This window comes from Armatimonadota bacterium (assembly GCA_016223145.1).
Classification (GTDB): Bacteria; Armatimonadota; Fimbriimonadia; order Fimbriimonadales; family Fimbriimonadaceae; genus Nitrosymbiomonas.
On the sequence record JACRPN010000001.1, the window covers coordinates 57,672 to 115,342 of the forward strand.

45 protein-coding genes (2 of these 45 cut by a window edge) are annotated in these 57,671 nt (G+C 61.2%); 20 read left to right on the forward strand and 25 right to left on the reverse strand.

All coding sequences use genetic code 11. The features are described 5' to 3' along the window. The 3 genes in view from HZC36_00245 to HZC36_00255 are tightly spaced (at most 59 nt apart) and all read left to right on the forward strand, a layout consistent with a single transcriptional unit that may run on beyond the window. A protein-coding gene (locus tag HZC36_00245) for a glutamate--tRNA ligase (protein ID MBI5705401.1) crosses the window boundary here: on the forward strand, positions 1–711 show its 3' portion. It extends 885 nt beyond the left edge of the window; only the last 711 of its 1,596 coding nucleotides appear in the window; the start codon falls outside the window, past its left edge; its stop codon occupies positions 709–711. A gap of 59 nt (positions 712–770) precedes the next feature. Beyond that, the gene (gene hisD, locus HZC36_00250) at positions 771–2,117 is read left to right on the forward strand and encodes a histidinol dehydrogenase (GenBank protein MBI5705402.1); all 1,347 of its coding nucleotides are present in this window, start codon (positions 771–773) and stop codon (positions 2,115–2,117) included. 7 nt (positions 2,118–2,124) lie between these two features. Next, positions 2,125–2,889, forward strand: coding sequence for a hypothetical protein (locus HZC36_00255; protein ID MBI5705403.1), 765 nt, complete (start codon positions 2,125–2,127; stop codon positions 2,887–2,889). A 246-nt stretch (positions 2,890–3,135) separates the two neighbouring features. Here HZC36_00255 and HZC36_00260 read toward each other — a convergent pair whose 3' ends face one another. The 9 genes from HZC36_00260 to coaD all read right to left on the reverse strand — a co-directional run bounded on the left by HZC36_00260 (position 3,136) and on the right by coaD (position 14,112). After that, a complete protein-coding gene (locus tag HZC36_00260; GenBank protein MBI5705404.1) occupies positions 3,136–3,339 on the reverse strand; it encodes a hypothetical protein in 204 nt (67 codons plus the stop codon). Between the two features lie 244 nt (positions 3,340–3,583). Continuing rightward, positions 3,584–5,230: a ribonuclease J gene (locus tag HZC36_00265; GenBank protein MBI5705405.1), complete on the reverse strand. Its 1,647-nt coding sequence runs from the start codon at positions 5,228–5,230 to the stop codon at positions 3,584–3,586. Between the two features lie 53 nt (positions 5,231–5,283). Continuing rightward, the gene (locus tag HZC36_00270; protein MBI5705406.1) at positions 5,284–6,210 is read right to left on the reverse strand and encodes an NAD-dependent epimerase/dehydratase family protein; all 927 of its coding nucleotides are present in this window, start codon (positions 6,208–6,210) and stop codon (positions 5,284–5,286) included. A 277-nt stretch (positions 6,211–6,487) separates the two neighbouring features. Beyond that, on the reverse strand, positions 6,488–7,369 hold the full coding sequence (rfbA, locus tag HZC36_00275) for a glucose-1-phosphate thymidylyltransferase RfbA (protein MBI5705407.1): 882 nt from the start codon (positions 7,367–7,369) through the stop codon (positions 6,488–6,490). Further along, entirely contained in the window at positions 7,366–8,388 is a 1,023-nt protein-coding gene (rfbB, locus tag HZC36_00280; protein MBI5705408.1) for a dTDP-glucose 4,6-dehydratase, read from the reverse strand. Before rfbB ends, rfbA begins: the two co-directional genes overlap by 4 nt. Continuing rightward, positions 8,385–8,849 (reverse strand): dTDP-4-dehydrorhamnose 3,5-epimerase, encoded by a 465-nt coding sequence (locus HZC36_00285; GenBank protein ID MBI5705409.1) that lies wholly within the window; start codon positions 8,847–8,849, stop codon positions 8,385–8,387. Before HZC36_00285 ends, rfbB begins: the two co-directional genes overlap by 4 nt. A 19-nt stretch (positions 8,850–8,868) precedes the next feature. After that, on the reverse strand, positions 8,869–12,858 hold the full coding sequence (locus HZC36_00290; protein ID MBI5705410.1) for a discoidin domain-containing protein: 3,990 nt from the start codon (positions 12,856–12,858) through the stop codon (positions 8,869–8,871). Between the two features lie 102 nt (positions 12,859–12,960). After that, positions 12,961–13,542 carry a hypothetical protein gene (locus HZC36_00295; GenBank protein MBI5705411.1) on the reverse strand — a complete coding sequence of 194 codons (582 nt, stop codon included), beginning with the start codon at positions 13,540–13,542 and terminating at the stop codon, positions 12,961–12,963. An 81-nt stretch (positions 13,543–13,623) separates the two neighbouring features. After that, positions 13,624–14,112, reverse strand: a complete 489-nt coding sequence (coaD, locus tag HZC36_00300; protein ID MBI5705412.1) for a pantetheine-phosphate adenylyltransferase — start codon at positions 14,110–14,112, stop codon at positions 13,624–13,626. 239 nt (positions 14,113–14,351) lie between these two features. Between coaD and HZC36_00305 the strand changes: the two genes are divergently transcribed. Beyond that, positions 14,352–14,879 (forward strand): inorganic diphosphatase, encoded by a 528-nt coding sequence (locus HZC36_00305; protein MBI5705413.1) that lies wholly within the window; start codon positions 14,352–14,354, stop codon positions 14,877–14,879. 312 nt (positions 14,880–15,191) lie between these two features. Here HZC36_00305 and topA read toward each other — a convergent pair whose 3' ends face one another. Continuing rightward, the gene (gene topA / locus HZC36_00310) at positions 15,192–17,870 is read right to left on the reverse strand and encodes a type I DNA topoisomerase (GenBank protein MBI5705414.1); all 2,679 of its coding nucleotides are present in this window, start codon (positions 17,868–17,870) and stop codon (positions 15,192–15,194) included. 169 nt (positions 17,871–18,039) lie between these two features. Here topA and HZC36_00315 point away from each other — a divergent pair, with 169 nt between their 5' ends. Genes HZC36_00315 through HZC36_00325 form a run of 3 tightly spaced genes read left to right on the forward strand, consistent with a single transcriptional unit; the run spans position 18,040 to position 21,760 of the window. After that, positions 18,040–19,467 (forward strand): transglutaminase domain-containing protein, encoded by a 1,428-nt coding sequence (locus HZC36_00315; protein MBI5705415.1) that lies wholly within the window; start codon positions 18,040–18,042, stop codon positions 19,465–19,467. 14 nt (positions 19,468–19,481) lie between these two features. Continuing rightward, positions 19,482–20,612 (forward strand): hypothetical protein, encoded by a 1,131-nt coding sequence (locus HZC36_00320; GenBank protein MBI5705416.1) that lies wholly within the window; start codon positions 19,482–19,484, stop codon positions 20,610–20,612. Positions 20,613–20,635: 23 nt separating this feature from the next. After that, entirely contained in the window at positions 20,636–21,760 is a 1,125-nt protein-coding gene (locus HZC36_00325) for a 2-C-methyl-D-erythritol 2,4-cyclodiphosphate synthase (GenBank protein MBI5705417.1), read from the forward strand. Positions 21,761–21,942: 182 nt separating this feature from the next. Here the strand turns inward: HZC36_00325 and HZC36_00330 are convergent, their stop codons facing one another. After that, positions 21,943–22,512 (reverse strand): ComF family protein, encoded by a 570-nt coding sequence (locus HZC36_00330; protein MBI5705418.1) that lies wholly within the window; start codon positions 22,510–22,512, stop codon positions 21,943–21,945. 140 nt (positions 22,513–22,652) lie between these two features. Here HZC36_00330 and HZC36_00335 point away from each other — a divergent pair, with 140 nt between their 5' ends. Continuing rightward, complete coding sequence (locus HZC36_00335) at positions 22,653–23,417, forward strand: hypothetical protein (GenBank protein ID MBI5705419.1); 765 nt, start codon at positions 22,653–22,655, stop codon at positions 23,415–23,417. A 13-nt stretch (positions 23,418–23,430) separates the two neighbouring features. On the opposite strand, the gene nuoF is transcribed toward HZC36_00335, so the two are convergent. Beyond that, a complete protein-coding gene (gene nuoF / locus HZC36_00340) occupies positions 23,431–24,759 on the reverse strand; it encodes an NADH-quinone oxidoreductase subunit NuoF (protein ID MBI5705420.1) in 1,329 nt (442 codons plus the stop codon). Positions 24,760–24,945: 186 nt separating this feature from the next. On the opposite strand from nuoF, the gene HZC36_00345 reads away from it, so the two are divergent. Then, positions 24,946–25,557: an NAD(P)H-dependent oxidoreductase subunit E gene (locus HZC36_00345; protein MBI5705421.1), complete on the forward strand. Its 612-nt coding sequence runs from the start codon at positions 24,946–24,948 to the stop codon at positions 25,555–25,557. On the opposite strand, the gene HZC36_00350 is transcribed toward HZC36_00345, so the two are convergent. Beyond that, a complete protein-coding gene (locus tag HZC36_00350) occupies positions 25,554–26,684 on the reverse strand; it encodes a hypothetical protein (protein MBI5705422.1) in 1,131 nt (376 codons plus the stop codon). The genes HZC36_00345 and HZC36_00350 overlap by 4 nt on opposite strands. 133 nt (positions 26,685–26,817) lie before the next feature. Here HZC36_00350 and HZC36_00355 point away from each other — a divergent pair, with 133 nt between their 5' ends. Beyond that, complete coding sequence (locus tag HZC36_00355; protein MBI5705423.1) at positions 26,818–28,884, forward strand: right-handed parallel beta-helix repeat-containing protein; 2,067 nt, start codon at positions 26,818–26,820, stop codon at positions 28,882–28,884. A 7-nt stretch (positions 28,885–28,891) separates the two neighbouring features. Here HZC36_00355 and HZC36_00360 read toward each other — a convergent pair whose 3' ends face one another. The 7 genes from HZC36_00360 to nuoD all read right to left on the reverse strand — a co-directional run bounded on the left by HZC36_00360 (position 28,892) and on the right by nuoD (position 36,935). Then, positions 28,892–30,031 (reverse strand): hypothetical protein, encoded by a 1,140-nt coding sequence (locus tag HZC36_00360; GenBank protein ID MBI5705424.1) that lies wholly within the window; start codon positions 30,029–30,031, stop codon positions 28,892–28,894. Continuing rightward, positions 30,028–32,946, reverse strand: coding sequence for a hypothetical protein (locus HZC36_00365; protein ID MBI5705425.1), 2,919 nt, complete (start codon positions 32,944–32,946; stop codon positions 30,028–30,030). Before HZC36_00365 ends, HZC36_00360 begins: the two co-directional genes overlap by 4 nt. Before the next feature lie 64 nt (positions 32,947–33,010). Next, a complete protein-coding gene (locus HZC36_00370) occupies positions 33,011–33,751 on the reverse strand; it encodes a hypothetical protein (protein ID MBI5705426.1) in 741 nt (246 codons plus the stop codon). Between the two features lie 154 nt (positions 33,752–33,905). Then, the gene (locus tag HZC36_00375) at positions 33,906–35,060 is read right to left on the reverse strand and encodes a TlpA family protein disulfide reductase (GenBank protein ID MBI5705427.1); all 1,155 of its coding nucleotides are present in this window, start codon (positions 35,058–35,060) and stop codon (positions 33,906–33,908) included. Between the two features lie 39 nt (positions 35,061–35,099). Next, on the reverse strand, positions 35,100–35,498 hold the full coding sequence (locus HZC36_00380; protein MBI5705428.1) for a PIN domain-containing protein: 399 nt from the start codon (positions 35,496–35,498) through the stop codon (positions 35,100–35,102). After that, entirely contained in the window at positions 35,495–35,695 is a 201-nt protein-coding gene (locus HZC36_00385) for a type II toxin-antitoxin system VapB family antitoxin (protein ID MBI5705429.1), read from the reverse strand. The genes HZC36_00380 and HZC36_00385 overlap by 4 nt, the downstream gene beginning before the upstream one ends. 40 nt (positions 35,696–35,735) lie before the next feature. After that, positions 35,736–36,935 (reverse strand): NADH dehydrogenase (quinone) subunit D, encoded by a 1,200-nt coding sequence (gene nuoD, locus HZC36_00390; protein ID MBI5705430.1) that lies wholly within the window; start codon positions 36,933–36,935, stop codon positions 35,736–35,738. A gap of 326 nt (positions 36,936–37,261) precedes the next feature. On the opposite strand from nuoD, the gene HZC36_00395 reads away from it, so the two are divergent. Next, the gene (locus tag HZC36_00395) at positions 37,262–38,302 is read left to right on the forward strand and encodes a hypothetical protein (GenBank protein ID MBI5705431.1); all 1,041 of its coding nucleotides are present in this window, start codon (positions 37,262–37,264) and stop codon (positions 38,300–38,302) included. A 117-nt stretch (positions 38,303–38,419) separates the two neighbouring features. Here the strand turns inward: HZC36_00395 and HZC36_00400 are convergent, their stop codons facing one another. Further along, complete coding sequence (locus tag HZC36_00400; GenBank protein ID MBI5705432.1) at positions 38,420–39,046, reverse strand: hypothetical protein; 627 nt, start codon at positions 39,044–39,046, stop codon at positions 38,420–38,422. A gap of 377 nt (positions 39,047–39,423) precedes the next feature. Between HZC36_00400 and HZC36_00405 the strand changes: the two genes are divergently transcribed. From HZC36_00405 to HZC36_00420, 4 genes are all read left to right on the forward strand, one after another. After that, entirely contained in the window at positions 39,424–40,428 is a 1,005-nt protein-coding gene (locus HZC36_00405; GenBank protein ID MBI5705433.1) for an ABC transporter substrate-binding protein, read from the forward strand. 1,449 nt (positions 40,429–41,877) lie between these two features. Further along, positions 41,878–43,800 carry a 1-deoxy-D-xylulose-5-phosphate synthase gene (locus tag HZC36_00410; GenBank protein MBI5705434.1) on the forward strand — a complete coding sequence of 641 codons (1,923 nt, stop codon included), beginning with the start codon at positions 41,878–41,880 and terminating at the stop codon, positions 43,798–43,800. Positions 43,801–44,281: 481 nt separating this feature from the next. Then, positions 44,282–46,828, forward strand: coding sequence for a hypothetical protein (locus tag HZC36_00415; protein MBI5705435.1), 2,547 nt, complete (start codon positions 44,282–44,284; stop codon positions 46,826–46,828). A gap of 106 nt (positions 46,829–46,934) precedes the next feature. Next, entirely contained in the window at positions 46,935–47,411 is a 477-nt protein-coding gene (locus tag HZC36_00420) for a hypothetical protein (GenBank protein MBI5705436.1), read from the forward strand. Between the two features lie 23 nt (positions 47,412–47,434). Here the strand turns inward: HZC36_00420 and HZC36_00425 are convergent, their stop codons facing one another. Continuing rightward, positions 47,435–48,340, reverse strand: coding sequence for a cysteine synthase family protein (locus tag HZC36_00425; GenBank protein MBI5705437.1), 906 nt, complete (start codon positions 48,338–48,340; stop codon positions 47,435–47,437). A 293-nt stretch (positions 48,341–48,633) separates the two neighbouring features. Between HZC36_00425 and nadA the strand changes: the two genes are divergently transcribed. The 5 genes from nadA to HZC36_00450 all read left to right on the forward strand — a co-directional run bounded on the left by nadA (position 48,634) and on the right by HZC36_00450 (position 54,374). Beyond that, positions 48,634–49,773, forward strand: a complete 1,140-nt coding sequence (gene nadA, locus HZC36_00430; GenBank protein MBI5705438.1) for a quinolinate synthase NadA — start codon at positions 48,634–48,636, stop codon at positions 49,771–49,773. Between the two features lie 138 nt (positions 49,774–49,911). Then, a complete protein-coding gene (locus HZC36_00435; GenBank protein ID MBI5705439.1) occupies positions 49,912–50,517 on the forward strand; it encodes a PEP-CTERM sorting domain-containing protein in 606 nt (201 codons plus the stop codon). 105 nt (positions 50,518–50,622) lie between these two features. Next, positions 50,623–52,308 (forward strand): glutamate formimidoyltransferase, encoded by a 1,686-nt coding sequence (gene ftcD, locus HZC36_00440; protein ID MBI5705440.1) that lies wholly within the window; start codon positions 50,623–50,625, stop codon positions 52,306–52,308. A 45-nt stretch (positions 52,309–52,353) separates the two neighbouring features. Then, entirely contained in the window at positions 52,354–53,001 is a 648-nt protein-coding gene (locus tag HZC36_00445) for a peroxiredoxin (protein MBI5705441.1), read from the forward strand. Positions 53,002–53,123: 122 nt separating this feature from the next. Next, on the forward strand, positions 53,124–54,374 hold the full coding sequence (locus HZC36_00450) for a 1-acyl-sn-glycerol-3-phosphate acyltransferase (protein ID MBI5705442.1): 1,251 nt from the start codon (positions 53,124–53,126) through the stop codon (positions 54,372–54,374). A 13-nt stretch (positions 54,375–54,387) separates the two neighbouring features. On the opposite strand, the gene HZC36_00455 is transcribed toward HZC36_00450, so the two are convergent. The 3 genes from HZC36_00455 to hutU form a co-directional block, all read right to left on the reverse strand. Continuing rightward, positions 54,388–55,515: a hypothetical protein gene (locus tag HZC36_00455; protein MBI5705443.1), complete on the reverse strand. Its 1,128-nt coding sequence runs from the start codon at positions 55,513–55,515 to the stop codon at positions 54,388–54,390. A 276-nt stretch (positions 55,516–55,791) separates the two neighbouring features. Further along, positions 55,792–57,117 carry a hypothetical protein gene (locus HZC36_00460; protein MBI5705444.1) on the reverse strand — a complete coding sequence of 442 codons (1,326 nt, stop codon included), beginning with the start codon at positions 57,115–57,117 and terminating at the stop codon, positions 55,792–55,794. A gap of 297 nt (positions 57,118–57,414) precedes the next feature. Continuing rightward, positions 57,415–57,671, reverse strand: partial view of a urocanate hydratase gene (gene hutU, locus HZC36_00465; protein ID MBI5705445.1) — the final stretch only. The gene runs 1,465 nt beyond the window's last position; only the last 257 of its 1,722 coding nucleotides appear in the window; the start codon falls outside the window, past its right edge; the stop codon is at positions 57,415–57,417.

A 57,671-nucleotide genomic window follows, 5' to 3' on the forward strand; every position in this document is an offset into this window, starting at 1 on the left:
ATGCAGGAGATGGCAGAGGCGTTCGACCTCAGTGGCCTTCAGCCCTCGCCCGGCGTTTTCGACCTCGACAAGCTGGTCTGGATGAACGGCAACTACATCCGGTCCTTGGCGCCCGAGCAGTTAGCCGATCGGGTCAGAACCTATCTTCACCGTCCGGAAACGGCGGACTACTGGCTGCGCCCGGAGCATGAGGGCCACAAGGGGCAGTCGCTGCAGCTTCTCGAAAACAGCTTGGACAAGGACGCCGGCTATGTCACCCAGGCGATTGCTCTGGAGCGCGAGCGCGTGACGACGCTGGCAGACTTTGGCGAGGCCTGCGCGTTCTTCCTGCAGGACGAGCCCCCGATGGACGAGAAGGCAGTCGAAAAGTGGTTTGGTGAGTCTCACGTGCGGGGGCTTTGTGAGGACTTGGTGGGGTGGCTCTCTTCCCCCTCCTCGTCTTCGCGAAGCGAAAATGCCTCCGAGTCCCGACGTGTCGGGAAGGAGGGGGTCAGGGGGTGGAGATCCGGTCCGTCAGCCGCCGACTGCGAAGCCTTCCTCCGCGCCTGGGCTGAGACGCACGGTTTCGAGAAGCTCGGCCCGATTGTCCACCCGGTGCGTGTGGCGCTCACTGGCAAGACCACCGGCCCGGGGCTGTTCGAGCTGATGGAAGTGCTCGGCCCCGAGCGCATGGTCCGCCGCCTTCAACGCGCCAAGGAGATGCTCCGTTGAGCCTGTGCCGGGTGGTGGAACTCTCCAAGGAGACGATCCCACAATGGGTTGATCTGTGCATGGAAATTGCTGCGAGGCGGCCAAAGCCGAACCCTGAAACATCTAAGGCTGTATGGAAGATTCTTGCTGACATCGAGAAGAACGGCGTTCGGGCAGCGGTGAAATATGCCAAACGGTTCGACAGTCCCAAGATCAGTCTCAAGAACATCGCCGTCTCGTCAAAGGAAATCCGAACCGCCCGACTTGCAACGCGCGAGCACGATGCCATTGTCAAGAGCATCGAGCGTGTCACTCAATTCCACTATCAGCAGCTCACTGCCCTCACCAGGGGGTGGAAGAAAGCAAAGCTCTGGGGCGAGACGAGGATCTGGGAATGGCGCACGCCTGCTCGCAAGGATGCGGCTGCGGAGGCGACCGGCTTCGAAGGCCAGCGTCTGATTCCCGTCAATCGCGTCGGGCTCTATGTGCCAGGAGGCAAGGCGGCCTATCCAAGCTCGGTCATCATGAATGCCGTACCAGCGATTGTGGCCGGTGTGGGTGAGCTTTGTGTGTGCACGCCTGCCCTGCCGGATGGAAGCGTCCATCCGGCGATCTTGGTTGCGGCCCGAGAGCTTGGCATCGAGCAGATCGCTAAGGTTGGTGGCGCGGCCGCCATTGCATTCATGGCTCATGGCGATACAACGGAGGAGTTCTGGTCGGACAAGAATCCCTGGCTGAGGTGCGACCTGGTGTGCGGCCCTGGCAACGCCTGGGTCAATGAGGCGAAGAGACAGTTGTGGGGTTCTGTGGGTCTCGATAGCTACGCTGGGCCCAGCGAGGTCTGCGTTCTTGTCGATGAGACGGCGAACGCCCGATTCGCCGCAGCAGACCTGTTGACCCAAATCGAACACAGCGAAGATAACTTCGCCGTGCTGGTCAGCACGAACCGCGACAAAGCCGACGAGATTTTGGCCGAGGCAGAGAAGCAGCTTGCCGGCTCTCCACGAGAAGCCATCATGCGAAAGGCTCTGAAGGAAAAGGGAATCTGCTTTGTCGTCAAGAAGCTCTATGAGGCGAGCATGAAGGGTAGTTCGATCGCCTCAGAACACCTTTCGTGCATGGTTGGAGAGCTCGAGCAAGCAGCTTCTTATATTAAGAGCGCAGGCTGCATACTCCTCGGCGACTACACTCCCCAGTCGGCCGGCGACTTCGTCTCCGGACCCTCCCACACCCTCCCCACCAACCTCGGCGCGCGGTTCGCCAGTCCGGTCAACGTCATGACCTTCCTCAAGTTCCAGAGCATCAGCTGCCTGACCAAAGAGGACCTCGCCGAACTTCGCCCGACCATCGAGGCGTTCGCCGAGATGGAGGGCTTCCCCCAACACGGCCGCGGCGCAAGCATCCGATTCGAAGATGAGGCACGATAGAACCTAGATGGAGCCCAGCCAACCCTCGAAGAAGCGCTTTTCAGAGAAGCAGGTCGCCAAGATCCTTCGGCGGGCCTCAGAGATCCAGCAGACGGAGGGCTCAACGCCGGCGACCGAGGGCATTGGCGGGAGCGAGCTCGTCGAGATCGGATCGGAGCTTGGGTTGGATAAGTCCGCGATTCGGCAGGCGATCGAAGAGGTTCAAGCGGCGGAAGCCGGTGGTTCAGCGACGGTCGGCGGTCCGATCCGTGTCGAGGAGGCCATGACCCTCGACGGTCCGCTCAACAGCGAACGATGGGAAGCCCTGACCGCCGAGTTGCGCCATGCGTTTGGACGCGCCGGGAAAACGAACAAGGTGGGCGACGTCTACGAATGGAGTGGAGGTGAGAATGAGCTCGACACGATCCACGTGAGCGCCCTTTCCGTGGACGGCAAAACGAAGCTGCGAATCAATTCGAGCATGGACAGCCTGCTCTGGCTCAATTTGATCCTCAACGGACTCTTCAGCCTCATGATAACCGCAATCGTGCTCACCAAGTCGCCACTTCCGATTGCCGGGAAGCTCCTCACTTTGGTGGCGCTCCTTGCGTGCCTCTTCAGCATCGTGCGATGGCTGTTACTTGGCGCCTGCCGACGGCGAAAGGCCGCCATTCGTCGCGTTATTGCCAAGGCGCGGATGATCTTTGAATCCGATCACCTTCGCCAGGCTGCTGGATCAGATACGAGCCTGGAAGCTACTGCAGAAGGCGTCGACCAGCGCTTGCAGGGCTAAGTCCTCCGGAACCTCCACCCCTACCCTCTCCTACTCTCGCGGCTTCGCAACGACAAGCGGAGGGGAGCACTCCCTCTCCCCTCGTGGAAGAGGGTCTGTGAGCAGGGCGAACAAGTGTGAGGGGCTTGGCCGGAGGATTTGCTGTCGTCGGCAGTGCGCTAGTCTCCCACCCCAACCCCTCCCTTCCCGACATGTCGGGACTCAGAAGCATTTTCCGCTTCGCGAAAAACAAGGGAGGGGCCAGAGCTAGTTACGCGAGATCGACTCGCGGTCGCTGATCATCCGAAGCTTGACGCCGTCGGGATTCCAGGCGTCGGCGCCCTTGGGAATCTGCCCGGCCTTCTTCTTGGCGACGTGGTCGGTCCACAGGCAGATCAGCAACAGCGCGGCAAACAGCTTGGCCACCGCCCAGGCGACGGGGAGCGAGGTCCATTCACTGAAGTCGTTCATGGGCTATGGCTATTGTAACCCTGATTTTGGGGCCACTTAGGCCTACGAACCGACGGACCTAAGAACTTCGGCCCCCCTCACCCGGTCCCGTAAGGCGCGGGATCCTCGATTCGCTTTGCTCCCCGACGGAACCGGGGCAGGCACCGACCCCTCCCACAAGGGGCGAGGTTGTCTGTCTCCCTCCCCAACCCCTCCCTCATTTTCCGCCAGAGCGAAAAACAAGGGAGGGGCCCAGACTTCTACCTCAGACCTCCACAACAGTTGGAAGCACCAGGGGGCGAAGGTTGGCCTTCTTGAAGATGAGGCGCCGGGTCAGGTCCGCCACCTGGTGCCTAAGCACGTCGGCGTCGCCGACATCCTCCGGGCCAAGCCTCCGCAGCGCTTCTGCGAGAGCCACCGTCACTTCCTCAAGAAGCCCCTCGGGACCGTGGAACCCTTTCGTCTGCAGCATCGGCTCACCGACGATATCTCCCACTTCGGGGTCCACCACGATCGTCACCGCCACCAGACCGTCCTTGCTGAGGTTCGTGCGGTCGCGAAGCACGTCGTCGCTGATTCCTGGTGTCCCGCTCCGGTCCACGAGCACGCGCCCGCAGGGAACCTGGTCGCCCAAGACCGCTTCGGTTTCGTCGATGGTCAGCGGACGGCCGTCCTCCATCATGAAGAGCCGATGCTCGGGATACCCCATCTCCTTCGCCATCTCGAGATAGAGGTGCTGGTGGCGGGCCTCGCCGTGAACGGGCGCCAGATAGAACGGCCGCACCAGGTTGATCATCATCTTCAGCTCTTCCTGATAAGCGTGGCCGCTCACATGGACCGGTGAATCGCTTTCGTAGATGACCTTTGCACCAAGCCGAAAGAGTCGGTTGATCGTACGCCAAACGGACGCCTCGTTCCCAGGAATCGGCCGCGCCGAGTAGATGACGGTGTCGCCTTCATGAATCTGCAAGCGCCCATATTCGCCTTTGGACATCTGCACGAGTGCCGACATCGGCTCGCCCTGGGTGCCGGTGGTGAGCACAACGAGCTTCTCGGGAGGATAGGCCTCTTTGTCTTCCAGCTTGATCCGCACGCCTTTGGGAATGCTCAGATACCCCAGGTTCGAGCAAAGATCGACGTTGCGCTCCATGCGCCGCCCGACCACCATCACCTTCCGCCCTGTTTCGGCGGCCACGTCGTAGACCTGCTGCATCCGGTGGATGTTCGAGGCGAATGTGGTGAGCAGCACCCTTCCCGGCGCCTCCATGAAGACCTTTCGAAGCCCCTCAGCCACCCTCCGCTCGCTGGGTCCCCAACCGGGACGCTCGACGTTCGTCGAGTCGCTGAGCAGCACGACGACACCCTCCTTGCCAAGCTCGCCGAACCGTGCGATGTTCGAGAGCTTGCCGTCCACGGGGCTGAAATCCAGCTTGAAGTCGCCGGTCAACAGCACAATCCCGTGCGAGGTGCGAATGGCAAAAGAAGCGCACTCGGGAATGGAGTGGGTTACGCGGATGGCCTCGACGCTGAGCGCCCCGGCCTTCACCGGCTCGCCAAACTTCATTTCCTTCAGGCTGTAGGACTTCTTGGGAAGCTCCTCCTCCAGCTTGGCGTTGGCGAGCGCCAACGTGAGCTCCGTCCCGTAGACTGGCGCCTTCAGGTTCGGCAACAGATAAGAGAGTGCGCCGATGTGGTCCTCGTGGCCGTGAGTTAGGAAGATTCCCCGCACCTTGTCCTGGTTCTCGATCAGATAGGTGAAATCCGGGATGACGATATCGACGCCCGGCATCTCCTCGGTCGGGAAGGAGAGGCCCACGTCCACCACGATGATGTCATCGCCCTCGCGGATCGCCGTACAGTTCTTGCCGATTTCCCCAACGCCGCCGAGGGGAATGATCTCTACCTTTGCCACGGGCCGCAGGGTACCTGGAGCCTGCCGGTTTGGACTCGCGCCGCTGGCCCGCTTTACATGCCGGCGTTATATCGCACCAAGTCGGCCAGACCCTTATCCAGCGCCACCAGCGCCGAAAAGCCGAGCATCTGGCGAGCCAAACTCGGGTCGCAATAGGAACGGCGGATGTCGCCTTGTCGGGCAGGTTCGTGACGAAGCGTGGCGATGCGGCCTGCCGCACGAAAGGCGATCTGCGCGAGTTGTAGGAGGTTGGTCGCCATGCCCGTGCCGACATTGACCGCGTCGCCTTTCGCCGTCTTGGCCTTCATTGCCGCCAGGTTGGCGCGCACGACGTCGGAGACGTGGACGAAGTCGCGGGTCTGCTTGCCGTCGCCGTAGATGACCAGGGGCTGGCCGGCCATCGCCCGTTCGGCAAAAATGCTGATGACCCCGGAATAGGGGCTGCTCGGGTCTTGGCGCGGGCCATAGACGTTGAAATACCGCAGGGAAATGCCCTGTGCCCCGTTGCCGCTAGCCGCGGAAAGCAGATGCTCGCCATAGAGCTTCTGCGCGCCGTAGTTCGAGATCGGGTTCAGCTTGGCGTCCTCGCGGATCGGCATGGTCATCACGTCGCCATACACCGCCGCCGAAGAGCTGAAGATGAACCTCGCGCCGGCCTTCTTGGACGCCTCCAGTGCGACCAAAGTGCCTAGCGAGTTGACGTTATGGGTCGCAATGGGTTCGACGATGGACTTCTGCACGCTCACCACCGCCGCCAAATGAAACACGGCCTCACAGCCTTGGGCCATTGAATCGACGATCGACTCGTTGGTCACCGACCCCCGCTCGAACACGAACTTGCCCTGAACTGCGCTCAAGTTCTCGAGCTTGCCTGCTGAAAGATCGTCGAGAACCCGAACCTGGTGGCCCTCCGCAACGAGTGCCTCTGTAAGGTGGCTGCCGATGAAACCGGCTCCGCCAGTAACTAAAACTTGCGCCATTGCTCCATACCTGGCCTCACCTCGCCGGGCGACGCCAACGTGGCGCCAGTCTCCAACAAGCCTTTGCTTCGAAGCGACACTCGGAATGGCCGGGGTGTCCTAAGCCGGATCAAACGTGCTGCCCTCTATGCCTCGAATCGTACTTGAGGCCTGATATAACCGCTGATTTACGAAGCATGATAACGATACCTCACCCTTTGACCAATCCTGGCCATTCCGCTGTTCCACACGCTCCAATCAACCCACTATTCTCCCAAAAAACGGTAAATATCGAAGGCTAGGCGAACACGTCCCCATTGCAGATGGAATGCAGATAGCGCCCGTAGTCGTTCTTGCGCATGCTTTCGGCGATGGCCGAAAGCCGGCCCGCGTCGATCCACCCGTTTCGGAAGGCGATCTCCTCCGGACATGCCACCAACAGGCCCTGTCGCTGCTCGATGGCCTCGATGAAGGTCGAAGCCTGAAGCATCGATGCGTGAGTCCCCGTATCGAGCCACGCGTAGCCGCGGCCCATCACCTCGACCCGGAGCTTGCCGTCCTTGAGGTACAGGCGGTTCAGGTCCGTTATCTCGAGTTCTCCCCGGGCCGACGGCTTCAGCGATCTGGCCCGCTCACACGCCGTCGAATCATAGAAGTACAGACCCGTTATAGCAAGTTTTGACCGTGGTTCCTTGGGCTTTTCCTCCAGGCTCAACGCGACACCCTCTCTCATCTCGACCACGCCATAGTCGCCGGGGTTCTCGACCGGGTAAGCGAACACGCAAGCGCCGCTCTCCTGGCCTTTCGCCCTTTGAAGCAGCTCGGAAAGGCCGTGGCCGTAGAAGATGTTGTCTCCCAAGATCAGGGCGGCCCCCTGGCCCGACATGAACGGCTCAGCGAGAATCATTGCTTGGGCGAGCCCGTCGGGGCTGGGCTGGACGGTGTACTCGATTTCCATTCCCCAAGCCGAGCCATCGCCGAGGAGCTTTTCAAAGGCCGGCTGGTCGGCAGGCGTGGTGATCACCAGGACCTTTCGGATCCCCGCGAGCATCAAGGTGCTCAGCGGGTAGTAGATCATGGGTTTGTTATAGATTGGGACCAGTTGTTTGCTCACAGCCAGCGTTGCAGGCCAGAGCCTGCTGCCGGTACCGCCCGCCAGGATGATTCCGCGATCGATCACAAGTCCTCCCCGAGGCTGGGCCCATAGAACCGCCGGATGAAGTCCTGACACTCTTCGCGCGCCGTAAGCGGCCGCCACCAGTCCTGCCGCTCTTTGTACCAACGCACGGTTTCGCGCAGGCTCTGCTCAAACGGCTTTTTGGGCGACCACCCGAGGCCCTGGAGCTTCTTGGCGCTCATCGAATAGCGCTGGTCGTGGGCCCCCTTGCGCGGGTCGGGAATCTTCTTCACGAGGCTCTCGTCGCGACCGGTCTCTTCGAGCAGAACCCTCACGATCTCCAGGTTGGTCCGCTCGTTCACATCGCCGATATTGTAAACCTCTCCAGCTTGTCCCTTGAGCAAAGCGGTCAGAACGCCCGCCGCATGGTCCTCGGCATGGATCCACTCGCGAACCTGGTCGCCTTCCCCATACAGCGGCACCTTCTTGCCGTCGATCAGGCGCACGGCGAAGAACGAAATGAGCTTTTCAGGGAATTGGAATGGCCCGTAGGTGTTGCCGCCGCGGGTCACGACAGCAGGGGTGCCGAAAGCCTTGACGTGCGCCCGCACCTGAAGGTCGCCCCCGGCCTTGCTGGCGCTGTAAGGGGTGTTCGGCTGGATGGGGCTCTGCTCGGTGAACTCGCCCTCAAGAATCGATCCATACACCTCGTCTGTGCTCACGTGGACCAGCTTTTCGACGCCGTGCTTTTTGACCGCCTCAAGCAAAGTGTAAACGCCGAGAACGTCAGTTTGTATAAAACTTCCAGCTTCGAGGATAGACCGATCGTTGTGGCTCTCTGCGGCGAAATTGACGATATGGGTGATGCCGCGGTTCCCAAAGACCTGATCGATGAGCGCTGCGTCCTGGATCTTCCCCTCGACGAAAGAGATGCTGCCCCGAAAGTCGTCGATGGTGGAGAGGTTTCCCGCATAGGTCAGGGCGTCGAGCACTATGATCTCTGCGCTTGGGAGCTCACGCAGGGCCAAGCGCACGAAATGAGAACCGATGAACCCGGCCGCGCCGGTGACGAGCAATTTCATGGCAGCTTGAACTTGGAATCCGGGTCTCCCTCGTGCCGGATTTCGTCCACAGGCTCCTTCTTTCCCCAGCCTGCATAGAGGCGGTCGGGGAAGTTCAGCACGAAAGCGTCTGCCTCGCCTACATTCTTGTAGGCATGGACGACGCCTGGAGGAACGAGCACGAGCACAGGATTGTCCTTTCCAACACTCAATCGGATGAAAGCGTCGCCTTTTCCAGGGCGATTTTCCCAAAGATAGAGCTCGTAGGCCCCGTCGATGAAGGCGAAGCCGTCGGTTTGGTCCACGTGCTCATGGGGACCTCGCGCGATTCCAGGGTGTGTGACGCTGAGATAGCTCATGGCCGGACGAAAGCCTTCCGGAAGCTCATCGTCGCGAAAGAGCTCCGTCAGCACGCCGCGAGCATCCCTGTATTGCCCTAACGGCTTGACGATCACGCCCGGCATCGGCTTTTGGACATCCATGTCTGAACGCAAAGTGTACCTAGGGCACCAACCTCAGCTTCAGAGTTGAATGGACCTTGTCCCCCTTCTTCAGCAACCTTCCCTTTCCGTAGTTCAGCTCCCACTCCCAGAGCCCAGCGCCGGTGCCGCCGTAGAAATCGTTGACATGGACGGAGATGCGGTCGGTCTCCACCATCGCGCGCAGGTGTTGCGAGCCGTCCGAAAGGATCTCGGCACCACCCATATCGAACGACCAGACCTTCGCCCACCGGATGTGCCTCTTCGTGCTTCGAAAATCCACTAGACCATACGCGTTGTGGGCAGACATACCTCCAGCGCCGACCTCCGGGTCTCTGCCTTCTCTCTTGTCCATGGGGTAGATCGACTGCGACAACGAACTGGCGTCGCCAGTTGCCCTCCCAATGTGGTTAGAGGGGTAAATGTCCCACTCTGCGTCTCGCTTCCACCGGATCATCGTGTCCTGAAGCCGCACGGAGAATCGCTGCCCTATCTCGCGAAACCAACGATCCTCTCCTTGGTAGGTGAACTCAGACTGGCAAGTGATCTCTCCTTCTGGGGTGATCAGGTAGTCGTAGGACCCCTCGAAAGCATCGTAGCTGCCAGCGACGTGAACTTTGACGTTGCGTTCGTTCTTGGTCACTGCGATTCCCTTGAACTTCCAGGTCTCCTGTGCCGGCATCGGCTTTAGGGGAGCGCCAGTCGGAAGCAAATGCAGCAAGGGGAGTTCGGTCAAGAACGGAGAGCCGTTGAGCGTGCAGCGGCGTAGCAGTCCGACATCCCGGCTGAACGCGATCTCAAACCGTTCGCCGGAAAGGGTCACGGTGTTGCCGCCAAGATCACCGGACTCGAAGATCGACAAAGGGCCTGAGAGGATCGGTTTGGCGGTAGGTTCTTCGCTGCTCTTTGGTCCCCAAGCGACGGCGTTGGGTACCGAGTAATCGGTCCACTTTGAGCGGGATACCTGCGGTGTGATCGACCACTTGTCTGAATCTTGGAGGTCGCCCGAGCGAGGGAACACGATGAGCCCTTCGGACCTAGGTGGAATCGCCCCAACGCCAATCCGGAATCCCTGGGATAGCTTGTTGGACTGTAGGTGATACACGGCGCCCTGGATGGTCAGAAAGTCGTTATCATTCCTGATCCGAAGCGCCAGGTTCTGCTCCGTCCCCTCAAACGCAACGCGCTCCACTCCCAGGATCTTCGTCGGTTCGTAGAGCATTCGGATGTGCCAGGTCTCTGGCTTGGGGCTTCTCCAACCGTCGACGACACCCCAAGGCGCATCGCCAACGATCCCTCGATCCTTGAAGCTGTAGAGGGGCTCCACAAAGTGCGACCTTGTCGCCTCACGGCCGTATTCCAGGCCTCGATTGGGCACGCAGAAAAGGTCGTCGGACCAGGCCCAGATGAAGCTTCCCTGGGTGACCTTGCTCTTCTCGAACGCCGCCATGACCTCTTTGTAGGGCTCGACGTAGTAGTCCCGAATCCCCGGGTCCACCCACATTTCGGCCACGTCGTTCCAGATGCCCTGGAAGATGCACAAGCTCTCATCGAAGATCAGGGGGGCCTTCATCTTGCCCTCGGCATCCTGGATTCGGCTGAGAGCGAGCGGGTTGTGCAAGGTGTAGATGTCGAGTTTGGCAGTGCTGCGGCCCACCTCGTCGCCGGGCTGGGCGCTGGTGGCGGCGGATGCCGGACGTGAGGGGTCGGCCTTCTTGGCCCATTCGAGCGCGCGCCAAAACCCCCATCCATAGCCACTCTCATTGGCCATCGACCACCACGCAACGCTCGCGTGGTTGCGGTCGCGGGCGATCAGCTCGGCCGTGTGCTGGAGAATGAGGGGGGCGTTGCGAAGGTCGTCGGAGGCATCGGCCCAGCAGAACGGCGCTTCATCTTCGACGTACAGCCCCAGTTCGTCGGCGATCTCGGGCAGGCTGGGATGCGGCGGATAGTGGCTGGTGCGGACGGCGTTCAGATTCGCCTCCTTCATCATCTCAAGATCGCGGCGCGTGTCGGCCTCGCTGACGGCCCGGCCCTTCAAAGGGTGCTGGTCGTGGTGGCAAGTGCCGCGAAACTTGACCGGAGTGCCGTTGATGAGGATCTCGGTGCCCTTGACCTCGGTTTGGCGGAAGCCTACGCGTTGGGTTACGGTCTGGAGGACTTTGCCCTTGTCGTCTTTGAGGGTGAGCTTGAGGTTGTAGAGGTTGGGGGTCTCTGCGGTCCAGAGCTTCGGGTTCCGGACGGCTGCACGAAGGTTTTTGCGCTGGCAGCTGAGTGCATCAATTGATAGCCCCGGAGTGAAGACCATGCCCCTGTCTCCCAATCCTGGGGTCAATGCAAGCTGCTCACCCTTCATGTCTGTGAGCTCATGCTCCAACAAACATGTGACTTCTCTTGAAGATTCGTTCGCTATGTCGACATTGACGAACGCCCTCTTCTCACCCCAATCCTCAACCCTCCACTCAAAATCCCGAATATGCACCTCAGGCACCTGGAACAGCTTCACGCTTCTCCAAATTCCCGCCAGATGGAAGTAGGCGTAGATGGACATCTTGTCCAGGTGGTCGCTGGCGACCGTGTGCTCCTGAACGTCCAGCGCCAGCACGTTTTCACCGGGCTTGAGAGCGTCGGTTAAGTCAGCTTCAAAGGGCGTCGCACCGCCAATATGCCTTGCAACGAGGACCCCATTGCAGTACACCTCGCAGCCGGAGTACACGCCCTCGAAGCGGATTTTGGTGCGCATTTTCACCTCCCCCCTTGCTTCCGATTTCTGACTTGTCGGGAAGGGAGAGGTCGGTGAGCCTTGCGAACCGGGAGAGGGGGAGTTGGGAGCCTGAAACCTGACCCGGTAGCCCCCGTGTCCCGACCTGACCACAAACCCTTCCATCTCCCAATGTGCCGGCACCTGGATGTCTTTCCACTTGGAGTCGTCGAATCCTGGTTTCTCAAAGCCCTTGGGTGGGTCGCCCATGAACTTCCAGGTTCCATCGAGCAGGGTCACCTTGGGCTTGTAGCCAAGTTCGGTCAGGCCGTATTGGAAGTTGGCGGCGTCGATTTCGGCCGTAGCCGACTGCGCCGGCACGGAACCGGCGGCTACGGGCGCAAACCCTTTGGACGCCGGCACGGAACCGGCGGCTACCGAGCCCCCGGACGCAGGCTGAAGATCTGCGGCTACGGGCGCAAACCCTTTGGACGCCGGCACGGAACCGGCGGCTACGGAGCTTCCGGACGCAGGCTGAAGACCGGCGGCTACGGGCGCAAACCCTTTGGACGCCGGCACGGAACCGGCGGCTACGGAGCTTCCGGACGCAGGCTGAAGATCTGCGGCTACAGGTGTGAAATTGAATTTCACCTTGCCCTTCATTCCAACCGGCATGGGAACGGAGAACATCCCATTGGAGTCCGTTTGGACAGTCTTGCGCACCTCCACCCTACCGACCATCCGCACCTCCACACTCCCCAAGTGCGGCTCCGCTCCCCACCCGTCCGTCACGATCCCGACGATGTTCCCCTGCAAGTCGCTGGCGGCGTGAATCTCGGGCTTTCCGGCGGCATAGGGTTCGGAATACACCTCGACTTCGCGGAACGTGGGGCCGTTGGTGATGTTGCCGAGGCGCACCTTGGGCGTCATCACCGGCTCAAACCGGCAGATCACGATCCCTCGAAGGCGTTGGCCCTTCTCGCCAAAATGCTGCAGCGTCCGCCAGTCGCCCTTGGCGTCATCCCAAACCTGAACGTCCAGTTCCTCGGTGTAGGTGCCGTACTGGTGCACCACCACTTCAGCCACCTTGACCGCCGTGGGCCAATCGAGCTGATACCAGGCGCCCACGTTGTGCCCGGGGATCCCGGACCAGCGGGTGTTCGGATTGCCGTCGTTGGCCCGCTCCGGGCGATAATCGCCATAGAACTCGAACGCCGAGGCCTTGGCAGAAAGAGCGAGATTCTTTGGCGCGGCGTTCTGGCTCACGCCGATCGCCCCCGCAAGGACGAGAGGAAGGAGGAATTGGAGCATGGCTCAACACCCGTCATGTGATGGGCACCTCCCACTTAGTTAGCGCAAAGGGGCGCAAAGTCCTTTCGCCAATGACGACTCAGATGGATTGGAGGCGCTGGGCTAAACCCGAACGCGCTCGCGGACGGGAGTCGACACGAGGCTCTCATTCGGCCTTTCCAGCTCTTGGCGGCCCCGCTCAACAACGCCCATCGCCTTGCCGACCACGCCTTCGAGCTGCAAGAGCACGTCGTGTGCGTAGCTCTCCGCGCCGCGCCGAATGGTGTTGCCATCGCGCTCGGCGCTGTTGCGAATCTCTTCGGCCTGGGCTTTCGCCAGCTTGAGGACCTCGCTTTCTGAAACCAGCCGCTCTTGCTGCAGCTTGCCTTGCTCGATCAGTCGCTCAGCTTCACGCTTTGCTTCGGCCAAGAAGCGCTCGCCCTCGCGCCGGGCCGCTTCAACGGTGGCGCTCGCGTCAGTCTTGGCGCTGTCCACGATGCGCTCGGATTCACGCACTTTGGCGCTGGCTTCTTTGAGTTCGTTGGGGAGGGACGCGCGGATCTTGGCGATCTGAATCGAGAGTTCATCCCTGTTCAAGCCGTACGCCAGCTTGCCGAAGTAGCGAGGCTCGTCCACGATCTGATCGTGAAGCTCCTGCAACATCCGGAGGATATCGTTGTTTTGCGCCATGATCGGGTCCACCATTCGTGCTCTATTGTGAATGGTACGCGAGGTGTTTTACGATGGTGCCCGGCTTTTCAGTTATCCACAGGGCCCCATAGGCGCCTAATTCCTGCCTGCCAGCGCCTCGCCGACGATCCGCGCCACTGGTGGCGGCACCAGCTCCGAATAGTCGCCACCCAGAAGCGCCACTTCGCGCACGATGCTGCTGGACAAGTAGGAGTGCTCCCATTTGGTCATCAAAAAAACCGTCTCCAACTCGCTTTCCAAACGGCGGTTGACCATCGCCATCTGAAATTCATATTCGAAGTCCGCAGTGGCACGAAGCCCGCGAATGAGGGCATGCGCGCCGCGCTGTTTGGCGTAATGCACCAGCAGTCCCTGAAAGGACTCCACGCTCACGTTCTCAAGGCCCTCGGTGCAGCGCCTGAGCGCTTCCATCCTCTGCTCGGTCGTGAGCAAGGGGTCCTTGGAAGTGTTCACGCCGACGGCGACCACCACCTCATCGAAAAGCCTTGCTGCGCGCTCGATCACGTCCAGATGCCCCAGGGTGGCAGGGTCGAACGAACCGGGATAGACCGCCAATCGCCTCATCCCGACGAGGATACCGGGATGGGGAGATGATGGGATGATGAGGTAAGGAGATGAAGAGATGAGGGGATCTGCCTTTTCCGCGTAAGACTGCGTCAGAAGCTAGGGAAGACTCGCTCTCACCAAGCCCATCGAGGCAGCTTCACGGATCAGCGAGAATCACACCCATCATCTCCTCATCCCCTCATCCCCTCATCTCTTCATCGCTTCACCCCCCCTCCCCTCCGGTATCCTCTGGGGCGATGTCGTTTGACCAAATTCCTATCGGCGAGAAGGCGCCGCACGTGTTCAACACCGTGATTGAGATTCCGAAAGGGAGCACCAACAAGTATGAGTTCGACCCGGAGCTGAACGCTTTTCGGCTGGACCGGGTGCTCTATTCGCCGCTCTACGACCCCTTCGATTACGGGTTCATCCCGCAGACCAAGTACCTCGACGGGGACCCGATCGACGTGCTCGTCATGATCTCGCACCCCACTTTTCCCGGCTGCGTGGTCGAGGCCAAGGCGATCGGCGTGCTGGAGATGCGCGATGAGAAGGGTCCGGACGAGAAGCTGCTGTGCGTTTCCACCAAAGACCCACGGTTCTCCCAGCGCAAGTCCTTGAACGACATCCAGGTTCACACGAAGAGCGAGATCATCCACTTCTTCGAGGTCTACAAGGTGCTGGAGGAGAAAACGGTGGAAGTGGTCGGCTGGCACGACGCGCCGGTAGCCGTGGAACTGATCAACAAGTTCCGAACGGACCGGGAGCGGAGATCGCCACACTAGTCGCTTGACCCCCGGCCTTTCTCGAAGACTTCGCGGCTGATGCCTCCCCCCCTTCAGGGTGGAGGCTTTGAGCATGGAATTGAGGGGTCCCAAACCCTGACTCTGGACTGGACTGTTGAGAAGGAAATCGCGGGGGTTGTGGCACCCCCTTCGGGGTGCGTAGACTAGAGTGACGGCCAACCCCGGGCGCGCGGGGCGCGCCCGGGGTCTTTTCTTTCTGACCCCTTGCGGGGGGGAAACCCACAGTCGCCTGTGGGGTCGAAGCTCACTTAGCCGTTGAGGGTTGGAGGCATCAGCGCTCCGCAACGCAAACTATCGCCTGCTCTTGCCAGGCTTCTTCCCAAATCGCTTGAACTTGCCCCTCTTTGGCGCAGGTCCGGCTTCGCGTTTCTTCACGATCAAGCCGGCTGCGAACTCCGCAGTCAGCGTCGTAGCGTCGGTGCCCTTGGGAAGCGTGGCGTTCGTCTCGCCGTCGGTCACATAGGGCCCAAATCGCCCCGCCATCAGCTTGATCGGCGCCGTAAACCCAGACACACCCTCAAACACCTTGAGCGGCTCCTTGGATTGGCCGTTCCGCGAGGCCTGGATCTTGCTCACCGAAAGGAGTTCCATTGCCATAGGGACCGACATCGCGATGCCCTCCCGCCAATCGGCGACGTTGCGAATCTCCTTGCCCGACTGGATGTACGGGCCATACTTGCCCAGGCGGAACACGATCTCCTCGCCCGTATCCGGGTTCGTGCCCAGCGCCTTCGGCAGTCTGCAAAGCTCATCCAGATCCTCCTGGGAGAGGTCCTTGGGATCGACCCCTTGCGGAAGCGCCACCCACGTCGGCTTGACCTTGGCGGCAATCTCCTCTGCCGTCCGTTCCACCTCAAGATAGAAACCGTTTCGGTTGCGAAGGAGGAGGTTTCTGCCCGAGTCTGGGTGCGTGCCAACGCTCTCAAGCTGCTCCGCCCCCGCATTCAGGAGCTCCAACGCTTTCTCGAGGGTCAGATCGGCGGGGTCCAGATCGTCCGGTATATTGGCAAACTTGCGGTCCTCGGCCTCGCCAAGCTGCAAGTACGGTTTGCCGCGTTGGTTGACCTTCACCACGATCGGCCGCCCCGACTCGGGGTCCGCGCCCATCGGGATCGCGGGATAGGGGATCGTCGCCTTGCGCTCTTGTACCGCGGGCCGCAAACCGGGAAAACCGTTCGCGCCGAGGAAGAACCGCTTTAGATAAGCCTTCGAGTCCTCTTTGCCGTTGGCGATCTGATCGAGCTCGTCGTCCATGTTGGCGGTGAACTTCAGGTCCATGAACTCGGCGAAGTTCGATTCAAGAACGTCCATCGTAAGGAATGCCAGCCAGGTTGCGATGAGCTCGCGCTTTTCCCGGCGGACGTAGCCCCTATCCTCGATCACGCTCAAGATCGAGGCATAGGTGCTCGGTCGGCCGATGCCCAGTTCTTCGAGTGCTTTGATGAGCGAGGCGTCGGTGTAGCGTGGGGGCGGCTTGGTGGCTTTGGAGAGGACTTCCAGGCTGGCGAGGTCTAGGGCCTGGCCCACCCGCATTTCAGGGAGCACTTTCTCCTTGCCCTCAAGTTCGGCTTCGGCGTCATCGTGATCTGCCACGTAGGCGAGCAGATAACCCGGGAAGGTGATGGTCTTGCCGCTCGCCGTGAAAACCACGTCCTTGGCGTCGATACGCACCCCCACGTCCACGCTGGAGCGCAACACTTGCGCGGGCTTCATCTGGCTGGCGAGGGCGCGCTTATAGATCAGGTCGTAGAGCTTGAAATGCGCCTCGCTCAGCTTCAACAGGTCGCGCCGGATGCTTTCTGGCGAGCGCTCGAAGTCGGTGGGACGGATGGCCTCGTGCGCCTCTTGCGCGTTGGCGACCTTGGAAGCGTACGTGTTGGGTTTGGCGGGCACGTGCTCCTTGCCGAACCGCTCTTCGATCACCGCGCGCGCCTGGCGTATCGAGGAATCGGCGAGGTGCAGCGAGTCGGTGCGCATGTAAGTGATGAGGCCGACCAGGCTGCCCCCGATCTCCACGCCCTCATAGAGGTCCTGGGCGATGCGCATGGTGCGCTCCGCCGAGAAGCTGAATTTCGAGTTGGCGTCCTGCTGGAGGGTGGTCGTGCGGAACGGCGCGGGAGGCCGCTCTTGTCCGGGGTTCGACTGCAGATCGAGCACGGTCCAGGGCTTGGCGCTCTTGCCGGCCTCCGCCATCGAGCGGGCTTCGGCGTCTTGGAGCCAGTGGTGTTTTTCAGAAGCCGGCAAGCCGGTCTTCGGGTCGAAATCTCCGGATCCCGCGACTTTTCGGCCTTCGATCGTCTTCAGCGTGGCGGCAAACTCACCCTTTGGAGCCTTGAGCCCAGCTTTCAGATCGCAATAGGCGGACGTTCTGAAGTCGCGGCGTTGCTTGGCTCGCTCGACCACGAGCTTGACCGCCGGACTCTGAACGCGCCCAGCGCTGAGGTCCTTGGCGACCTTAGACCAAAGAACCGGCGAAAGCGTGTAGCCATACAGCCGGTCGAGCACGCGCCGGGCTTCCTGAGCCTCGACGAGTTGGCTGTCGATGGTGCGGGGATTGCGTAAAGCTTCTAAGATCGCTGACTTGGTGATTTCATGAAACGCGATTCTTTTGACGGAAACGCCCTTGGCAGGTTTCAAAACCTCGAGGAGGTGCCAGGAAATGCTCTCCCCCTCACGGTCTTCGTCCGTTGCGAGCACGAGCTCGTCGGCGCCCTTCATGGCCTTCTTGAGGTTTTCAACGGTGTGCTTCTTCTCCGGCGAGACCTCGTAAAACGGAAGAAAGCCGTTGTCCACGTCCACGGCATAGTCAGCCCACCACTTCTTCTTGTGCTCTTCAGGCATTCCCTTGCGGTTAGCCGGTAAGTCGCGGATATGTCCAATGCTCGCCTCCACTTGATAGTCGGATCCAAGGAATTGGCGAATGGTTTTCGCCTTGGCGGGGGATTCGACGATTACCAGTTTCTTTGCCATGGACTCCTTTTGGAAACGGGACGAGCAATTCGGCGGTTTGGTTCCCAGGCTTTGGGCACGGCGAAGAGCGTCTGCCATCCTACCGGTGGGGCTAACCGCCTGTCAACCATGGGCCTTTTTCGGCTGACGATAATGGCTTCGGCGCAAAACGCGTCAGACTAAAGGCATCGTGACAACTCCATCGCCCCAACAGGTCCGTCGAGGAACGCTTTTCCTGCTGCTGCTCGTCAGTGCGATCGCGCGCGGAGACGAATCCTACTTGGGGATTTTCATTCAGGGCTCCAAGGTGGGCTACGTAAAAAGCACGACGATCAACGTCAAGTTTGAGGGCAAGCCTGCGGTCCGGTCGGAGTCGAACACGCGGATTGATCTCGCTCTGCTCGGCCAGGGGCTCACGATCAATCAGGACACGATCAGTTGGAGCAGCCTGAACGGGGCGCCGCTCAAAGTGCAGGCCAAGATGGCCAGCGCGGGCCGCGAGCAGAAGATCGACGCCACGTTTCGCGGCTCCGAGATCTCTGTGACGATCGACAACACAGGCACAAAGTCCAAAAAGACCCTTTCAATCCCCAAAGACGGCCGCTATGTGGACGACCCGGTCGTGGCGCTTCTGGACGGCAAGGCAAAGCCAGGCGTCCAGAAGGTGTTCTACTCTTTTGACCCCTCGACGGCAAGCCTGGAACGGAGCGTCGTGCGGCTCGCCGGGCCCGCCAAGGTCACCGTCAAGGGCATCACCTTCAAGTCCACTTTGATCGAGGTCACCACCCGGCAGCTTCTGTCCAAGGTATTCGTCAGCTCCAAAGGAGACCTGATCAAGGCGGAGATGCCGATGGGCATGGAGATGGTCCCCTTGTCCAAGGCCGAGGCGCTCCGCAAGTCGGTGGGTGAAGGCATCATGGACCTGGCGGTGCTCTCACGCCTGGAACTCAAGAAGCCGCTGCCCGAGGTGTCCAGTCTCAGCTCGATCACCCTGCAAGTTTCAGGCGCCAACCTCGAAAAGCTCCCCTCCGACGGCCATCAGACGGTTTCAAGAGCGGGGAACAGTTGGAGAGTCGTCACCCACGCGGTCAGTCCGGATCCCGCGGGAACGATCGCGGCCGCTCGCGCGGCCCAGCCAAAGTGGGTGGCGCCGGGCTATAACGTTCCGAGCGGAAGCGACACGTTCGTGAGGCTATCTGAAGACTTGGTGCAGGGTAGCGAAAAGGTGGCCGAAGCCGCCGAGAAGATACGAAAGTACGTGACCCAAAGCATGACCCCGAATGCGGGAATTGGGCTCCTCCGTGATGCCTCTGAGGTGCTTCAGACCAAGGAGGGCGTCTGCCGGGACTATGCGATCCTAACGGCTACGCTCCTGCGGGCGGCTGGTATTCCTACTAAATTGGTGAGTGGGCTGGTGTACCAGGATGGCGCCTTCTACTACCACGCGTGGACCGAGGCGTTTGACGGGGCTAACTGGTTCGGCGTGGACTCCACAAGGCCGGACGGCAAGGTGGGCGCCGGACACATCAAGCTTGCCGATGGCACCGTCGAATCGGCCTTCTCGTTCACTTTTCTGGACCGAGCAAAGGTAGAAGTGTTGGAAACTAAGAAGAAGTAAATGGTGCAATCGGCATGAGCAAGAGGCAGAAGTTCTTTGTTCTTCTGTGTGCGCTGGCGGGGGCGATCGTCTTCGGACGGTTCGCATCGCCCATGCTCGAATGGCTCTATAAGACGATCATGGTGTGGGTGCCCAGCGCCAAAGAGGCGGACTACCGGCACCTTCAGAACCCTGCAAACATCAGCGCGATCTCGCTGATCGGGCTCTCGGTGGGCGCGGCGATTGCGCGCGTGATCGTTGTGCTTTTCGCCCGGCTGGGGCACGTGTGGGACGATATCGACACGGGGGATAGGCTGACCCTGTTCCTGGGCATCTTCGCGGGCCTCATCGCCTCGATGCCGTTCTTGTTCCTGCTCAACTCGCTCAGCCTGGTGATGTATATCCCTCTGGCGGTGGTTGGGCTGACCATGGGCTTTTCGGGGCTCGCCGTGTTCGCGCTGAAGTCGATGGACGAGATCCTGCCATGGTCGAAGGGCAGAGCCAAGAGCCGCCGCAAGTCGGTCAAGATCTTGGACACGAACGTGCTCATCGACGGGCGCATTTACGACCTGGCGCGCACCGGATTCTTGGAGGCGCAGCTTTACGTTCCGGGTTTCGTGCTGGAGGAGCTACAGTATATCGCCGACAGCCACGACGCGCTGCGCCGTCAGCGCGGCAAGCGCGGGCTCGACATCCTAAGGCACCTTCAGGCCGATTTTTCGATGGAGATCAGGGTGCATGACAAGCTCGCGCCCGACCTTGGCGATGGTGTGGACGCCAGGCTGGTTCGGCTGGCGCGCGCGATGGCCGCCGACATCGTCACCAACGACTTCAACCTGAACAGGGTGGCGAGCCTTCAGCAGGTCCGCGTGCTCAACATCAACGACCTTGCGCTTGCCCTCAAGCCCAATGTTCTGCCTCAAGAGACTCTGACGCTGCCGCTCGTGCGCGAAGGCAACCAGTCCGGTCAAGCCGTCGGCTTTCTGGAAGACGGGACCATGGTCGTGGTCGAAAGCGGCCGCGACCACATCGGCGAGACGATGACCGTCACCGTCACCCAGGTTATTCAAACCGAACGCGGCAAGATGATCTTCGCCGAGGTCGGGGGCGCTGAAGGGAACCAGGTCGAGGGATACCGCCGTCGCAACGGCACGCGTAAGTACTGAGCCCTTTGCGCCACAATCCCGGCATGAAGGTCGTCGCCGTCATCCTCATTGCGGGCAAAGGTGAACGCTTTGGCGGCGACAAGACGGCGATGTCGCTGGGCGGGAAACCGGTCTGGCGGTGGTCGTACGAGACGTTCCTCAAGCATCACGAGGTGGACGGCGTGGGCATCGTCGGGGCGATGGAAGCTTGTGCAGACCTCTGTGAGCTGGCGCCGGAAGCGGTTTTCGTCGTGCCCGGAGGGCCCACGCGCAAGGAGTCCTCGCGCCGCGCGCTGGAGGCGCTCCCGCCGGATGCCGACCTTGTGCTCATTCATGATGGTGCTCGCCCTTTTGTAAGCGCAGAAGTCATTTCGGACGTGATCGAAGCAGCGGCCAGGGTTGGCGCTGCCGCTCCGGGTGTTGTGCCCACAGACACGATCAAGCGAATCGGCGAGGGCCAGATCGAGACCTTGGATCGGGGGCAACTCCGGGCGGTGCAGACGCCTCAGGGCCTCAAGGCGGCGGTGTTCCGGGCGGGCCACGAACTTCTCGAGGACGCGACCGACGACCTGGCGCTTGCCGAAGCTGCCGGCATCACCCCAGAAATCGTGCAAGGCGACAGGAACAACTTCAAGATCACCGTTCCCGCCGACCTAGAGCGGGCAAAAGCCCTCATTGGATCAGGCGAAGCGCGCACGGGGATTGGTTACGACATCCACCGCTTCAGCGAGGACAAGAGTCGAACGCTGATGCTGGGCGGAATCGCCTTTCCGGGGCATCCGGCCCTGGATGGACACTCCGATGCCGACGTGCTGCTGCACGCGATCGTGGATGCCTTGCTGGGCGCAGCCGCGCTCGGCGACATCGGCCAGCACTTTCCCAATACCGACCCCCGGTGGAGCGGAGAACCTTCGATGACCTTTTTGCGTCACGCTGCGAACCTCTTGACAGAAGAGCGTTGGGAGGTGCGCAATGTGGACGCGACCCTTATTGCCGAGACGCCGAAGCTGCTCCCGGCGATACCGTCCATGCGCGGAGCGATCGCCGGCGGACTTGGGATCGAGCCTGAACGGGTGAGCCTCAAGGCGACCACCAATGAACGTCTCGGCGCGGTGGGCCGAAGCGAAGGCATCGCCGCGATGGCGGTGTCGATGATCGTCCGGCGTTAGGCCCGCTCACCCCCCGCAAAACGTCAGCGCCCCACTGCAACCCAGCCGCCCCCGCGGGTATGGAAAGACCACAGCCGATGTCGCACAAGCGTCTCGCCGGTATGGAGAGATCACAGCCGGATGTAGCACAGGCGTCTCGCCTGTGTTTCCTCGCCGCGAGCATTGTCCGAGCCGCCTCCCCCTCACCCCCCGCAAAACGTCAGCGCCACGACTTCTCTCGCCCCAGCGGCCTTTAGCGCCCGCGCGCATTCGAGCGCCGTCTGCCCAGAAGTCAGCACGTCGTCCACAAGCACCACATGCTGCTCCCGCACCGCCGGGTCCGCATGAAAGGCCCCCTTCAGGTTCTGCAGCCGCTCCTCGTGGCTCAGACTGGTTTGCGGCATCGTCGGCCGCGTGCGAACCAGCAAGCCCGGACGAACTCCCTCGACGGGCAAATAGCGTGCAATCGCTTCGGACTGGTTGAAGCCCCGAAACCTCCGGCGCGAGGCGTGGATGGGAACGGGCACAAACAGGTCGTAGTGGAGCAGCCCCACCTTCTCCGCGTAATCCGCCAGGCGCCGCGCCATCGGCTCGATCAAGCTGGTGCACCGCGCGTACTTCAGCCTTTGCACCGCTTGTGCGGCCCGCCCTTTATACCGATAGAGCCTCGCCATCCCGTCCAGTGGTTCGGTTTCGGTACGAGGCGCGATGTCCGCATCGAACAGCTCGAAATCACCTTCACACACGCTGCAGATCGCCGGGCCACCCAACACGCCGCAGAGTCCGCACTTGGGCGGATAAAGGGCATCCAGGCCCGCTTCGCCGAGCCTTGAAAGGGCGTTCTGAAACTTAGTGATGCGCCATTATGCGCCGGTCCCAGGCGTTCGGCGCGTGCAGGGTGTACATTAGGGTCGTGCATGGGCATTGGTCATGGGTGTTTGGCAAGCCGGAGCAGGGCCTGGAGAGCTTTTATGCCTGGATGGACCAGGAACAGCACCGGGTTGCCGACCAAAAGGGAGCCTGGCTCGGAGCCATCCTTGGCAGTACTTGGGGCATGACCGGCGGGGCCATCGGCGGGTTGGTCGGGGGGCTACAGGTCCCTGCCGCTTATATTCCCCTCATCATTGCGCCGGCCACAATCGTCACCATCTTCACCCTGCGCTGGTACTTCTTGGCGCGTTCTGAGGAGGAGAAATCCACGGCCCGGCTGCGCGGTGAGGCGCGCGGGGTGATCCAGCGGCTCTGGATGGCGCGGATCACTCAGAAGCTCCACGAGGTGCTGGGCGAAGAGGCGGTCTATCTGCTGAATGAGGGTGCCAAGCAGTGGTTCCGGTGCAAGACGGCGCTGGATTCCTCGGTGATCAAGGCGACAAGTGCCGATTCGCCTTGGCGCCAGGCGCGGGATTCAGGCTTAAGGTCCATGGATGCGGCAATGGCGCGGCTGGTGCTGCTGTGCGGCAATGGCGCTGTGCCCTCGCGAGAGACCGGTCCGGCGCCGCACCTCTTGGAAGACATGCGCCAGATGGCGGACGAGGCTTCGAAGATGGCCGAGAAGCTGGCCAAGCGCACCGGCATCTCCTCGGGCGACGCTTCGAGCGACCTGCGGCGGGTAATCGGCGAACTGAAAATGCTCTCAGCCGCCGATGACGAATACGACCGGATCAGGGAGGAGTTGTAGGTGGCGAACCGACTTACCCGCCCACTGCGATCGCCGGTTCGGGCCACATCGAGAGCCCTTCGGCGTCTGTGACGATACTCCGGCCCGTTTTGATGTAGTGCTCGAACTCTTCGCGGAACACGCGGATCGCGCCCTGCACCGGCCAAGCCGCCGCATCGCCGAGACCGCAGAACGACCGCCCGTCGATCTGGCTGCAGACCTGAAGCAGGAGCTCGATATCGCCCTCTTGGCCGTGCCCGCTGCGGATGCGGTCCAGGATCTGCTCCAGCCACTTTGTGCCCTCGCGGCACGGAGTGCATTTGCCGCAGCTTTCCCGCGCATAGAAAAGGGAAGTCCGCCAGATGTAGTTCACGATGCAGGTCTTGTCGTTCAGGAACATGCATCCGCCCGAACCGACCATCGACTTGACCTCGGCCATTTCCTCGTACCCGATGACCGCGCGGCTGCACATCTCCGCGTCGATGATCGGCACCGAACTGCCACCTGGCACGCAGGCCTTGAGTTCGCCGCCTTTCATGCCTCCGGCTAGCTCCAGGAGTTCCATCAAGGTTGTCCCAAACTCGATCTCGTAGTTGCCGGGCTTGTTGACGTGCCCTGAAACCGAGAAGACCTTGGTGCCACGCGAGTTCTTGGTGGTTGCGCCGAGCGTCGCATACCACGCGCCGCCTCGATTGATGATGTGCGGAGCGCAGGAGATCGTCTCGACGTTGTTGATGAGCGTGGGGCAGTCCCACAGCCCCGCGACCGTCGGCAGCGGCGCGTGGGGGAACTTGAGCCTGGGCATGCCGCGTTCGCCCATGAGGCTCGACATCATCGCCGATTCCTCGCCGCACTCGTAGCTGCCCGCACCCATATGCAGGTGCAGCTCATAGTTCACACCCGAGCCGAAGATGTTCTTACCAAGATAGCCGGCTTCGTAGGCCTCGTCGATCGCTTTGCGCAGCGCGCGAGCGGCGTCCACGAACTCGCCGCGGATGTAGATGAAGCCCATGTCGGCCTGGGTCGCGTAGCCCGCCAGCATCATGCCCTCGACCAGTTGGTGCGGGCACTGCTCCATGAGCTGCTTGTCTTTAAAGGTGCCGGGCTCGCCCTCGTCGGCGTTGCAGAGCACGTAGTGGGGCTTGGTCTTCTCCTTGGGAAGGCCGTTCCACTTGATCCAGGCGGGGAATCCGGCGCCGCCACGGCCTCTGAGCCCAGAAGCTTTTACCTCGTCGATGACGGCCTGGCGGTCCATTTTCAAGGCTTTGCGGATCGCCTTGTAGCCGCCGACCTTCTCGTACCCCTTGAGCGTGCAGGTGGCGGGATCGCCCGCGTGTTCGAGAAGGAGCTTCATCTCAGCCATGGCTGCGTGGCAGTTTACCGAAGGGGCGGGAAACGGGGCGTGTGTCATCCCGAGCGCAGCGAGGGATCTGATCGGAAGGGGCCCGTCGATGGTAGGGTGACCTCCCAACTCGGAGTAGGTCCAAACAGATCCCTCGCTGCGCTCGGGATGACACCTCCCCCAAACCCCAAAAGGTAGAATCGCTCCGTGAGCGAGCACCTTCACGTAGGTTCGGCCGAGTCGCGGCCACGGATTCCCAAGCGCGAGGAGGTGGAACTCCGCTTCTCCGACAAGGCTGTCAAAGAGCTGGAAGCGCTGAAGAGCCATTATCCCGACCTCAAGAGCCTGATCCTGCCTGGCCTGTGGATTGCCCAGCGCGAATGGGGCTGGTGCTGCGAGGGCGCCATCGCCGAAGTCGCCTACCGGCTGAGCCGCGCCTACGCCGAAGTCGAAGGCGTTGCGACGTTCTACACGATGTATGACAAGCACAAACCTGGCCGCCACAAGCTTGAGGTGTGTACTTGTCTTACCTGCGCCACTTGTGGCGCGTATAAGCTGGGGGACTACCTCAAGAAGAAGCTCGGGGTCGAGTACGGCGAAACGACAGCCGACGGCGAGTTCACGCTGGAAGAGGTCGAGTGCTTGGACGCCTGCGACCGTGCGCCGCTGATGCAGGTGGGTGACGAGTACTTCGGCCCGCTCGACGAAGCCAAGGTCGACGCGCTGCTAGAGGACCTGAGAAGGTCCAAAGAACCCACCACCCGCAAGCTGGCCGACGCCATTGTGACCTGCCACCTGAAGGCGACCGAACGGGCCTAATCACCCTTTCCATACCGGCCCGCCTCTTTCGCGTAGGCCACGGCCTTGCAGAGGGTGTCCGGATTCACACCCGCGTAAGTTTCGCCCCCGATCGCCAGCGCGTAGCCGCCCCCGGGCATCCCGACCGAGAGCGCGTGGTCGATCGCCGGCTTCGCCGAGGCGAAGTCGCCATATAGGTCCTTGCAGTTCAGGCCGCCGCTGAAGAACACTTTGCCCCCGAGGTCGCGCTTGGCGTTCTCGATCTGTGAGAATCCGCCCATGTCCATGCTGGTCAGTTTCATCACGTCGGCATAGGTGGCAAAGTGGTGGTCGTTCGGCCCGTCGGCATGAAGGTAGCGGTCCTTGCTGCCATACCGCCCATAAAGCGCCATGTTGTAGGGCATGACGTGCTGGCGATAGAGGGCGTCGGAAATGAACGCCGAATGGTCGTCGCAGAGCCCCAGGCCCGTCGAGCGCACCCCATAGCGCCGATCGTGGTAGTCCTTGAGCTTGATGAACATGAGGAACATCTTTTCGAAGACCTGGTGCACCAGCATCGGGTCGTCGTGGAGCGCCAGCATGATCTCCTCGACGTCGAGGAACCCGCACGCAGCAGACAACGGTGGGTGGATCCCCACGCCCCCTCCTGTTGGGAGCCCGAGTCCGAGCTTGTCAGCCTTCTCCTTAAGACGGTCCACCTGACGGTAGACCTCCTGCACCCTCGGGTTATCTTCCGGTTCGATGACTCTGAGCTTCGCTTCGGCCTCTTCGAGGCTCATCGTGCGCAGGATCCAGGGCGAGGTGTCGTCTGGGTAGTCCACCGGCAAGTCGAAGGCGATGGCCTCACCGATCGGCCCAAAATCGATGCCCAGGCTCGCCCCGGTGCGGTCATCCTGAAGCTCCTCGAAGCACCAGTAAAGGCCGTGAAGCTGCACCTCGATTTGGAGGTCCAGCGAGCCGTAGGCGTCCTTGAAGAAGTCGCGGACGTTGATGCCGAGCTGCTTGCAGAAGAAGCTTCCTCCCATCGCCAGCAGGATGGGCACCCGGTCTGGCTCTTCAAAACGCCTGGCTGCGGCCAGTCGGAGCTTGGAAGCCTCGATGGCTTCGGCGTAGCGTGAAAGGTCGAACTTATGGGTGATGGCACTCATCGCCTAAAGGTTCCCTCATCGCAATGACAGACTCCATCCCGATCATCGGGACGGAGGCATTTTGACAGTGGTCTGAGCTGGCCTCCCTGGCCGGTAAGGAATACTGAGTGTGCTGCCACGAGGTGGAATTCCGATGTTGATGGTCTTGGTCTCGGCGTCTTTGGGTCTCGCCCGACTTTTGGCGGGCCCGAGCCAGACGCCTGTCGAATACTACGTCTCGCCACAGGGCGACGATAGCTGGAGCGGCAAGCTGAACTCGCCGAACGCTGCCAAGACCGATGGGCCGTTCCGAACCGTTGAGCGCGCCAGGCGGACGATCGCGGAGATCGACATCCGAACGCGCGGTAAGGAGATCGTGGTCTGGCTGCGCGAAGGCGAGCACCGGCTGACTGACACGCTAAGGTTCGTCGGGCCAGGGTGGGGAAGCGCCACGGCGCCGGTGCGCTTCGAGGCCTATCGGAGCGAAAAGCCCACGATCAACGGCAGCTTACCGGTGGCCGTTTGGAAGCCTGTGAGCGATCCCGCAACGCTCAAGAGGATCTCGCCGCTCGCCAAGGGCCAGGTATTCGTCGCCGATCTGAAAGCCCAAGGGATCACCGACTTTGGATCGCTCAAACGCCGGGGGTTCGGCGTGCCCGTGCGCCCCGCCCCGCTGGAACTCACCTTCAAAGGCCAGCCCATGGAGCTTGCCCGATGGCCGAACAAGGGGCAGTGGACCCATATCGCCGATGTGCCTGCGGGCCCTCAGGGCGGCAAGTTTAGCTTTGAGGGCGTGCGACCCGCTCGATGGGAAGCCTCGGATGACATTTGGGTCCACGGCTACTGGACGTGGGATTGGGCCGACAGCCAGGAACACGTCATCAGCTTGGACGCGCTGACAAGGGAGGTCAGAACCGAAGAACCGCACGGGGTGTACGGCTACAAGAAGGGCGCTCGCTACTTCTTCCTCAACGTCTTCGAAGAACTGGATTCGCCCGGTGAGTACTTCGTGGACCGAGAGAACGGCCTCCTCTACTTCTGGCCGCCTGCGCCGCTCGCTGAGGGTTCCTGTGAGGTGTCCATGCTGGAGAAGCCGCTTGTCGACGTAAAGGGCGCTTCGCATGTGGCGTTCCGGGGCATCACGTTTGAAGGTGGCAGGGCAGGGGGCATAACGGTCCAGGGAGGAACAGGCATTATCGTCGAAGGCTGTACTTTCCGAGATTTCGGCAACAGTGCCGTGTCGGTTTCCGGTACCAGCTGCCGGGTGTCTTCCTGCGATATCTACGACGTCGGCGAGTGCGGCATTGAGCTGAGCGGCGGCGATCGGAAGACGCTTCAGCCAGGAAATAACGTCGTCGAAAACAACCACATCTTCCGATGCCAGCGGACCTGCTACACCTACTATCCGGGCATCCGCTTGGACGGCGTGGGCAACACCATATCGCACAACCTCATCGAGGACCTGCCGCATAGCGCGATCCTGGGCGGCGGAAACGACCACCTGATCGAAGGCAATGAGATCGCCCGGGTCTGTATGGAGACCCACGACGCAGGGGCTTACTACATGGGGCGTGACTGGACGCACCGAGGCAACCGCGTGATCGGCAACTACTTCCACGACCTCGGCAGGGGCGACGTGAACGCGGTCTATCTCGACGACTGGCTGTCGGGAACGCTTGTGCAAGGCAATGTCTTTTATAGGGCAGGGAGGGGGGTGATGATCGGCGGAGGGCGCGACAACACGGTTCGCGAAAACCTCTTCATCGACTGCTCGCCTGCGATCCACGTGGACGCGCGGGGCAAGGGTTGGGCCTCCTCTTACTTCGATGGAAAGGACAACACGCTCTTCGACCGATTGCGGGCGATGAACGGCACGCAGGGGCTCTATGCCGAGCGCTACCCGCCCCTCAAAACGATCCTGCAGGACGATCCCGCCTGGCCCAAAGGAAACGCTATCGAGAACAACATCCGGTTCGGGGGACGCTGGCTGGACCTCCTCGACAACGTCAAGGAGAAGGACCTGGTTCTCTCCGGCAATGCCTCCGATGGCGATCCGGGGTTCGTGAATCCGGCGAAAGGGGACTACCGAATCCGGGCAAACTCACCGTTCGCGTCCCTGATGGCGTCCGTTGTCCAGCGCGAAAAGCCTGGTCTAAAGCTCGATCGCTACCGGAAGATGCTGCCCGAGCGAAAGGGCCCGTTGTTTGGTCTGGCGAAGTAGATTTGGCTCAAGCTTCGCCGTAGTCTCGAATCGCCTCAAGCATCCAGCGCATGTTGTCGAGTGGCACGTCTTGGCCGATCTCGCCGTGAAGGATGAGACCACCCGCCGGTGTGGCGAATGCCTCTACCACCGCCTTCACGTGGGCACGGATCTCCGCGCGTGTGCCATGCGGGATGATGTGCTGGCGGTCGAGGTCGGAGCGGATGGCGACCCCTGGCGAAGGGCGAAGTGCGAAGGGCGAGGAGGACTGGGAAGCAACGGAGCGCGGACGTTCGGTCCGCTCTGGAGCGATTGGGGAACGCTCTCGCCCAATCATCTCAGCCACACGGTCTTCCCCCATCAGGGCGTGCTGTGGGTTCAGCACGTCAACTCCGACCTCGATCAGGTCCGGAAGGATGTCAAGCGTCCAGCCGTCGGTGTGGAAGAACACCGGCTTGCCAGCCTCGCGCGCCCTTTCAAAGAGCCGTGCATAGCGGGGTTTGAAGAAGCTGCGCCATTGCTGCGGGCTGATGAGAAGCGCGCGCTGGCTGCCCCAATCATCGGCGAAACCGATGCCGTCCACTCCCGCGCCGATCGCGCCGTCAATCTCGGCGAGGAAATACGCGACCAACCGGTCTGCCAGGATATGAAGCTCGGGCCGATCTTCGGCGAAGTCCATGTATAGATTCTCGGGGCCCCGGATCCACTGGAGCTGCTCAAAGAGCGCCCCTCCTCCTCCGTTCACCCAATGCTCGTGGCTGTCGGTAAGGCGCCTGCCCCAGTCCTCGAGAGCGTCCTTGGACGTGTTGGGAGGGAACTCGTAGCGGCCCAAGTCCGCCCAATCCGGCAGTCCCGGCTCGACCACCTCACCGGCGGTGTAGCCCTCCAGCCGCAGCCACTTGGACCCCCAAGCGTCGCGATACCACTCCACTTGGCTTGCGCCCTCCCCCGGCCGCCCGTCCCCTTGTCCCTCCGTCCCCCGGTCCCTTTGTCCCTTCTCTCCCCCAATGATCGCCGTGTTCCCAAAATCGTCGGGGAACTCGGCGACGAGCTCGAGAAGGGCTTGGCCGTGCCGTTTGAGAGCGCCGGGGAAGATGGCGTGTTGAAAGGGAATCCGGTCCGGGCACTCAAACCGGATGGCTCGCCGCACGCGTTCGCGGCTGTTCATCGTTGTCCATCCCTTGGCAAGATCGAAAGGACGGTACACATTTGATGGGGGTCCGCCGGATAGCGCAGAGTTTTGCCATCGGCCTTTACTGCCCCGATCCAGAACTCCATGTCCTGTTCCCCGGCAGGAAGCCGGAACTCCCATCGAAAGCCGCCCTTGTGGGTTGGTAGGATGCGGACCGGCGGCTCGCGCGACCCCATGGGCCGGCACCACACAACAGCTTGTTTGAGTGGCGCTTGCGTGAGGGCAAAGAACGTGTAAGTGTCGAGGCTGCCGGCGTCAAGATCGTTGTGCGTGGGCATGAAGAGCCGTTCGGAGCCTTGGTAACCCCGGTCGGTGCGAGGAAAGGCGGAAGTCGGAAGAGGGTGGCTCAGCGCGGCCTCGATCTCTGCATCATGAACCGAAAGGAACCGGTTATGCACCCGGGTGTGCATCTCAAGATTGGCGATCGTGCCCATTTCGCCCGGCGTCTCAATCGATGCGATCTGGTGCGTCAGCATCGCTTCCCACAGCCTTGCCATGCTTACGCGAATCCCTTGGCATTTGCCGGCAAGGCTCGCGCGCGCCGCCGGAGCGGCACCTTTCATCACTGCCACGGAGCGGTCGAGCCTGCCACGCAGACAGGTCAATTCCCGCATCGCGCGGTAAGAGCGGAATCGTTCAAGCCAAACATCGAGTCTGGCTCGATGTCCCGCTCCCCGAACCTTTGGGCGAAGCTTTTCAAGCCGTGGCAAGAAGTCGAACGCTCGGCGCTCCTGTTCCCACAGCCCCGAAACGGAAGGCAAGCCGCCGGGCCCCTCAATCCAGTCCGACAACTGCGGAAAGGCAACTCCGTCGAGCGAAGCAAAAACTGCGCCGATTTCTTTGCCCGCCTCTGGCCCAAATCGAGCGGCCGCCCAGTCTCGGTAGAGGTCTGCAACGGGCGCGGTTCGAGCCCGCCCGGCGGCCGAGGACTCCATGTCGGCATTAAAGCCGCCCCATTTCGGCCCGCCGCAGTTGATGCGAAGAGCGAACGGTGACGTTCTGCCTTTGCCGGACGAAGTAGGCTCCGATACGACTTCGATTCCCGCGATACACGGGTACTCAACTTCCTTAATGAAGTCAACCTTCAACCAGCCGTCTTTGACGATGACCTTTGCCATGGAGAGGTCGAGCGCATGGTTCTTGCCGACCCGTGCCACGAGGTCCAAGCCCCTCACCAAAGGCACACCCTGGATATCGGCGCCGAAGACGCGCTTTCCGGGCTCCCCATAGTGTGGCTCGCTAAATTTGAGCGTGACCTTGTAGATTCCTTTCGGAACCTTGAAGCGGTAGCCGGCAACGTCGTACCGCACGGTCTGGTAGACCGCGTCTTGGTCGGTGTCCTCAACCGGGGCCGTGAACGACGCCACGTTGCCGCCCAGTGCCCCTTGCTGCGGTTCGGCAGCTACGATCCTCTTAGCCCAGGATTGATCCCAGCCGGCCTCAGCAATCGCCACGATATTCATTCCGATCGAGGCTGTTCGCCAGTGGATGCCGAGGAGGCCGGTGCAGCCATAGTTTCTGGCCTGGGCCGCATCGGCGCGCATCCGTCCCACCCATGGCTGGTACCCCACGAGATTTGGGTCATTCTCCAACCAGGGAATGGCCCAGGTGGGCCGGCCCTTGATCTTGCCAAACGCAGGATCGATAGGCTCGTGCCCCACTTGTCGGTTGATGGCGCTGAGAGGGACGGATTTGGGCAAGTCCTTGTCGAGCGCGGCGCGATCATTCACCGGTCCCAGCACCCATCCGCTCGTCGCCAACTGGAACGGGTTGCCCAAGTCTTCAAGGGCGCCAAGGGCCGCGCGCATGTCGGCGAGGGTGGCGGCGTATTGCTCCGGTTTGTTGCCTCCCCAGGTCCAGTCTTCGGGGGTCCAGAGCCAATAGTAGTCCACCGGGTAAGCGGCTTGGATCCGCCGGAACATGGCCCGGTACACCTCTCGAATGGTGCCCGGTCCGAGGTCCCCGCCTTCTCTGACGAGCCTTTCGCGAACCTGAGCGGGAAGGGTTAGGGGTGTCTCCGTGCCAACGCAGACCTTGGCGCCAAGGAGGTGCGCCAGATGAAAGGCCGGCCATAGAGTTTGCGATGCCGCCCGCTCGAAGATGCCCTCCGGCGTGGGGGCTTTCATCGCGTCGGGCATATAGCCATCTGGAAACAGCCAGGATGCACCTACGCTGAACTGGCTGGGCTCCATGCGGCCATAGCCCCACGCACCACCTTTGGTCGAGGCCCAGCGGCTAGGGTAGGCCGCACGAATCGAGCTGTCGGCGTTGAGGTCCGTCTCTCGCCCGATCCAGACCAGCGGCTCCGGCCCGACGCCCCCTTCCGGGTAGCAGTGGAACCCCACGAAGTTCATTCCCAGCCTTGGCAGGCGTGAGACATAGGAGCGATAATCCTCTGGAGACCACCAGTCTGGCCCCTCCGGAAAGTCGTGGAACGGCTGGATGCCTCGAACTGAGAACAATGGTTTTCGTCGTTCTGAGATGGCCGGGAGAATAAACGGCCGCTTGGCGTCAGGCACCACATCCTCGTGAAGATCGAACCGCACGCCGAGGTGATGGGCAAAGCGATAGGCCCCGAAGAGGAGCCCGGAGGGGCTGCCTCCCTCAATACGCACCATTCGCTTTGCCTCAGGGCCCGTGGAGACGATGTTGTAGCTCTCAGCTGCGAGGTCGCGGCGCAAGGCGAGCTGCACTTGAGGCACCCCGGCATGAGTCTTTCGCTCGATCGAAAGCAGTTCGCCGGTCGTGAGATAAAGGTATCGTCGGACCTCTTTGGCCGCAAGCCGCTCGGCGAACGTGTCGCCCGGCGATGCAACGATGATGCCCCGTGGTTGGCCAGAGGTCAGTGCTGAAACGACAAGGGCCAGGCAGAACGGGACCATTGTCTTCATCTTGCCCAATGAAGAAGGCGCCGAAGCTAATCCTTACATTTATGAGCGGATTGCCAGGCCGCCATCACCGGGCCGCTAGCCATGCCTTCCAACCCTCGATCAGTTCGGCATCGCTCACCCTGACCACCTTGAGAGCCGCCTCATTGGTGGTGGCCGTTAAGAGCTTCAGCAGCGTCGGGCGCCCCCACTTGCCGTCCACATACTTGGCCAAGGACCCCGCCAGCCCATATCTGGCCCGGCCCTTCCAGACGTCCGCAAGGCTCTTTGGAAACGAGCTTTCGCTGGGTTTGGGGAGCCCTTTAAGCCGCGCCGCGTCGAGTTGCCCGGACACATAGGTCGCGAGCCCCTCGACGAACCACGCCATTCCGTCCATGCCGTCGAGGTCCTTGCTCGGGCTGCTTTGAGCGTGAAAGGAGTGGGTCAGCTCATGCGCGACGATTCGCTCGATCTCGACCGGGTTGTTGGGGTTGTGCTCGTCGGCCTCTTTCGCCCAAGCGTCGGGCGATAAGAAGAACGCCTTTGAGGCACCCGCGGCCCCGACCATCCAGCGCTCGGTCTTCTCCATGCCCCATTGCCGCTTCAGCTCTGCATCGAACGCCGCTCGGTCCTTGCAGAGCACGAGAGTCACGGGATTCTGGAACCCGATGCCAAAGAACTTGGAGATGAGCTTTTCCGCGTTGACGGCGTACTGGGTGAAGGCCCGGGCTTGTTCGGCGCTGCACCCTTCAGCTTGGACTGTTAGGCGCGAAGACTGAGGTGGCATCGCCACCAAGAGGGCACACAACACAGACAGAACAGGGGACACAGAGGCAGTATGCGATGCCCAAAACGGCAATCGGGACCATCGGCCGAGGGCCGATGGTCCCGATTTGTCGTTCACAGCCTGTAGCCGCAGGTTCCGTGCCTGCGAATGAGTCGCGCAGGCGAGACGCCCCCGCGACATCGGTGGCACCTGCCCCTTACTTGCCGCCCTTGGACGCAAACGCCGCTTCGAGCGCTTTCTCAAGCTGCGCCCCGCGCGGGCTGTTGGCCAGCACCTTGCCGGTGGTGCCGTCCACGATCAAGCCGAACGGGATCGCCTCGACGCCGAACTGCCGGCCGATCACGGTATCCCAGTACTTGCCCTCGTAGACCTGCGCCCAGGGCATGTTGTGCTCCTTCGTGAAATCGGCGAGCTTCTTCGCGGCATTGGCCTGGTCGAAGCTGATGCCGAGAATCTCGAAGCCCTTGTCGTGGTACTTCTCATAGGCCTTGATGACGTTCGGCATCTCGGCGATGCAGGGGCCGCACCAGGTCGCCCAGAAGTCGAGCATCACGATCTTGCCCGCATAGCTCTTCGGGAAACTGATCTTCGTTCCGTCGGTGGCTACTGCCTCGAAAGAGGGGACTTTGGCGCCGACGCTGAGATCGGGCGGGAGCTTGAACTCGTCGACCGACTGGGTGGACTTGACCACTTCCAGGCCGTTGCCCCTTGGCTGAAGCTCATAGGTCACGCCGTCGAAGTTGAACGGCTTGCCGACAGACACGTTTTCGGCTCGGCCGTCGCTCTTGCCGTTGCCGTTCCGATCCACGAAAATGCGTGTCGAAGCGGAAATCGTCCCGGCGAAGCGAACCGGGTAGGACTTCGGGCCGATCTTGAGGTTACCCTCATAGCCGAAGTCCGAATAGTAAAGAAGCGTGTTCTTCAACGCGGCCCGCGAGGGATCGGCCTTGTCGAACCGGTACATGCTCACAGAAGCAAGCTGCCCGTTCATCAAGAGCTTCGCATCGCCGCGGAACAGCATATAGTCGCCTTGCTTCGTTCCGGCCCACGCAATGGCGGGGTCGTCGGTGAAGTCCTGGTTCGCGTTGGCGTCCACGAAGAGCCGGGGAGTGCCGCCCTCGGGCTCGTCGAGGATGAACATCCAGGACTTGTCGCCGAACTTGAGGTTGCCGTACATCGGGGCCTTGAGGTCCGCCGGGTGCTTGCTGTTGGGCCCGACCTCCACGCTGGCCGACATATCGGCGCGGATCGGCGAGTAACCGCCCGTGAGGCGGGTCATGCCGGAGGGGATGAACTTGAGGTCGCTGCCCTGAGCGGTGAGCAGCAATGCGGAAGCGAGGATGAGGCTCATGGTGCTTGGCAGTCTACCGGAGCCATTCGGCAGAAGCAATCAGTACTTGTAAAGCTTTATGGGGAGTACTTCAGCGTAACGCTCGAAGTCTTTGTCGAGGGTGAAGATGGACAAGTCGCGCGCGATTGCCACCGAACAAATCAGGAAATCGGTGTTTGAGCCTTGTATGCCCCGGGATCGGCATTGATTGAAGTGCATTGCAGCCATCTCGAAGTCCTCAGCAGTCAGCTCTTCGTCAGGAAAAAACTGGATCTGAGACCTAACAACCTCAAATCTTTCCAAGCTCTGAATCCCGCTCAGCACTTCTTGCCGAATGGGACCAATGATTCTGGCGCTTCCAGCTTGGATCAATGCGTCCGCTTCGTTCTGAACGGCCTCAACGGGGCTCCTTCTCTGGAGAAACTCGGACCAAACCGGCGTATCGAGGAGGACACTCACCTTCTGCGCCGCTGTTCCTTGTAGTCATAGGTGGGATCAATGTCGATGGTCCCCCTCAGTTTGAGGAACTCGAGCTGACCCTTTCGCTGAATGTATCCTCGCAACGCTTCGTTAACGACCTCTCGTTTCGTCTTGAGGCCACTTATCTTCAGCGCCTGGTCCATCAGCGCTTCATCATATTTGATATTGCTCGCCATGTGTCAATTGTGACACATCACCCTCTCTTCGACTCACTCGCTACCGGTCGATCTCGCCCAGCACGATATCAATCGAGCCGATGATCGCAATCACGTCGGCGATCAGTCGTCCCACGGCCAACACTTCCAACGACTTCAGGTTCATGAAGCTGCTGGGCCGCTCGTGGAAACGGTACGGCCGGTTTGAGCCATCCGAAATGATGTAGAAGCCCAGTTCGCCCTTGCTGCCCTCGATGCCCGCGTAGGCCTCGCCCACCGGCGGGTGGAAGCCCTCGGTCCAGAGCTTGAAGTGGTGGATCAGCGCCTCCATCGATTCGTCGATCTCGGGCTTGGGCGGCGGCGAAATCTTCCTATCGGCGGTTCTGAAATCGCCCTCCGGCATGCCGTCGATGGCCTGCTGGATGATCTTCACGCTCTCCTTCATCTCGGCGATGCGGACTAGGAACCGGTCATAAACGTCGCCGCGATCGCCCACAGGGATCTTGAAATCGAAGTCCTCGTAGCTGCTGTAGGGGTTCGACTTGCGAAGGTCCCACTCCACGCCGCTGGCCCTGGCGATCGGGCCGGAACATCCGAGGTCCAGCGCCTGGGCGCCGGTGAGCACACCCACGTCATAAGTGCGCTCTTTCCAGATCGGGTTCTCGACCAAGAGGCCTTCGACCACGTCGAGGTCGGGCAGGAAGCCCTTGAGGAATTTGCGCAGGTTGGCCTCGAAGCCCTCGGGCATGTCGCCGCGAAGGCCGCCCGGGACGATCCAGCTCGGCATCATGCGCACGCCGCTCATCTCCTGGAAAAGGTCCAGGATGTACTCCCTCTGCTGCATGATGTAGAAGAACGGGGTCATCGCGCCGAGGTCCAGCCCGTGGGTGCCCAGCCATACGGCATGCGAGGCGATACGGCTAAGTTCGGTGAGGATAACCCGGATGTATTGAGCGCGCTTGGGGATCTCACATCCCAGCAGCTTCTCGACCGCCAGCGCATAGGCCAGGTTGTTGCCGTTGGCGTTCAGATAGTCCATGCGGTCGGTCATGACCACGCATTTCAGGTACTGCTGGTATTCGGCTTCCTTCTCCATGCCCGAGTGCAGGTAGCCAATCTGGCATTTCGCCTGGATGATAACCTCGCCCTCCAGTTCGCAAATGACGCGAAGAACGCCGTGCGTGCTGGGGTGTTGGGGACCCATGTTGACGATCATCGTGTTCTCGCCCTGTCGCTCAAACACGGTTTCGGTGGTGGGCATGAAGACGTTCGGCATGAGTTGGTTCACAGGATACCGGAGGCGGGGCGGCGCGCGAAGGGCGAAGGGACGGAGCGCAGGCATCCGTGCCTGGCACTAGGCTTTGGAGATGAAGAGATGAGGAGATGAGGGGACGGAGCGCAGCCGTCCCCACAATCCTCCCCCCTCTGTGGATATAGGGGAGGAAGTTGGGGACACGGCAGCGCGAGATGGGGCAAGGGTGAGTCGATGAAAGGGTGAAGGGCGGGTCTTGGAGTCCGGCGGCCAAACGCCACCGCAGCACCGTCCTAGCGACCTGATTGGGGATGGGGTCAAATAGAGAAGGACCGATGCTCAACCTTCTCTCGGCAGCGCTCTTGCTCTCAACAGCGAACCTCAACTACGTGGTTCGAACGCAGGATGCCGTGCTGAGAGTGAACCGCGGGGCCTCGTCTCTCGATGTCCTTTGGCCCTCGGGCCCGAGTGTCTCGCTCCCAAAGGACCTGCCGCCCAATCTGTGCATACGAAAGGATGGAAGCACGATTTTTGTCGCCAAAACAGGATCTCGCCCAAGTTGGGTCATGTTCGGCCCTGGCGAGGGTTGGAAGAAAACCCAGGTAGTGGGCGCGATTCGAAGGGCCATCGCGCTAGCAAACACCCTTTATTTCCTGGAAGGCAGAACCGGCGACGGCTTCCAGGAACAGTATTGGGTGTCGCAACTCGCCAACGGACGCATGCGAACCTGGAAGGCTCGCTCTTACATGGCCAGAGGCATTCTGCCCGCGTTCCTTGCCGAAGATGGGACTCTGTACTATTTCGATCGGTCCAATCAGCTTCACCAGAGAAGGCTCTCCGTGGTAAGCAAGACGCCTCTAGGCTCTGACAAAGAGCCGTCTTGGGTCCAAGATGAAGTGGCGACGTCGTCGGACAAGTTTTGTACCCTTGTCGTCAGGCAATCGGAAGGACATTCAAAGCTCTATCGCGTGCCCTATCGGGGCAAAGCTGTCGTCCTCCCATACAGGGATGTTAGTGTGCACACTTGCGCTGGAAGCGCGAAGGAGAGTTGGCTACTCTGCCGTCAGGCTGGCCAGCTTGGCATCGCGCGCGTCACTGAGAAGAGTTCCTCGTTTGTTCGAATGACAATAAGTACGATAGCCAACACGTTCATAACATGTGACGAAGCCGGCGCATGTTTGTTGGTCGGTGAACGAGGAAGCTTCAAGCGGACCGCTTACTACTTTCCGTCGGAAAAGCCTCTTAGGGCATTCGTTCGGTCGAGCTTGATCGCCGACGCTGCCGTTGAGGACGCCGTGGCACTCGCACACGGAAAGCTGTTCCTATCGAACTACGACGGAACGTGGAAATCGGTCCGGGTCGATGGCGGAAAGTAGTCCAAGAGCGACCGAAAGCCTCGACACCTTCAGATGTTGAGGCTTTTGGTCGCGAGGAATGCTACTGAGCAAGCGTCCAACTGTCGATCCTGAAACTCGCACGATGTTCCTCGCAAGCTATCGGTCTGCGGGCTCGATTGCGCGGTGGCGCTTGCGGCCCTTCGGAGGCTTGAGCCTGACGATCTTGCGGAAGACCTCGCGGGATTCGTCTGAGGGCAGCGCGTTCAGGTCAACCACGAGCATTTCGTAGCGTAGCGGCACCCAGGTCCTGAACCTGATGATCACGATCCCGTTCGACTCGAACGGCCACCCGCGTGACCTCAGGCCATAGCGCCGAAAATCTCCCTTGCCATTCACCCATTCGGCCTCGAGCGACGAGATCGTGCCGGATTGCACCTCCAAGTCGCCCCGCCGCCGGACCCAATGCACCGCCCACAGGAGCTCGACGGCAGCCTCGAAAACGAAGTACGCGAGCACGAATGAGTACATCCGGACACAGTCCATGAGTAGTTCGTAGTTTGGCCGTAGGAAGAATCCAAACACGAGGGCACAGCTCGCAACCACAAGCACCATTTGAAGAAGAAACTTGCGGTGCCAAGCCCAGATCGCTTGCCTGAACCGCTCGAACGGGACTGTGTGCGGCGGTAGGTCCAGGGCAAGGACGACACCGAGACCAGGGATTGCCGTCGGCCATCCGGCACCCTTGGGTGCGCCTGCCATAGTCCCTTGGTCGCGTTCCTTCATCGAGGTCCTCGTCCCGATGCCTGATCACTCGCCAAGCATCACCCTCATCTTACAGCAATTGCCAAGTATCTTTGGAAGGATCGATTGCGTTCAGCCAGTCCCCGTTTCGATCATCCCTATACCCACAGAGGGCGGAGGAATGAACGCAGCAGGAGAGGGGAGGGGGAAGTTCCTCCCTACTCCTCCTCCTATAGGGAGGAAGTGAAACGGGACGGCGTGGCGTTGGCGAAAAGCCCTTCGCGAGAGGCGAGGTGGTCTGTCCGTCCCCATCGCCCATCGTCCATCGCCCATCGTCCTTCGCGAATCGCCTCCCCCAAATAGCAGGAATTCCCACAAGGCTGTAGAATCTCTCTGACACTCAGACAGAGAGGTACACCATGCGACGAATTCCATCTCTCCTCGCTCTTTTGATCCTTGTCCTTTCGCTCGGCCTGCTCGCGGGCTGCTCGGGCGGAGGCGCGACGGACAACCCCGCTCCTTCCGGCGACGGAAAGTCCGCCGAAGGCGGACCGAAGCTCCGCGTCGGCATCAGCGTCCCGGCGGCTGACCACGGCTGGACCGCGGGCGTCATCTATTGGGCCAAAGAGGCTCAGAAGGAGTACCCGGACGTTGAGTTCACGCTCGCGACCGCCGACAAGCCCGAGACCCAGATCAACGACCTCGAGACGATGATCGTCAAGAAGCTCGACGCTATCGTGGTGCTCGCCACCGAGAGCGCACCGATCACCCCGGTCGCCAAGAAGATCCGTGAGGCCGGCATCCTGCTGGTCAACGTGGACCGCGGCTTCCTGGAGCCCGTCGCCGACGTGTTCCTCGAGGGCGACAACAAGCAGTTCGGCCGAAAGTCGGCGGAGTATATGGTCGAAAAGTTGGGCGGCAAGGGCAATATCCTCGTGCTCGAAGGCATCCCCTGCACCGTCAATACTGACCGTGTTAACGCCGCCAAAGAGGTGTTCGCCAAGAGCCCCGGCATCAAGATTCTGGACAGCCAGACCGGCATGTGGAACCGCGAGAAGGCCTACAACGTGATGCAGGCGCTGCTCCTGAAGCACAAGAAGGTGGACGCCGTGTGGGCGCAAGACGACGACATGGCGCTTGGCGCCGAGCAGGCGATCAAGGAAGCCGGCCGCGACAAGGAGATGTGGATGCTCGGCGGCGCGGGCATGAAGGACATCGTCAAGCGCGTCATGGAGAAGGACCCGATGTTCCCGGCCGATATCACCTATCCACCTTCGATGATCAAGCAAGGCATCAAGACGGCGGTCGACATGCTGAAGGCCGGCAAGCGAAGGAACGAGACGCAGGAGCACGTGACGATCAACATCGACTTGATCACCCCGGAGAACGCGAAGGACTTCTACTTCCCGGATAGCGTGTACTAGGGAGAGGCATTGGGCATTGGGGCATTAGGGCACTAGAGTGCTCAGGTGCTCGGATGTTGGAGACATTAAGGTGGCCGCCGGTCTGTGTCACCCCCCCTTTCCCTTGTCCCGATGATCGGGATTGGGGGAAGGGTTTGGGGGGATGGAGGTTCCGGGGATTCTGCCGCCTGCCTCAGTGTGTTGGGTGTGGGCAGGTGCCAGATGAGAACCGTTGGGCGTGCTAACATGAGCATGTGGACCCGGGGAAGGCTCATCCAAGACGGACCACACTACTAGCGCTTGCTTGCGTTTCGGTCGCCGCCGCATCGGCCTCGTTGGCAATTTCAGCAGCGATTCACAGCGCAGTTGGCGGTACAACTCACGCGAGTATTGTAGCGGGGTTTCCACTTCTGAGGGCAACTTTCGCTGCCTTTGAAGGCGGGCGCTATCGGGCTCTATTGCCTAAAGCTTTCAGCTACGCGCTCATCGGACTAGTTGTGGCAACGATTTCAGACTTTCAGCAATCCATTTGGCTGCGGCTGTTTTGGCTTTCGCTGGGCCTGGGCCTTGGTGCATATGGCGTACTACCCCTGGTTCGGGCGGAACAGACGCACCGTAAAGGGCAACTGAAGTCATAGCTGCATCAGGCAGACTGAGTCCCACTAGGGACTCCCGACAGGCTTTGGGACAAGCCCCAAATTGGCGTCGCCTTCATAGATGAAAGCAGATTCCCGAAGGTGTTAGTGCCCGACCGCACCCCCAATACACTGAGGCGGGCGGCAGAAAGGAAAAGAGATCGAGAATATGGAGCGAAAGGCCTGTTTGAACCTATTTTCTTTTTGCCGCCTTCCTCACTTTCTTATAGGAAGAAAGCAGGGCAGAAAGAAGGGAGGCGCATCTCCAAGCCCACTCTCCGCCACGGGCGCAGGCACGGAACCTGCGGCTACGGCAAGCCTTTGGACGCAGGCCGAAGCCCGTGGCTATGATGAGGGGTATCGCCTATCGCTCTTCGCTCCTACATCTTGCCGGCTCGGACGGAACCTTGCCCTCGCCCCCATAGCCTCTTCCGGGCACGATTCACAACTCGGCGCTGTTTCGAAGCGTAGGAAAAGGTAACCCGTGGAGACAGGAGAAACCCCAGGCACACAACCTCGCACCCAATCGGCCCTGAACTCTGAGGCGAAGGGCGAAGAAGTAGCCCCCTCCTTGGTTTTGCGGAGCGAAAATGCTTCCGAGTCCCGACAGGTCGGGAAGGAGCGGGTTGTCGCAGATCCCGCCGAGCGTAGTGAGGGGAACGAAGTCGGGAGGGGTGGAGACAGTCCCGCCCCCTCACCCGGTTCACTTCGTTCACCGGCCTCTCCCCAAGGGGCGAGGGAGGACACCCCCTCACCCCAGACCCCAAACCCCGAACCCCTCACCCCAAACCCCTCACCCCAGACCCCTTCCTCCCTCTACCCCTACCTCGAGAAGATCATCCAGCCCAAGGACCTGCACGGCTTGAGCGTCAAAGAGCTTCAGGAAGTCGCGGACGAAGTGCGCCGGGCCATCATGGACAAGGTCTCCAAGACCGGGGGCCACCTCAGCTCGAACCTGGGCACCGTGGAGCTCACCGTCGCCCTCTATGCCGCCTATTCCATCCCGCCGGACAAGGTGGTTTGGGACACCGGGCATCAGGCCTACCCGCACAAACTGCTCACCGGGCGCCTTCCGCGCTTCGAGACCCTGCGCAAGTACAAAGGCATCAGCGGGTTCCTCAGGCGCGAGGAGCATGAACTCGACGTCTTCGGCGCGGGCCACGCGGGCACCGCCATCTCTGCGGCGCTCGGACTTGCCGTCGCGCGCGACCAGATGGGAACCAAGGAACGGGTAGTGGCGATCACCGGCGACGCCAGCATCGGCGCTGGCATGAGTTGGGAGGCGCTGAACCACGGCGGCGAATCCGGCACCGACCTGACCGTCGTCCTGAACGACAATCGCATGTCCATCGCCCCGAACGTCGGTGCGCTGACCAATTACTTCACGCGCCTTCGCTCGAGGCCCTATCTGCAATCGCTCGCTCACCGCGCCAAGTCGATCATCGAACGTATCCCTGGCCCGGCGCCCAGGGTCGCTGCAGGCCTTCGCCACGGCCTCACGCACTACTTCGCCCCCGAGAACACCGGCACGATCTTCGAGGAGATGGGCTGGGAATACATTGGACCCATCGACGGCCACGACCTGCCCACGATGCTGGAAATCTTCCGCAACGTCCGCGAGGTGAAGGGGCCCGTGTTCGTCCACGCGATTACGGTCAAGGGCAAGGGCTACGAGGTCGCCGAGGAGGATGCCCGCAAGTGGCACGGCGTGATCCCCTTCGACGTGGATGCCGCCGAAATGGTGAAGCCAGGCGGACCGCCCTCTTACACCCAAGTCTTTGGCGATGCCGCGGTGGAATGCGCGGAGCGCGACCCCAAGGTTGTGGCGATCACCGCCGCCATGCCCGATGGCACGGGCCTGAATCCTTTTGCCAAGAAGTTCCCGGAGCGATTCTATGACACCGGCATCGCGGAGCAGCACGCGGTGACTTTTGCTGCGGGCTTGGCAGCCGGGGGTTTGAAGCCTTTCTGCGCGATCTATTCCAGCTTTTTGCAGCGCGCCTACGATCAGGTGCTGCACGACGTGTGCCTGCAGAACCTCCCCGTTCGGTTCTTCCTGGATCGTGCCGGCCTGGTTGGCGACGATGGCCCTACGCACCACGGCGCGTTCGACCTGAGCTTTCTTTCCTTGATCCCGAACCTCGTGTTGATGGCGCCGAGGGACACGACGGAGCTGCGTGAGATGACGCACTTCGCGATGGGCTATGAGAAGGGCCCGCTGGTGGTCCGGTACCCGAGGGGCTCTGGCGATGAGGGCCTACCCGAGGCCCGAACGCCGATCGTCTTTGGAAAGGCGGAGGTGCTGGGGAGTCTGGACGGGTGGACGGGTGGAAGGGTGGAAGACGGATCAATCCGCAACCCGCAATCCGAAATCCGCAATCGGGTCACGATTCTCGCCGTCGGCTCGATGGTGGGTCCGGCGTGGAAGGCCGAGCAGGAATTGGCCGAGAAGGGAGTCTCCGCGACGGTCGTCAACGCGAGGTTCGTCAAGCCGCTCGATCTGGATACGATCGTGGCCTGCGCCCAGGAATCAGGCCGCCTGTTGGTCGTCGAGGAAAACGTCCGCCGCGGAGGCTTCGGCGAGGCCGTGCGGGAGGGGATGGCAGAACGGGGCCTAAGCGGGTTGCCGATGAGCATCCTGGCGCTTCCGGACCAGTTCGTCGAGCACGGGTCGCAACCCCTGATTCGCCGCGATTGCGGTCTGGATGTCGATGGGATTGTGAAGGCGGCGATGGAGCTTGTCTCGGGACAGAGGTAGATCCGCACGATCGTTGACCAAAGGTGGCTTGCGGCAAATTGCCAGTGCTTTGGAGACTTCCCGTTCTGATCTGGAGCGGGGCGACTTGGCGCCGCTTTGGGAGTGACCGCTGCATCCAACGTTCGCTTGGGGGTTGACGCAGGCCCACCGGGCCGACCTCTTCCCAGGGCTGGCGCCTTTGCTTCAACTGGTATGCCCGTTGGGCCTGAACACGGATACCTCGACGTTGGAGGGCCATCAGGGCTGACGCCCTTCGCTTCAACAGGTCGACCCTTTGGGACTGTCTCTCGCTCCCATAGGGGCAAAAAGAATGCAAAGCCCCCATAGCGGCGCCAGGTCGCCGCACCCCCAAAGCAGCACCAACTGCCCAGAGCAAAGCCCCCTATACGCTGAGGCAGGCGGCAGAAGAGGTGAGCTTCTTAGTGGGCTTTCCCGTGAGCGGCCGTTACTGTTTTGGAGGTCCTTAAGCTCTGGCCGTCGAATGGAATCGTCGGTGCTTCATATGGTGACGACGATGCTCTTGGCCTTCTGCTCGCTGACTGCGAATCCAGCCGCCAATGACGACGAATGGACCTTGGCTCGGGCCCGCACAGAATGGTCGCCGATGGTCCGGCCGGTCCAACACGTCGGCGTGCCTGGGTTCGAGTTTCAGACCGGTGTCATGTGGGACGGGGCGCTGGTGTTCGGTCCGCTGGACTTCCTTAGCCTAAAGGTCATGCAGGAGGAAATGAAGCTCCATCATGCGAGCCCGATGCATGTCAGCTTTGGGTATGGAGAGAAAATGACCCTGCCCGATCGAAAGGGCACCGGGAACCGTGCGCTTCAGCGAAGCCTCGTCGGCAAGAGCCTGCCCATCCCCCTCTTGAGCTTCCGGCAAGGCGACGTCATCTGGCAGGAAACGGTGAGTGCGAGGCTTCTCAGCGGCCGCGAATGGAGGAGCTCGCAGGATGTGCTGGTGGCCGACGCACGTCTCAAGGCAGCGCCCATGCTCGGCATGGGGCCGAAGTCCGCGCGCGTGTGGATTCACTTTGGAGATACCAGCAAGGTCCGGTTCGGCTACAAGTGCGAGCAGGACGTCCAACTCGCGCCCGGCCTTCCGATACGCTTCGACGGCCGTTTTGGGATGATCGGAGACCAGGTGAGGTTCGCGGTTGAGAAGCCGTCCGAGGGTGAGTTGACCTGGCACGAAAGGGTTGACTCCGTCGTGGGGGCGAAGGGGCCGGCGTTTGGGGTGCTTGAATGGCGCGTGCCGCTCGAAGCCAATACCGGCGGCACGCTGCACCTGGCGATCCCCTACGGCTTGCTCGACAAGTCGCGTGCCGAGGGCCTGCTTGCGAAGGACGCCGACGCAAGCTTTGCAGTGGCTTACGACGCCTGGTCCACGGCCCTTACGCACTCTCACACCGGGCAGATCACCGTCCCGGACCCCTGGATCAACGACTACATCGCCGCCGTCCCGGGACAAATGGCTCAGCAGGTGGCCTATCGCAACTCCACCGACACCTGGATGTACAAGACCAGCCCCAACCACTACGAGGGCTACTGGCCTTGCAACGCCGCCAAAGCGCTGCCAACGCTCGATTACCGCGGCCTGACGAAGCTTAATGAGAAGGTCTTGGCCGGGTTCATCAAGAATCAGACCGACGACATTCGCGGCCTGGACAAGCGGGGAATGGGCCACGGCGAGGCGCTCGAGGGCGAGGGCTACGCCAAGGTGGACGGGTTCCTGGGCAACTTCGGGGAGTGGACCGCCAACCCGCTGCTCATCAGCCACGGCCTGGGCATGTGGGCGCTGGCGCAGCACTACCGGATCACCCGTGACGCCAAGTGGCTGAAGACGCCCATTTCCAATCCGCTCGGTCCGCGCTCCCCTTTGGAGGCGATGATCAAGGCGTTCGATTGGGTGAGCGTGCAGCGCAAGAGAACGATGCACGACTTCTATGCCCAGAGACCGGCCCATTACGGCTTGCTCCCGCCTGCTTCAGCCCATGATTGGCTGGCAGGGAGCACGATCTTCAACGACGCCTGGTGCATCTACGGCATGACGGAGGTCGTGCGCCTTCTGCGCGAGATTAAGCATTCGCGCGCTGATGGGATGGCCAAGGAGCTGGCCGACTACCGCGAAGCTCTTGCTCACCGTTACTCTGACGCAACCGCGGCAGCGGAACAGATGCTCAGGGAGGACGGCTCGTACCTTGACTTCGTCCCGCGGATGGTTTCGGAGCTCGATTGGCGCAAGATTGACTGGACCTACACCGGCTATGGGCCCGTTCGTGCAGCCGCAATGGGTGCGCTCGACCCTCAGCACTCGCTGGTCGATCTATCGCTCAAGTTCCTCGAAGAGGGAATGCCGAAGGGCGAGGGACCTTACTTCAGCGCACACATCCAACATCCGGATATCGCCGACATCAACTGGGGCAAGATCTCCGACCCCAATGCGCCGCGCCATTGGCTGTGGCGGCACTACGTGGAGTACGAGACCATGTGGCCGGTCGCGGGGCACCTGTTCCTGGCCCTGGACGACCTCCCGAAGTTCTTTGAGTTCCTCTTCAACAACCTGGCCGTGGCGGTGCACAAAGATTGGAAGGTGGGGGTGGAATCGCTGGACGGCGTCCCGAGTTGCGCGCCGGGAGACAGCGAGCGCTGGCAGACCATTAGGCGGATGTTCGTCAATGAGACCGGCGGCTACGACGGCTCCGCGCAGTCGCTTTTCCTGCTTCAGGCGATGCCGCGAGAATGGCTGAAGCCGGGCGCGAAGCTTGGCGTCAAGGACATGGGAACGGCTTTCGGGGGGAAGGTGGACCTGGACGTGACTGTTGCGAGAGGAGGATCATCCGTCAGCGTGAGCTTGTCCGCGAAGGCGATCGCCGTGCAGCCAAAGGAGGTGTTGATGCGGCTCCGGTCCGGCAGCGGCCGTCCGCTTAAGTCGGCAACGGTCAACGGCAAGGCGGCGAAGGTTCTGACGGGGGATCGAATCCACCTTCCGAAGATCCTTAAAGGCGAATACCGCATCGTAGGGCGGTACTAGAGGCGAGAAGTAACGGGCCATGAATGGTACGTTGGGTCCAGGGAATGCCCGTGAGGTTACGGTGCAACGGCACTTCGCCATTCCCTGTAGGAAGGGATGAAAGCCCGTGAACCTCAAGCCACCAAAGACCAACCCTGCGAAGCGAAACACCCCAGGGCTTTTCAGCCGCCTTTCCTCGGTTCAGGTCACCAGCAAGAAGTTCGACGACTTCTTAAGCGTCTCGGGGTGTCTGCTTTATTGCCTTGGGGCACTTGGACTGTTCTTGATCGCTCAACAGACTGGCAACGGTTCGCGGTATTCCGGGCATAGTCAGAACTCGACTCAGCTCTTGGGGTTTATCGAGTACACGGTCCTTGCGACCTGGGGTCTGGCCTCCCTCTACGGGCTCGTGGCGGGAAAGGTGTGGACGAGTCGAGCCATCGGCTGCCTTTTTGCCTCCGGACTTGCGACTGCCGTACTCCCGGCTACTTTTGAGCCGTGGGTGGTTTTTGCCTTGTCGATCGGTTTCCTCCTTTACCCTCGAATCAGGGACCTTCGAGGGGCAGATACCGGTGCTGACAAGTCCGCTGGTCGAAAGCGGTGACAAGTCACCGGGCCCCAAAAGGACTACCCCATGCTCAGGTAGCGCTCTCCACGATCTGGGAGCATCGTGACGATCGTATGCCCCGGCCCCAGAGCCTGAGCAACCGCTTTGGCCCCGAGTACATTGGCGCCGGAGGAAATGCCCACAAGCAACCCCTCAGTGCGCGTGATTCGGTGCGATTCCTCAATGGCTTCGGCGGTTTTGATACGCACCACCTGATCGATCTCTGAGACGTTCACGACGTCCGGAATGAACCCATCCGCCAGCCCCTGGATGCCGTGGTGCCCCGGAGGATCGCCGGAAAGCACCGCCGATTCGTCCGCTTCGACCGCCACGACACGCACCGACGGGCTTTCCTTTCTGAGTGCCCTGCCAACCCCCATCAGCGTGCCCCCTGTACCGACGCCCATCACGAACGCATCGATCGTTCCGGGCACCTGCGCCAGGATTTCGGGGCCAGTGGTCGTTTCATGGCAGAGGGGGTTGTTCGGGTTGGAGAACTGGCTCGGCAGGAAGAGGTTGGTGTCCTTCTTGGCCCGTTCTCGCGTCTCGTGAACCGCCGCCAAAATGTCGGTGAGCTGGTCGATAAGTTCAAGCTCTGCGCCAAACCCCTGGATCATCGCGCGGCGCTCCTGGCTCACGGTCTTGGGCATCATGATTCGAACCTTGTAGCCCTTGCGCGCGCCGACCATGCTCAGCGCGATGCCGGTGTTGCCGCTGGTGACTTCAAGAATGGTCATTCCGGGACGAAGCTCGCCGTGCTTCTCGGCTTGGCTGATGATGAATGCCGCAATGCTATCCTTGATGCTGCCGCCCGGATTCTGAAACTCGCTCTTGGCGAAGATCGAGCAACCGGTTTCCTTGCTCGCCTCGCGAAGCTTGATGACCGGCGTGTAGCCGACCCCATCGAGCAGGTCGGCGGGCCTCATGCAAATGGGAACGTGACGGGGACAGGGAAGGCCGCAGCCGGACAGCGACGTACCGGACTGCATCAGGTCGCTCATATCTCTATTCTAGGGCTCTGCGGGTCCAAAGGTCGCAAGCTATACACTTTCGTCAAGCTTTGCCAACCTTACGCAGCCTCGAACGTATGAAGGAATAGGGTTCGACCTGCAACATCCCCGTCCGTTAAGGACTGCAGATCGAGACCCTTTGCGCCCGGTTTGTCCTCTAGTACCATGAGGCGGGCGGCAGAAACCGAACAGCCGGATCCTTCAGCGCTATGCACCAAGCTCCGCTACCCCCCGAATATCAGAACCTCTCACCCGAGGAGACTCGGACCCGCATCCAGGCCGCGAAACGGGCTATGGGCAGCCGCCTGGTGATCCTGGGCCACCACTACCAGCGCGACGAGATCATCGAGCACGCCGACTTCCGAGGGGACAGCTACAAACTGTGCAAGGACGCCCAGAGGCATCCTGAAGCGGAGTTCATCGTGTTCTGCGGCGTGCACTTTATGGCCGAAAGCGCCGACATCCTGACCGACAAGCGCGTGATCCTACCCAACCTTGCCGCCGGTTGCTCGATGGCGGATATGGCGAACATCTTTCAGGTGAGGAAGTGCTGGAGAGAACTGCACTCTGTGATAGGTGAGAATGGTGAGAGTGGTGAGAATCGTCCGGAACAACTCTCACCATTCTCACAATCTCCAGCCATCCTCCCCATCACCTACATCAACTCGGCTGCAACACTGAAGGCGTTTGTCGGAGACCAAGGCGGAACCGTGTGTACCTCCACCAACGCGCCGGCTGCCGTGAAATGGGCTCTGGAGCACGCCGGAAAGGTGCTCTTCTTCCCAGACCAGCACCTGGGGCGGAATACCGGCGTCAAGCTGGGCTACGATCCTAACGAGGACATGTGCGTCTGGGACCCGTTCAAGCCGCTCGGAGGAAATACTCCGGAGACGCTGAAAAGGGCGAAGTTCATCCTTTGGAAAGGGCATTGCTCGGTCCACCAGCGCTTCACCGTCGCGCAGATCGAAAAGGCGCGCGCCGAGCATCCTGGAGTGCAAGTGATTGTGCATCCGGAGTGCCCGCTCGACGTGGTGCAGGCAGCCGATTGCGCCGGTTCCACCGAGTTCATCATCAAGACCGTCTCGTCGTCGGACCCTGGAACGGTATGGGCCGTAGGGACAGAGATCAACTTGGTTTCGCGCCTAGCCAAGGAGCACGGCGATCGAACGGTCTTCTGCCTGGACAGCCAGGTCTGCCCTTGCTCCACCATGTACAGAATCCACCCCTCGTTCCTTCTGTGGGCTCTGGAGAACTTGGTTTCAGGCATCGTGGTGAACGAGATCATGGTCCCAGAAGAGGTCAAGGCGCCCGCCAAGGTTGCACTCGATCGCATGCTGCAACTGGCCTAGGGCCCGCTCTTCGTTCGATGTGACCCGTATTTGTACCGGATCGGCGCCGATTCCCCGTTAGGTTGCGGTTAAAGTCTCTGGAACTGCTGTATCATCTCCTTGTCGGTTCGGCCGTTCGGCCGTTATTTGGAGAGAAGGATGATACGAATTAAAACTGCACTTTGTGCAGGCTTGGTTTGCGCGAGCCTGCCTTCGTTTGGCTTAACCGTTTTTGATTTTGAAGATCAGGCGCTCGGTAGCACCTCTTTTTTGACGTCCACGAAAGACGGCATCACCATGGACGTCACCCAGGGTGGCGAGACCTTCGACGTTCAGGACATCACGTCCTTTGGGCGCCCTCTGACTTGGAAGACCCACACCCTGCTGCCCAACACGGGTGGGCGCACTCCCATGGTCGCCAACTTCAGCCAAAGCCTGTCGGCGGTCGAGATTCAATCGGGGGACTACTTCGCCGATGATGATCTGATCTACCTCGAGGGCTATGCCGGTCTGGACGGCACGGGCGGAATGGTGGCCTCCACCACGTTTAACTGGCCCGCGTCCTACGGTCTTCCGAACTACGCCGGTCTGACGATCTATGCTCCGTCGGGCTCGTCGATCCGCTCGATCAAGTTCGGTGGCGTCGGTCTTGGCGGCAACCAGAACATCTACTTCGATAACATCGCGGTAGAAGCCGTGCCGGAGCCCGCCGCTCTCGCTGCGCTTGGTATCGGCGCGATCGCGCTGATCCGACGCCGCAAGTAATCGGTTCCGCTCATTTCTGCGCAACGCTCTGGGGTTTCTCCAGGGCGTTGTCTATTTTGGGCTCCCGGACTCTGGGCGGCGACAAGAAACGCTAAACTCAGGCGGATGCCAACGCCGCTCATCGAATGCGTTCCCAACTTCAGCGAAGGCCGTGACCACGCGGCCATTGAAGCCATCGCCGACGCCGTTCGCTCGGTCGAAGGGGTCAAGTTGCTCAACGTCGACCCCGGCGCCTCGACGAACCGAACGGTCTTCACTTTTGCCGGCGAGCCTGTGGCCGTTTGCGAAGCGGCGTTCCGCGCGGCGAAGGCCGGCATCGAACGCATCGACATGAGCCGGCACCATGGCGAGCACCCAAGGTTTGGCGCCCTGGACGTCTGCCCATTGGTCCCGATCGCTGGAATCACGATGGAAGAGACCGCTGCGTATGCCCGCGCGCTCGGGAAGCGGCTCGGCGAGGAGCTTGGCCTGACGATCTACCTCTACGGCGAGGCGGCCACGTCGCCCGTACGGAAAGACCTCTCGTATGTGCGTTCGGGCGAATATGAGGCTCTGCCCGAGAAGCTGAAGACGCCCGAATGGAGACCTGACTTCGGCCCGCCCGCGTTCAACCCGAGGAGCGGGGCGTCGGCGGTCGGCGCGCGGGATTTTCTCATCGCCTACAACGTAAACCTGAACACAACGAGCACGCGACGCGCGAATTCCGTCGCGTTCGACGTGCGCGAACGCGGCCGCGTCAAGCGCATCGGCAACCCGATTTCGGGTGAGATCGTGCGCGATTCTGAGGGCAATCCCGTCCACGAGCCGGGCGCGCTGAAGTCGGTCAAAGCCATCGGCTGGTTCATCGAAGAATATGGCTTTGCCCAAGTTTCCATGAACTTAACGAGCATCCGCGAAACCCCGATCCACGTCGCATTCGACACCTGCTGCGAGAAGGCAGGTGCTCGTGGCATCCGCGTAACCGGCTCCGAACTGGTCGGTCTGATCCCGCTTCAATCGATACTGGAGGCAGGCCGCTACTTCCTTCGCAAACAGCAGCTCTCCGTTGGCGTACCGGACTCCGAACTCGTCCGGGTCGCCATCAAGTCTATGGGCCTGGATGAACTGGGCCCATTCGATCCGCAGGTGCGGATTATCGAGTACGCCATGGTCGATACAGCCAATCACACCCTTGTGAACCTGTCCACAAAGGCCTTCGTCGAGAAGGTCGCATCGGAGTCCCCGGCGCCCGGCGGTGGATCGGTCTCAGCGCTGCTCGGCGCGCTCGGAGCCGCTCTCGGGACCATGGTCGCGAACCTCTCAGCCCACAAGCGAGGTTGGGACGACCGCTGGGAGGAGTTCTCGCAGTGGGCAGAAAAAGGCAAGCAATGCTATACGGAACTGCTTGCCCTTGTCGATGAAGACACCGCTGCATTCGATGCGCTCATGGCCGCCTTCTCCCTACCTAAGGACACCGAGGACGAGAAGGCCGCCCGCGCGGCTGCCATCCAGGGCGCGACCAGGGGCGCCATCGAGGTTCCGCTTCGAACGATGGAGGTGGCGTACCGCTCGATGGAGGTCATTCGAGCAATGGCCGAGACCGGCAACCCGAACTCCGTATCCGATGCCGGTGTCGGGGCATTGTGCGCGGTCGCGGCCGTTCGAGGGGCCCACTTGAATGTGAAGATCAACTGCTCCGGGCTGAAAGATGAGGCTTTCGTAGCCAAGGCCACGGCCAAGGCAAGCCAGATCGAAAAGCAAGCGATTGCCGCCGAATCGACCATTCTTGACTCTGTTGAAAAGAAACTCTGAGGGCGGGTACTGTCCTGCCTTGAGTCCATTCAAGGAGGACCAGCAATGTCACTTCAACTAGGGGACGTCGTCCCAAACTTCACGCAGCAATCGACCGACGGACCGATCGACTTCTACGACTATGCCGGCAGCGGTTGGGTGATCCTTTTCTCTCACCCCAAAGACTTCACGCCCGTGTGCACCACCGAATTGGGCGCTGTCGCGAGGCTCAAATCGGAATTCGACCGGCGCGGCGTCAAGGTCATCGGCCTGAGCGTCGACAGCCTGGCGAGCCATCAGGGCTGGGTCCAGGACATCGAGGACACGCAGGGCGTCAAGCTCAATTTCCCACTGCTCGCCGATGAGGACCGAACGGTCGCCAACCTATATGGCATGATCCACCCGAACTCGGACAACGTGTTTACCGTGCGCTCGGTGTTCATCATCGACCCGGACAAAAAGCTGCGCCTGACCCTCACCTACCCGGCACCGACCGGCCGCAACTTCAACGAGATCCTGCGGGTGGTCGACGCGCTGCAGCTCACGGACAGGAACAAGGTCGCGACGCCGGTGAACTGGAGCCACGGCGACGACGTGATCATCCTGCCCTCGGTCAGCGATGAGGCCGCCAGAGAACTGTTCCCCGATGGCTTCACGACACTCAAGCCCTACCTTCGAGTGACCAAGCAGCCCCGCGAGAAAGCCGGCGTATAGGCAGCGAATCTCAACGCCCTGCTTCCCGTTTGACGCAACTGTAAACGGGAAGCAGGGCCCCCGCGCTATTCAGCGCGCAGAAACTCCATCGAAACCGGACAACAAGAGGCTAATATCCTTGCATGCTCGAACCGCCCGAGCGGCCCAAGAAGCGCCTTGCCTTCCGCCCCCCGAAAAGGAGCGCCCTTTGGCTTGGGCTGTGCGAGCTCTTCCTGCCAACCATCCTGAAGCGCGGTTTTGGGATTGAGTCGGTCCATTATGAGCCGCATGAGCTTGAGCGCTTCCGTCACCTAACCTCAGAGCGGCTGCTCATCACACCGAACCATCCGACCCACGCCGAGCCGGTCGTGATGTTTCACCTGGCCAAAACGGTCGGACGTCCCTTCTATTACCTCTCGAACCGCGAGGGCTTTGGGCTGGCGTGGGGGCTGCTCGGGTTCCTGCTCCAACGCTGCGGCGCCTATTCGATCCTTCGGGGCGCGCCGGATCGGGAGTCCTTCAAGACCACCCGTCGCATCTTGAGCCAGGCGATGGGACCGCTCGTGATCTTCCCCGAGGGGGAGGTCTACAGCCAGAACGACAGCCTGCTGCCCTTCCAGGCGGGCGTTTTTCAACTGGCCTTCCTGGCGATGGACGACATGGGCGACGTGCAGCCGGCTCTGCCGCTCTTCGTGCAGCCCGTCGCGATCCGGTACCGCTTCACCCAGGATATGGGCCGCCAGATCGTTGAGTCTATGGACCATCTGGAGCGGCACTTGTCCCTCGATGGACCTCCCCCGGGGGACACGTACTCCCGCCTAAGGCGAATCGGTGATGCGGTCTTGACCTCTGCCGAGCGAACCTATGACCTCCCGCACGGGTCGTCCGATGACCTGAATCCGAGAATCGACGCCGTACGCAACAAGATCGTCGAGCGCGTGGCCGACGCCCTGCATCTTGATCCTGAGAGCCTGGGACCGACCCTGCCCGACAAGATGCGCGGCCTCATGAACCGGCTGAGCGGGGTGGTTCCGGACGACACGAAGGTTGATTCAACCTACCACGCGCGCTTGGTCGAGGAAGAGGCAACCAGGAACCGCCCGCTCATCCGCGACCTCAAGCGCCTGTCGAACTGGCTTGCGGTCCGCGACGGCTACGTGGGCGAGAATCCAACCCAGGAGCGCATGGTCGACACCCTGTGGCGGCTGGAGAGCGAGGTACTGGGCCGTCGGATGATCAAGGGCCGTCGGCAGTGCTCTGTCCGTCTGCCGGAGCCAATCGACCTGAGGGAATACGGGACGCAGTTCAAAGAGAACAAGCGCGAGGCCGTTCACGCGGTAACGGATCGTGTCGAGGCGAGCATTCAAGCGATGCTGGATGAGATGGGGAAGTAGGCCCCCTGGGCGCCTACCAAGGCGGTGGTTTTGGAAGGTCAGGCACGGGTAGCCCTCGTCTGCGACACAAGCGGGCGGCCCAAACGGGAGCCGAGTCGTCCGCATCGAAGAGGAGTTCCTGGGCGTAGCTGTCGGGCAATTTACGGCGTTTTCTGAGCATATCTGCTGTGCGCTCGCGACAGAACGAACAGGGGCTGCTCTCGAAAGCCTGAAGGAGTAGCGGATCGGTTTCAGGTCCAGGATTGTGCTTGCCAATATCTTGAATGTCCAGGACCATCATGTGCCGGTGCCAGCGTGACTTGACCATTATCATCTGCGGCAACAAGACCGCGCTGTCGCCCGTTCGCAGGTTCCGGCGGAACATCCCGAAGGCGTAGCCGCGGCGGGCGTCGTCCCCGAGGCAGTCGAAACCAAATGCGCGAACGCCCGGGTGCTCAACACTCTCTAGCACCAAGAACGCCGCATGCCTTAGCCTGGGGTCCTCGTGCGCAGTAAGGGGCATGAGAAGTCCTGGATCGAGGGGGAAGGGGGTTTTCAGGCGAAAGCAACGGAGCAGAAATCTTGCCTCGTTGGGGTCTGGCGTTTCGAGGGCGAGGTGTGCCGTGCGAATGAGCTCTTGTTGGCTGAGGTGCTGCACGAGCCGATAGGGCGGGCTAGAGAAGTTCGGGAATCGCTCGCGGTAGCTGAGCAGGGTTTCCAGGGAAACCACTTCCTTCTCCGCCTCCTCAATCTGGATCTCGCGCGTGCCCTTGACGGGTTGGAGCGGTTCCTCCGGCAGGAAGTCGGCGGCTTTGGCGAGCCATGGCGAGCGGCGAGCGAAGGTCCTTCGGATGCGCTGGGCTGTCTTCTCCCCAATCGTGCTATTCGCGGCGTAGTGAACGCCAAAGGCGCTTGGGTGCGCGGTTCTTCTGCGCCGCCAACGCCGCTCCAATTCGGCGAGAACCTCGCGATAGCCGTTTGCCCTCGAAATCTGCACCCAGGCTTGCGCCAGCGCCATCGATCGACGGTTGAAGGATTGGCGCCAGCGAGACTCGATGGCCTCCCGTGCGTCCCGGTTGCCCCGGTGCGCCAGTTCTGCCAACACATAGACTTGTTGGTCATGGGAACGGCAGGGCCATCGGCCGTCCAGTGCCTGAACCAAGGCTTGAACGTATACCTGCGGGTTACGCGAGAAGGCGATGCAATTCGCCAGATACCAGCCCTTACCGCTTTCGACCTGGCGGTCGAATTGTTGATTCTGAAGGCAGGCCTGAAGCAGGATGTCCTCGAAGCCTGCATCGGTATGGTCATAGAGCCATTTCGCGGCTCTCCCATGGCCGTCAGCGAGGAGTCTTCTGAATTCAGAGCGCGTCAGTGGGTCTTCTCCATAAGGTGTTGATCCGTTCTTACCCGGTTCTCGTGCCCACCAGACATCTCCTTAAGGCACCGATCGATCGAGTGAATTTCGGTCCGCCTCCACCAGGAATCTCGGATCAACGACGACGACCTCCTTTCCGCTTCTCAGCCTTCCCAGCACGCTGCCAAAGGAGCTGTGGCTGCGCTTGGGTTTCGGCCACTTCCTTGGCAGGTCGCACCGCAAGCCCGTCCCATCCTTGCGGTGGACCATCACGGAAGAAGTCGTAACGACGAACCGAGATTCAAGGTCCTTTGCCAGCCCGTTCGCCGCGCGCCTACCCCATTCGCAGTACCAAGCGATCAAGATCCCAATGGCAGCAGTGGCCCAGCCGGCCCAGACGTCAGCGGGTGTTTTGGCTTCGGGCCAAAGGATCGCAATCGTAAGGACGCCGACACCTAACATGGCGTTCATGAGGATCATCGTGCCTGCCAGCATATCTGCCTCGGCCTGATGGCGTCTCGGAGCGGCATAGCGATAGGCTCTGCCAGGTCCTAGCTGCACGGCAAGGGGCCGTCCAGCATTGGCCGCCATGAACTCGAAGTAGGGTCTCGTGTCATCGCCATATCGGGTTTCAAACGCTCCGGGCCACCTCAGCCTGGCCAAGCCAACGAGCCCAAGAAAGCCCAGAATTGCACCGACGCTTGTGACGCCTCCAAGGACCAGGACGCCGTTCATACTCACGAATGGCTGCAAGATCGAGATTGGAGGCACATCGGTTCTGAAACTCTTGGACACCGAAGCCAGCGCAAAGAAGGAAGGCAGCCCCAGGATGACTCCAACCGACAAGAAGACCCTCGCGAGCCCTGCATTCGGAGGCTTAGGAGCCGCGGACGCTCGCTCCCACGGCCAGCGCAGGCGGTTTGCGTCGGGCGGCATCCGGTCCTCGATCCTCTTGATGAGGTCCAGCTTCTCCCACTTCCCAGCCCTTGATTGGCGCACCACGGGAACAGTGAGCAAGACTCGCCCACCGTCATCGAGAAGGTCGATGTGCGCGTAGTCGCGGCCGAAGAAGGTCTGCCCACGGTACTTCATCCCGCGCAGGGTGCTCCATGGAATTCGGCTCCCTTCACGTCCGCGACGGAAAATGACCAGCGCATCCTCATCCAGCCTCACCGCCCAACCCGAAGATCGGATGATCTCGTTCAGAGCGCCAGAGGCCATCAGGAGGAAGAAGGTGCCAAACAGAAAGCCAAACGGTCCCAATGAGTTCTTGTCGCCGGGGAACGGAAAGAGGGCGCCATAGAGAGCCAGAACGGCAAGCCCAAGAAAGAAGATGCCGGCTATCCAGGCCCCGGTCACTTGTGGCTTGGCCAGTAACGGAATCTGGCCATCGGATCGATCTGGCATATCGCCCATGGGGTTCTATCCAGCATTACGAAAGGGCATTCTTGAAGGATGCATCGCACGGTGGCAAGATCACTTGCGTCCTACGAAGTCGGAACCAGCTCTGATGGCACGCTCGCATCACCACGCCAGGGCAGTTCGGCCCCTGGACCCAATTCTCAGAGTATTGAAGGCGATCGAAGACAAAGGCGGGCTTACTTGGCCAATTCGGCCAGACATCAACCCATTTGCTGGCGAACGACGGCAAAACACGAAATTGCACAGGCTGGGGAAGGCTGTCAGGTTCACCATGCGTGAAGATCAGCCCGGAATCTTCACCCCATGCTCCGATGCAAACTCCGCCGCTTCCTCATACCCCGCGTCCACGTGGCGCATGACGCCGGTGCCGGGATCACAGGTCAGAACCCGCTCCAGCCGCTTCGCCATTTCGGGGGTGCCGTCTGCAACGACCACCATGCCGGCGTGCTGGGAGTAGCCGATCCCCACGCCTCCGCCGTTGTGAAGGCTGACCCAGCTCGCACCAGCGGCGGTATTGAGCATCGCGTTCAGGAGCGGCC

Bases quoted from the DNA above. Each gene is read 5' to 3' on its own strand.
- HZC36_00400 (MBI5705432.1), bottom strand. From the start codon at position 39,046: ATGAAGGAACGCGACCAAGGGACTATGGCAGGCGCACCCAAGGGTGCC.
- HZC36_00270 (MBI5705406.1), bottom strand. From the start codon at position 6,210: ATGGCGCAAGTTTTAGTTACTGGCGGAGCCGGTTTCATCGGCAGCCAC.
- HZC36_00460 (MBI5705444.1), bottom strand. From the start codon at position 57,117: ATGCCAGATCGATCCGATGGCCAGATTCCGTTACTGGCCAAGCCACAA.
- nadA (MBI5705438.1), top strand. From the start codon at position 48,634: ATGCACCAAGCTCCGCTACCCCCCGAATATCAGAACCTCTCACCCGAG.
- HZC36_00395 (MBI5705431.1), top strand. From the start codon at position 37,262: ATGCTCAACCTTCTCTCGGCAGCGCTCTTGCTCTCAACAGCGAACCTC.
- HZC36_00445 (MBI5705441.1), top strand. From the start codon at position 52,354: ATGTCACTTCAACTAGGGGACGTCGTCCCAAACTTCACGCAGCAATCG.
- HZC36_00435 (MBI5705439.1), top strand. From the start codon at position 49,912: ATGATACGAATTAAAACTGCACTTTGTGCAGGCTTGGTTTGCGCGAGC.
- HZC36_00405 (MBI5705433.1), top strand. From the start codon at position 39,424: ATGCGACGAATTCCATCTCTCCTCGCTCTTTTGATCCTTGTCCTTTCG.
- nuoD (MBI5705430.1), bottom strand. From the start codon at position 36,935: ATGCCCACCACCGAAACCGTGTTTGAGCGACAGGGCGAGAACACGATG.
- coaD (MBI5705412.1), bottom strand. From the start codon at position 14,112: ATGAGGCGATTGGCGGTCTATCCCGGTTCGTTCGACCCTGCCACCCTG.
- topA (MBI5705414.1), bottom strand. From the start codon at position 17,870: ATGGCAAAGAAACTGGTAATCGTCGAATCCCCCGCCAAGGCGAAAACC.
- HZC36_00305 (MBI5705413.1), top strand. From the start codon at position 14,352: ATGTCGTTTGACCAAATTCCTATCGGCGAGAAGGCGCCGCACGTGTTC.
- HZC36_00295 (MBI5705411.1), bottom strand. From the start codon at position 13,542: ATGGTGGACCCGATCATGGCGCAAAACAACGATATCCTCCGGATGTTG.
- HZC36_00415 (MBI5705435.1), top strand. From the start codon at position 44,282: ATGGAATCGTCGGTGCTTCATATGGTGACGACGATGCTCTTGGCCTTC.
- HZC36_00450 (MBI5705442.1), top strand. From the start codon at position 53,124: ATGCTCGAACCGCCCGAGCGGCCCAAGAAGCGCCTTGCCTTCCGCCCC.
- HZC36_00385 (MBI5705429.1), bottom strand. From the start codon at position 35,695: ATGGCGAGCAATATCAAATATGATGAAGCGCTGATGGACCAGGCGCTG.
- HZC36_00290 (MBI5705410.1), bottom strand. From the start codon at position 12,858: ATGCTCCAATTCCTCCTTCCTCTCGTCCTTGCGGGGGCGATCGGCGTG.
- HZC36_00365 (MBI5705425.1), bottom strand. From the start codon at position 32,946: ATGAAGACAATGGTCCCGTTCTGCCTGGCCCTTGTCGTTTCAGCACTG.
- ftcD (MBI5705440.1), top strand. From the start codon at position 50,623: ATGCCAACGCCGCTCATCGAATGCGTTCCCAACTTCAGCGAAGGCCGT.
- rfbB (MBI5705408.1), bottom strand. From the start codon at position 8,388: ATGAAATTGCTCGTCACCGGCGCGGCCGGGTTCATCGGTTCTCATTTC.
- HZC36_00320 (MBI5705416.1), top strand. From the start codon at position 19,482: ATGAGCAAGAGGCAGAAGTTCTTTGTTCTTCTGTGTGCGCTGGCGGGG.
- hisD (MBI5705402.1), top strand. From the start codon at position 771: ATGGAAATTGCTGCGAGGCGGCCAAAGCCGAACCCTGAAACATCTAAG.
- HZC36_00285 (MBI5705409.1), bottom strand. From the start codon at position 8,849: ATGGATGTCCAAAAGCCGATGCCGGGCGTGATCGTCAAGCCGTTAGGG.
- HZC36_00255 (MBI5705403.1), top strand. From the start codon at position 2,125: ATGGAGCCCAGCCAACCCTCGAAGAAGCGCTTTTCAGAGAAGCAGGTC.
- HZC36_00375 (MBI5705427.1), bottom strand. From the start codon at position 35,060: ATGAGCCTCATCCTCGCTTCCGCATTGCTGCTCACCGCTCAGGGCAGC.
- HZC36_00425 (MBI5705437.1), bottom strand. From the start codon at position 48,340: ATGAGGCCCGCCGACCTGCTCGATGGGGTCGGCTACACGCCGGTCATC.
- HZC36_00260 (MBI5705404.1), bottom strand. From the start codon at position 3,339: ATGAACGACTTCAGTGAATGGACCTCGCTCCCCGTCGCCTGGGCGGTG.
- nuoF (MBI5705420.1), bottom strand. From the start codon at position 24,759: ATGGCTGAGATGAAGCTCCTTCTCGAACACGCGGGCGATCCCGCCACC.
- HZC36_00355 (MBI5705423.1), top strand. From the start codon at position 26,818: ATGTTGATGGTCTTGGTCTCGGCGTCTTTGGGTCTCGCCCGACTTTTG.
- HZC36_00360 (MBI5705424.1), bottom strand. From the start codon at position 30,031: ATGAACAGCCGCGAACGCGTGCGGCGAGCCATCCGGTTTGAGTGCCCG.
- HZC36_00350 (MBI5705422.1), bottom strand. From the start codon at position 26,684: ATGAGTGCCATCACCCATAAGTTCGACCTTTCACGCTACGCCGAAGCC.
- HZC36_00325 (MBI5705417.1), top strand. From the start codon at position 20,636: ATGAAGGTCGTCGCCGTCATCCTCATTGCGGGCAAAGGTGAACGCTTT.